Consider the following 54,101-nt stretch of genomic DNA (forward strand, 5'->3'; position numbering starts at 1 on the left):
GGGCTGTTCGCCGGCCTGCTGCTCGCGCTCGTCGCCGCCGTCGGCGGGTTCAGCATGTTCGTGCTCGCCCTCGTGCTCGCGGCGGTCGGGGTGCTCGTCGGCCTCGTCGTGGAGGGTCGGCTCGACGTCTCCGGGCTCGTCGCCGGCCGCCGCCGTGGCTGACGCCCGAGGCACGCTCACCATCGCGGACCGCGCGCTGACCCGGATCGCACGCCAGGTGACGCTCGAGGTGCCAGGCGTCGCGCCGGAAGAGTCCGCGGGGACCATCGAGCGCCGGCTCGGTCGGGGCTACCCCCGCGTGCACTGGCAGCGCGCCGGCACGCACGCGCGGGTCGAGGTCGAGGTGGCTATCGCCTGGCCCGCCTCCGCCGCCCGGGTCACCACGCAGGTGCAGGAGGCCGTGCGTCGCGAGCTCGAGCGACAGGCCGGACAGGACGTCACGTACGTCGGCGTGGCCGTGCGCGAGGTCGTGCGTCCCACGGCCGACTCCCGACCGGTCGCGAGGGTGCGATGACCCACGTCGAGACTCCGCGCGCCTTCGCGCCCGCCGCCGCGGCGACCCGCGCCGGCCGGGTCGCCTGGTGGAGCATCGCGCTCGCGGTGCTGGTGGTCGCGGTCGGCGTGCTCGTGGTCCGCGAGGCCCTCGTCGCTGCCGGCACCATCGACGGTGAGCCGTGGATCGCGCCCGCCCTGGACCGCCTCGACGGCGTCGGACCGTCGGCGGTCGTCACGGTCGTCGGCGTGCTGCTGGCGCTGCTCGGCCTGTGGTTCGTGGTGATCGCGCTGGGGCGCCGCGTGCGCACGCGGCTGGCCGTGACCTCGTCGGCGGGCACCACGATCGGCATCGCCGACGCCGCCCGCCTCGCGGCCGCCGCCGCCGACGACGTGGACCGGGTGCTGTCCGCCCGGGCGAACGCCACCCGCCGTTCCGTCACGGTCACCGTGACCACCCTGGAGGGCGACGACGTGGCCGACGCCGTCCGCGCCGCCGTCACGGCGCGCCTGGCGCCCCTGGTCCAACCCCTGTCCGTCCGGGTGGCCAGCAGGGTGACCGCAGGCCTGCACGCGGGGGGTGACCGGCGATGAGGCGATCGGTCCTCGCGTTCGACCGGGTGGCCCTCCTGCTCCTCGGCCTGGTGCTCCTCGTCGTCGGCGTGGCCGCTGTCGGGTGGCAGCTCGGGTTCCTCGGCGACGTCTGGCCGGACGTGCCATCGTCGGTGGCGGTCGACACGACCCAGGTGACCGAGGCGTCGAGCTACGCCGCCCTGGCGGGCGTCGTCGGGATCCTGCTCGTGCTCCTCGGCCTCTGGTGGCTGCTCGCGCACCTGCCGCGCCGCTCCGTCGGGTCGTTGCGGCTGCCCGCGGGGGAGCAGGCCGGCCGGCTGGTGGTCGACCCCGGTCCCGCCGTGGCCACCGCCGCCGAGGTGCTGGCCGACGACCCCCTGGTCCGGTCCGCGCGCGGCGCGGTGCTGGCCGATCGTGGCGAGCTGGTCGTGCGCCTGCGCGCCACGGTCGACCCGGACTCCGACCTCGACGCCGTCGTCGCGGCCTGCGACCGCGTGCTCGCGGACCTCGCGCACGTCCTGCCCGCGGAGCAGCTGCGCTCCCGCGTGGAGCTGTCCGTGCTGAGGCGCGGGGAGGCGGGACCGCGCGTGCAGTGACGATGTCGGACGCCCGGTGCAGACTCGACGCACCGACATCCGTCGAGGGCGAGGAGCACGCCATGGGCAAGGACGCGGTCACGGGCTGGGTCGAGCGGTACGAGCACGCCTGGCGGGCGCAGGACGCGGACGGGCTGGACCGGCTCTTCCACGAGGACGCCCGGTACCTGCGCTCGCCGTACGACCCGGAGCCGCTGGAGGGCATCGACGCCATCCGAGGGTTCTGGAAGGACGACACCCCGTTCGAGATGACCGCGACCGTGATCGCGGCCGACGGGCCCGACGCGGTGGTTCGGGTCGAGGTGCGGTACGGCGGCGAGAAGCCGCAGGAGTACCGCGACCTGTGGGTGCTCCGGTTCGGCCCCGACGGGCGCGCCGAGCTGTTCGAGGAGTGGGCCTATTGGCCCGAGAAGACGTACACCACGTCGGGCGACGCCTGACCCGTGCAGCCGTTCACGGTGCACGTGCCCGACGAGGTCCTCGACGACCTCCGGGACCGCCTGCGCCGGACGCGATGGCCCGCCACGCTCGCGTCCGTCGGCTGGTCGCGCGGCGTGCCGGTCGACTACCTGCGGGGGCTCGTGGGGCGCTGGCTCTCCGGGCACGACTGGCGGCGGGTGGAGGCCCGGCTGAACGCCGTCGAGCAGGTCCGGACGCAGATCGACGGCCAGACGTTCCACGTCCTGCACGCACGCTCGGTCGATCCCGCCGCGCTGCCACTGGTCCTCACGCATGGCTGGCCGGGTTCGGTGCTCGAGTACCTCGACCTGCTGGCACCGCTCACCGCGCCCGGACCGGATGCCTTCCACATCGTCGTCCCGTCGCTGCCGGGCGTGGGCTTTTCGACGCCGCTCGCCGACGAGGGCTGGGACCACCGCCGGATCGCCCGGGCCTGGGCCGCGCTCATGACGTCGTTCGGCTACGAGCGGTACGGCACGGCGGGCGGCGACACGGGGTCGGTGGTCTCGCCCGAGCTCGGGCGCGTGGCGCCCGGCAGCGTGGTCGGGGTTCACGTCCACGGCAACCTCGACGTGCCGTCGTCCCGCGAGGCGCGCACCGACGCCGAGCGCGAGCGGCTGGCGTGGGCGGCCAGTCGTCGCGAGACCGACCGGGGCTACTCCGCGCTGCAGTCCACCCGGCCGCACACCCTCGGGTACGCGCTGGCGGACTCGCCGGTCGCGCAGCTCGCGTGGATCGTCGACAAGGTCCACGACTGGACCGACCCCGCCGTCGACGACCCCGCCGAGGCCGTCGGGCGGGACCACCTGCTCGACCTGGCGACGCTGCTGTGGGTCACCGGCACCGGCGCGACGTCGACCCACCTGTACTACGAGAACCGCGTCGCACCGTCGCGGACGGTGGTCGTCGACGACGTCCCGTTCGGCCATGCCCTGTTCCCGACCGACCCGGCGATCCGGCACGTCGACGCCCGCGAGCACCGGCTCGTGCACTGGACCGAGCACGAGCGTGGCGGCCACTTCGCGGCGCTGGAGGCGCCGGACCTGCTGGTGGCCGACCTGCGCGCGTTCTTCCGCCCGCTGCGCGAGCTCACCTAGCCGCCGCGGTTCGGCGGCTCGAAGTGGATCCCGTCGTGACCGGCCGTCTCCTCGGCGCGGATGACGTGCATGACCGCGTTGATGAGCGCCAGGTGCGTGAAGGCCTGGGGGAAGTTGCCCAGGTGGCGGCCGGAGCGCGTGTCGATCTCCTCGGCGTAGAGGTTGAGGGTGCTGGCGAACGACAGCAGGCGCTCGCACAGTGCGCGGCCCCGGTCGAGCTCGCCGATCTCGACTAGGGCGGAGACCAGCCAGAACGAGCAGATGGTGAACGTGCTCTCCTCGCCGGACAGGCCGTCGTCGGTCTCCTCGACGCGGTAGCGCAGCACGAGACCGTCGGTGGTGAGCTCGTCGGCGATCGCGAGGACGGTGGCGCGCACCCGGGGGTCCTCGGGCGGCAGGAAGCGCAGCAGGGGGACCAGCAGGAGCGACGCGTCGAGGGCGTCGGACTCGTAGCGCTGGACGAACACGCCGCGCTCGTCGACGCCGTTCGCGCAGATGTCGGCGTGGATCTCGGCTGCCAGCTTGCTCCACTGCTCGGCGAAGTCGTGCTCGTCGTGCATCCGCGCCAGCCGGGCGCCGCGGTCGAGGGCCACCCAGCACATGAGCTTGCTCGACGTGAAGTGCTGCGGCTCGCCGCGGACCTCCCAGATGCCGCGGTCGGGCTCGTGCCAGTGCCGGATCGCCGCCTCGACCTGCCGCTTGAGCACCGGCCAGAGCGCCTCGGGCAGCTGCTCGCGCGAGCGGGTGTGCAGGTAGACCGAGTCGAGCACCGCGCCCCACACGTCGTGCTGCTGCTGGTCGTAGGCCGCGTTGCCGATGCGCACGGGCTGCGCGCCCTCGTAGCCGGACAGGTGACCGAGCTCGAACTCCTCGAGCTTCTCCTCGCCGCCGACGCCGTACATGATCTGCAGGTCCTTGTTGTCGCGGCAGACGTCGTGGATGAACGCGAAGAAGTCGTTGGCCTCGCGGTCCAGGCCGAGCGTGTACAGACCCCACAGGGCGAACGTCGAGTCGCGGATCCACGCGTACCGGTAGTCCCAGTTGCGCTCGCCGCCGGGCGTCTCGGGCAGGGAGGTGGTGGCCGCCGCGAGCAGGGCGCCGGTCGGTGCGTAGGTGAGGCCCTTGAGGGTGAGCGCGCTGCGCTGCAGGTACGTGCGCCACGGGTGGTCGGGGAAGACGCCCTGCGTGATCCACTCGCGCCAGAACTCCTGCGTCCGCCACAGCTGGTCGGCGGCCGCCTCCCACGTGGCGGGCGCCGGCAGGGGCGACCAGGACAGGGCGATGTACGCCTTGTCGCCGTTGACCATGCGCGTGCGGGCCGACGCGGTGCGTCCGTCGATGCCCATCCGCAGGCTCGACGTGAGGCGCAGCGTCGGGCAGCGCGAGCCGGCGGGCGGCGTCGCGCGGACGGCGTTGTAGCCGTCGCCGTCGTACTCCCACTGCACCTCGCCGCGGCCGTAGTCCGGCGACGGGTCGCACTCCACCTGCAGGTCCACCGTGCCGCTCACGCACGTGACGGTGCGCAGCAGGATGTGCTCGGCGTCGTCGTCGGTGGGCGTGCGGCGGTGCGTCGCGGACCGCTCGTCCTGGTTGTGCCACGGGCCCATCACCATGGCGTCGCGCACGATCAGCCAGCCGGTGGGCGTCTGCCAGGTGGTCTCCAGGACGAGGGTGCCGGGCAGGTACCGGCGGGCCGTCGGGACCCGGATGCCGTGCGGGCCCACCCGGAACGAGCCGGCGCCGCGGTCGAGGATCGCGGCGAAGATGCTGGGGGAGTCGGGCCGCGGGACGCACATCCACTCGACGGCGCCGGTCGGGGAGATCAGGCAGTTCGACTCGCAGTCCGAGAGGAACGCGTAGCTCGCGATCGGCGGGAAGGGCGAGCGGTGGGCGCCGTCGGAGTCCGAGGTGGCGCGGGCGACGGCGGTGCTGGGCGAGGGCGTGGGGGCCGGCGTCATGTCTCAGCGTGACGGATCTGCCCCAGAATGTCAGTACAGCAGGTTGACGATCTCGTACGTCTCGGGCTGCGCCTGGGCCTCGACGCGCTCGCGGGCGAGCGCGAACGCCTCGGCCGGCGTCGCGACGACGCCGCTCGCGTGCAGCTCGGGCGCGCAGCTCAGCACGCTGTACAGCGGGCCCAGCGGGTTGCCGTCGTCGTCGCACTTGCCGACGGCGACGACGAACACCTGGTGCAGGACGTCGGGGGTGGTGTCGGAAAGGATCGTCACCCCCTGGGCATCGGCACGTCGGGACCGATCCTGGAACGAATGCGACAGGCCGGCCGTGAACGACCCGTGAGAAGGTCGTGCTCATGCCCGCAGTCATCCGGCCGTTCCACCCGTCCGACCTGCCGTCGCTCTACCGCATCTGCTTGCTGACGGGCGAGATCGGCGGCGACGCGACCGCGCTGTACCGCGACCCCGACCTGCTGGCGCACGTGTACGCCGGCCCGTACCCGGTGGCGGACCCGGGTCTCACGTTCGTCGTCGTCGACGAGCTCGGGATCGTGGGCTACGTCGTGGCGACCGCCGACACCGCCCGGTTCGAGCAGTGGCTCGAGCAGGCCTGGTGGCCGGCCCTGCGTGCGCGCTACCCGCTGCGGGAGGACCCGCGCGACGGCACCGAGGACCACGTGCTGGTGCAGCGGATCCACGACTGGCCGCGTGCCGACGAGGCCCTGGTCGCGCGGTTCCCGGCGCACATGCACATCGACCTGCTGCCGCGCGCGCAGGGCCAGGGGCTCGGGCGCCGGCTGGTCGAGACGCTGGCGGAGGCCCTGCGAGGTCGCGGCGTGCCGGGCCTGTACCTGGGCGTCGACGACCGGAACGAGGGCGCGATCGCGTTCTACCACCGGGTCGGGTTCGAGCTGGCCGAGAAGCACGACTGGGGACGGACGCTGGCGCTCGACCTCACGTGACGGGGGTGTCGTCTCCCGGGGGCGCGTCACGCTGCAGGCCGAGGACCCGGTCGACGTCCGTGAGCGTCGCGCCGGGCAGTGCCATGAGCGCGCGCAGGCGCACCAGCGGGTCCTCGGGCGAGCCGGCCGGCTTCGCGGCCGGCTTCCGCGGCGTCAGGAAGACGTTGGCCAGGTAGCCGGTGAACGTCCCGAAGATGCCGACGCCGACGACGATGATCATCGACCCGATCACCCGACCCGCATTGGTCACCGGGTAGCAGTCTCCGTAGCCGACGGTCGAGATCGTCGCGATCGTGTACCAGAGCGCGTCGGACGCGTCGGTGATGTTCGCGTCGGGAGCGTCGATCTCGACGCGCAGGATCGCCATGCTGCCGAACTGGAGCACGAGGATGCCCGTGAACAGCAGCGTGTAGAGCGCGCTGCCGGCGCGGTCGCGCACGAGGGTCCGCAGGACGGTCCGGCCGCCGACCTCGCGCAGCAGCCGGAACACGCGGACGAGACGGAAGATCCGCAGGAACTTGAGCTGCGCGAACGGCAGGCTCGCCAGCAGGTCGGCCCAGCCGAAGTGCCGGAAGAAGTAGCCGCTGCGCGAGGGGGCGGTCGCGAGCCGGTAGCTGAAGTCGATGAGGAAGATGGCGCTGAAGATCGCGTTCATCACCAGCATCACCTCGTCCAGGGCGCCGCCGTGCTGGGCGAAGGCGATCAGGACCAGGTTGAAGATCGACAGCAGCGACAGTGCGCCGATGAAGATCTCGTAGCCGGTGCTCTTCAGCTCAGTGCGCTTCGCGCTCACGAGGGGAGTGTCTCAGCCGCGGTGCGGCGCGGAGCTGACCGACGCGGGCGAGGACGGGTCATGAACGCCGCATGACAGCGGTCAATGACTGCTTGACTCTGGTGCAGTCGGAGGCGCACTCTTGACGAGACGTCGCAGGGCCGGATCCCCAGGAGGGTGGGGATCCGGCCCTGCGCGGACGTCAGGCGTCGTGCGTCGGCCGGTTCCGCCGGGCGATCTCCAGCGCGAGGAGGGCGATGCCGAGGGCGCCGAGCGCGGCGACCAGGCGCTCCAGGAGCCCCCCGACAGCGGAGGCGGAGAACACGCCGGTCGCCACGAAGAGCACGAGGACCGCGATCGTGAACCAGTTCGTCGGCCGCACCCAGCCCTGCCAGTCCCTGGTGTTGCCCATGGCGCCCGCGAGGAAGAACCCAGCGCCGACGAAGAAGACGAAGCCGGCCGTGGTGAGGGTCGTGTCGAGCATGCCGCCGAGGTTGGCCAGCTGGTCGGCGGACGAGCACCCCTCGTCGGCGAGCCGGCATGCGAGGCGCTCGAACGGCGTGAGCAGGTCGCCGAGCCCGAAGACGGAGAGCGCCAGCAGGATCGAGCCGACGCGAGCGGACCAGCCACCGGCCCTCAGGGTCGGCCAGACGCAGAGCCACGCGAACACGATGGTGACGGCCCCGGTGACCGTCAGGACGGCGACGAGAAACCACACGTGGGGCGCCGTGACGGCGTACATGTCGCTGATCGAGTGTGCGAGTGCGCTGTAGCCCGAGCCCTGCCAGGCGGCGGCGATCAGGAAGCTGACGACGAACACCACCTGCGCCGCGACCGCGACGAGCGCCCACCGGCGCCTGGTCGATGGCCCGGGATCCGTCATGGTCGAACCGTAACGGTGTGGCGATGCGAGCGGGTGACGAGAATCGAACTCGCGCTATCAGCTTGGGAAGCTGAAGTTCTGCCACTGAACTACACCCGCGCGACCGACAGGATCGGTCCGGCAGAGAGCATACCCGGATGGGTCGCCGCCGCCGAACTCAACCCCGCAGGGTCATGGTGAACGCGCCGCAGCGCTCCTCGCCGGGTTCGAGGACGAAGACGCCGGTGCCCGGGACGCCGGCGGCGTGCAGCGCGAAGCCGTTGTTCACGTTGGTCACGGGCTCGACCGCGAAGTACGACCGACGCCGGGGCGCGTAGACGACGAGGTGCGCGTACACGGGGTCCGCGTGCACGTCGACCGAGACGCCCAGGTCCTCGTACGTGATCCGGACGGGCGCACCCGGCTCCCAGTCGGTGAGGACGTCGTCGACGAACCCGAGCCCCAGCCGTCGGGCCACGCGGAAGTCGGCGCGCGCGGGCACCTCGCCCGCGGGCCCCTGCGCGAGCGCGTTGACCAGCGAGTAGCCCTTGCGGGTGGGGACCTCGAGCACGGGCTGGCCGGGGGTCGGCGGTGCCGACGTGCCGACGGGCGAGAGCGTGCGCTGCAGGTACGGGTGGTGCCCGAAGCCCGCCGGGAACGGCTCGACGTCGATGTTGCGCACCGAGGTGCCGACCGTGAGCCGGTCGCCGGTCAGCGCGTAGGTGATCTGCGCGCGGAAGTGCCAGGGGAAGTTCACGCCGACGAGCCCGGTGGTGTCGAGCTCGAGCACGACCCGCGACGGCGACCGCTCGGTGACCGACCAGGCCGAGTACGCGACGGCGCCGTGGATCGCCGTCCCGTCGGCGCCGTTGCGCTGGAGCTGCCAGGTGCGGTCGCCGAACGTCAGCAGACCGTCGCCGATCCGGTTGGACCACGGCACCATCGGGAAGCTCGAGCACTTCTCGGGCTGGCCGAGCGCGGTCGGCCGAGTCGGCCGCAAGAGGTCGCGCCAGACACCATCGGACGTGCGGATCCGGCCGCCCGCGAGCGACGCACCCGTCGCCGGCAGCACGTCGAGCTCCCACGAGGCGCTCCGCAGGGTGACCATCCGCGACGTCTCGAGGGCGGGCGGCGCAAGCGCTTCGATCTCCTGGACAGCCGTCATCGCAGCATCCCGTCGGCCCCTGGCGGGGTCAGACGGTGACCTCGACCCGGACGACCTGACCCGCGGCGGCGTACGGGACGAGGTTGCCCTCGACCGGCGTGCCGTCGACCGTCAGGCGCCCGCGGGCACCCTCGGTCCCGGAGTTGGTCACGCGGATCTCGTACGTGGCGCCGCGGGCGACGCGGGTCACGGTGAACGAGGGGACGTCGGGGCCGATCTGCGGGTCGACGACGAGGCCGTCGTAGTCCGGGCGCACGCCGAGCAGGTACTGCGACACCGCGACGAAGTTCCACGCCGCCGTGCCGGTCAGCCACGAGTTCTTGGCCTCGCCGGCGCGCGACGCCTCCTTGCCGGCGATCATCTGCGCGTACACGTACGGCTCGAGCTTGTGCGTGTCCGAGATCTCCTCGCGGTACGCCGGCGTGATCCGCTTGTAGTAGTCGAACGCCTTCGCGCCGCGGCCCACCACGGTCTCGCCGATGATCACCCACGGGTTGTTGTGGCAGAAGATGCCGCCGTTCTCCTTGTACCCGGGCGGGTAGGTGGAGACTTCGCCGAGCTCGATCTGGTACGTCGTGTACGCGGGGTACTGGAGCACCAGGCCGTGCGGGGTGCCCAGCATCTCGCCGACGGAGTCGAGCGCCTTGATGGCGGGGGAGCTTGTCTCGAGGCCGTCCACGCCGATGCCCGCCATCACGGCGAAGCCCTGCGGCTCGATCCAGATCTTGCCCTCGGGCTTGGCGTCGGTGCCGACCGGGTTGCCGTAGAAGTCGTACGCGCGCAGGAACCACTCGCCGTCCCAGCCGTGCTCGAGCACCGCGGCGCGGACCTCGTCGACGACCTTGCGGGCCTGGGACGCGACCTCGGTCAGGCCGCGGCGCGACGCCAGCTCCGCGAACTCCGCGCCGTAGAGGACGAACTGCGCGGCGATGAACACCGACTCGGCGTGCCCGCCGGCCTGGTTCTCCGTGGTCTGGAACGACTCGCCCGGCGTGGTCGAGAAGCAGTTGAGGTTGAGGCAGTCGTTCCAGTCCGCCCGGCCGATGAGCGGCAGGCCGTGCGGGCCTCGGTTGTCGACCGTGAACTGGAACGAGCGGACCAGGTGCTCGAAGAGCGGGACCTCGGAGCCGGTCGCGTTGTCGAACGGCACGGGCTCGTCGAGGATCGCGTCGTCGCCGGTCTCCTTGATGTAGGCGGCCACGCCGGCGATCAGCCACAGCGGGTCGTCGTTGAAGCCCGAGCCGATGTCGTTGTTCCCGCGCTTGGTCAGCGGCTGGTACTGGTGGTACGCCGAGCCGTCCTCGAACTGCGTCGACGCGATGTCGATGATGCGCTCGCGGGCACGCTCGGGGATGAGGTGCACGAAGCCCAGCAGGTCCTGGTTGGAGTCGCGGAAGCCCATGCCGCGACCGATGCCGGTCTCGAAGAACGACGCCGAGCGCGACATGTTGAACGTGACCATGCACTGGTACTGGTTCCAGATGTTGACCATCCGGTCGAGCTTCTCGTCGGTGCTCGTCACCGAGTACGTCGACAGCAGCCCGGTCCAGTGCGCCCGCAGCGCCTCGAACGCGGCGTCGGTCTGCTCGGTCGTCGCGAAGCGGCCCAGCAGCGCGTGCGCGGGCTCCTTGTTGATGACCTGGTGGGCGTCGTCGGCCCACTTGGCCTCGTCCGGGTTCTCGATGTAGCCGAGCACGTAGGTCAGCGCGCGGGACTCGCCCGGCTCCAGCGTGAGCTCGACGGAGTGCGAGCCGATCGGGTACCAGCCCGACGCCACCGAGTCCGCGGACTTCCCGCTGCGCGGGACGGTCGCCTCGCCGAGGCCGTTGTAGGCGCCGACGAACGTGTCGCGGTCGGTGTCGAAGCCCGTGGCGTGGGTGTTCACGCCGTAGACGGCGTAGTGGTCGCGGCGCTCGCGGTACTCGGTCTTGTGGAAGACGGCCGACCCGTAGGGGCCGTCCTGCTCGACCTCGACCTCGCCGATCGACAGGTTGCGCTGGTAGTTCGTCTGGTCGTCCTGCGCGTTCCAGAGGCAGAACTCGACGAACGAGAAGAGCGAGATCGTCTTCGACGCGTCGGACGTGTTGGTGACGGTGACCTTCTGGATCTCGGCCGTCTCGCCGATGGGCACGAAGAAGAGGGTCTCGACGGAGATCCCGCGGCGCTCGCCCGTGATGCGCGTGTAGCCCAGGCCGTGGCGCGTCTCGAAGTGGTCGAGGTCGGCCTTGACCGGCAGCCACGACGGGGTCCACACGTCGCCGCCGTCGTTCACGTAGAAGTACCGGCCGCCCGCGTCGGCGGGGATGTTGTTGTACCGGTACCGCGTCAGGCGCCGCATCTTGGCGTCGCGGTAGAACGAGTACCCGCCGGACTGGTGCGAGATGAGCGAGAAGAACTGCTCGGAGCCCAGGTAGTTGATCCACGGATAGGGCGTGTGAGGCGTCTCGATGACGTACTCGCGTGCCTCGTCGTCAAAATGGCCGTACCGCATGGACATGCCCCTCGAGTGCTCGGCAGTGGCGCCCGCTGCTCCCGACCTCCCCCGCAGCAGTGCGGTGGTGCGTCGTGGCTTTCCGGCGCGATATCAGTGTGCGAGAGCGCTCCCACGCATCTCTCGGACGGAAGCATAGCCGTCCGACTCGGCTGGTGGAACGGGCCCAGGGGCCGACGAGGAGAAAACCCTCGTCGACCCCGGCCCCGTTCAGGCGGCCAGGACCTGTGCCCTGACCCGGGCGCGGCGCGGGTCCAGGCCGACCGCGATGACGGTGCCGACCACCAGGTGGAGGGTGAGCAGCGTGGCCCGCGCCGCTGCCGACGTCGCCCCGAGGGGGCCGAGCAGCGACACGAGCAGGACGATGCCGCAGGTCAGCCACCAGGCGACCGGTGTGCGGTTCCTCAGCAGCGTGCGGACGGCCCAGCCGCCGAGGGTCGCGACGACGGCGACGATGACGACGGACGCGAGGCCGATCGTCAGTGCGGGCTGGCCCGCCTCCAGGTCGACGCCGGCGACCGGGACCGCGAGGACCCAGATGGCGACGGCGAGCGCGGTGGCGGTGACGGCGACGAGCCAGACGGGGATCGGACGGGACATGAGGTTCTCCTGACGTCGAGGTGGACGCCATCGACCCTCGTGCGCGTCGACGTGCACGTCGTCGGCCGGAGGTGCCCGTCGGCCCCCTCCTTTGGTCGGTGGTGGGCCGCACCGAGGCGTTCCTACGCTCGGCGCCATGAGCTGCTCCCCGTCCCGACGCGACCTCCCCGGTGTCCCCGTGCTGCTCGGGCTGCTGGCGGGGATGGCCGTGCTCACCTTCTTCGCCGCGTGGGCCGCACGGGGCGACGGCGTGCCGCTCGCGGTCGACCTGCTGCTCGGCGTCGCTGCCATCGCGGTCCTGCCGCTCCTGCGCACACGACCGCTGCTGGGTGGCGTGCTGCTCGGGGTCCTCGCCGCGCTGAGCCCGGCCGCGACCCCGTCGGCCACGGCCGGCACGTACGTCGTCGCGCGGCGGGAGCGGCTGCGGATCGCGGTCCCAGTCGCGTGCGCGAGCATCGTCGGGCACGCGGTCCAGGCGCTGTGGCGGTCGGTGGGGTTGCCGCTCGGGTGGTGGCTGCTGTGCGACGTCGCCGTGCACGCGGCGCTCCTGGGCTGGGGCGCCTACGGCCGGACGCGGGACGCGCTGGTCGAGGAGTGGCGGGCCCGGGCGCGGCGGGCCGAGCAGGAGCAGAGCCGCAAGGTGACCGAGGCGCGCAGCGCCGAGCGCACGCGGATCGCGCGGGAGATGCACGACACGCTGGCGCACCGGCTGACCCTGCTGGCGACGACCGCGGGCGCGCTGGAGTATCGGTCGGACCTCTCGCCGGAGCAGGTGCAGGCCGCCGCGGGCGTCGTGCGGACCGCTGCGGGCGAGGCGTTGGACGAGCTGCGGGCTGTGATCGGGGTGCTGCGGGAGGCGCCGGAGGAGCTGCGGCCGACGCCGGGCCTCGCGGACCTGGTCGCGCTCGTGGAGCAGGAGCGCAGGGCAGGAGCGCGGGTGTCGCTGGAGGTGGCCGAGGTCGCCGTGCCCGCGGCGGTCGGCCTCGCGGTCTACCGGACGTGCCAGGAGGGCCTGACGAACGCGCGGAGGCACGCGCCGGGCTCGGCCGTCGACGTGGTCGTGAGCCGGGACGACGGGCTCCGGGTGCGCGTGGTGAACGGGCCGGGCGGCCGCGGCCTCGGACCGGGGACCGGGACCGGCCTGATCGGGCTGACCGAGCGGATCGAGCTGCTGGGCGGGACGGTGTCGGCAGCGTCGACGTCGGACGGCTTCGCGCTGGAGGTGTGGCTACCGTGGGAGGCGTGACCGTCCGGGTGCTCGTGGTCGACGACGACGCGCTGGTGCGCTCCGGGTTGACGCTCATGCTCGACGGCGCGCGGGGGATCTCGGTGGTCGCGCAGGTGGCGGACGGGGGCGCGGTGCCCGCGGCGCTCGACGCGCACCCCGTCGACGTCGTCCTCATGGACCTGCGGATGCCCGGCGTCGACGGCATCGCGGCGACCCGGGCGGTGCGGCGCCGCCAGGACCCGCCCGCCGTCGTCGTCCTCACCACGTTCGACACCGCCGACGAGGTCGAGGCCGCGATGCACGCCGGTGCGAGCGGCTACCTGCTCAAGGACACGGACCCCGAGCGCATCGTCGAGGCCGTGCTGGCCGCCGCCGCGGGCGAGCCGGTGCTGTCGCCGCGGGTGGCTCGTCGGCTCATGGACGCGACCGCGCGAGCGGGCGGCTCCCGGGCGGCGGCGCGCGCGTCGCTGGGCCTCCTGACCGACCGCGAGCGGGATGTCGTCGCGGCGATCGGGCGTGGGGCGAGCAACGCCGACATCTGCCGCGAGCTGTTCGTCTCGCTGGCCACGGTCAAGGCGCACGTCTCCAGCGTCCTGCTCAAGCTCGGGCTGGAGAACCGCACGCAGGTGGCGCTGCTGGCCCGGGATGCGGACCTGCCCTGACCGCACGGCCAACCGGACTACCGTGGCCCCGTGCTGCTCTCCGACCGCGACATCAAGGCCGAGCTCGAGTCGGGCCGCGTGGCCCTCGACCCCTACGAGCCCGCCATGCTCCAGCCCTCCAGCATCGACGTGCGGCTCGACCGGTACTTCCGGCTGTTCGACAACCACAAGTACCCGTTCATCGACCCCGCGGCCGACCAGCCCGAGCTGACGCGGCTGGTCGAGGTCTCCGCGGGCGAGTCCTTCGTCCTGCACCCCGGTGAGTTCGTGCTCGGGTCCACGTACGAGGCCGTGACGCTTCCCGACGACATCGCCGCACGGCTCGAGGGCAAGTCCTCGCTCGGACGGCTTGGGCTGCTCACGCACTCGACGGCGGGTTTCATCGACCCCGGCTTCTCCGGTCACGTGACGCTCGAGCTGTCCAACGTGGCGACGCTGCCGATCCTGCTGTGGCCCGGCATGAAGATCGGGCAGATGTGCTTCTTCCGGCTGTCGTCGGCCTCCGAGCACCCCTACGGGTCGTCCGAGTACGGCTCGCGCTACCAGGGCCAGCGGGGCCCGACGGCGTCGCGGTCGTGGCAGAACTTCCACCGGACGGACGTCTGAGCCATGGCGAGCCTGCCTCGTCTCAGGGCTGAGGACCCCGCGCTGCGGGCCCGGCACATCCTCGCGCTGCCCGACGACGTGGGGGTCGACGAGGTCGAGGTGCTGGCCATCAGCCGGTTCGCGCAGGCGCGCTGGGAGGACGGCGAGCTTCCGCAGCCCCGCGGGATCATGGGGCCGATGACGGCGGCGCTCGGCATCCGCGCCGTCGGCTCGTCCATCACGCCGGCCCGTTCGCTGCGGCTCGCCCGCCTCTCGACGCTCACGGGTCCGTACCGGGTCGAGGCCGACGACGCCGTGAGCCTGGGCCTGCCGACGACGTCGGCCCTCGCCTACGTGCTGGCCTGCCCGCGCGAGCGCGGCGAGCCGCCGTACCCCGGCGGGGACCGTGACGGGCTCAAGCGCGCGTTCCCGGAGGCGATGCCCATCCGCGAGGAGGAGCGGGTGCTGCAGTGGCTCGTTGCCGCCGCGCGCCGGCTCGGCGGCTCGGTGCGCACGGGCGAGCTCGGCATCGTGCTCACGCCCGACGTGGACAGCGCGATCGACCTCACGGTGCTGGCCGACTCGTGGCTCGAGCCCGCCGAGGCCCTCGCGGTCGTGCAGTCGGTGCTGCCGCGCGCGCGGCTCAGCGAGGTGACCGGCACCTGGACCGGACCGCAACCCGGGGTCGGCCGCGACTCCGGCGACCGCCCGGAGTGGGTCGCCGAGGCCGGCGGGCGCGGGCTGTCGGCCGCGCTGGAGCAGCACGGGGTCACCGACGAGGTCGAGCGCAAGCGGCTGCTCGACGAGGCGGCCGCCTACGACGAGATCATGATCGCGGTGCCGCCGGCGCCTGAGGCCTACGGGGTGCTCGTCGACCTCGCCCACGACGGCACGCTCTCCGTGGAGGCGGGCGCCGAGACCTCGCTACCGCCCCTGATGCGCGGCCTGCCGTGGACCGTGGGCGGCGTCGTCGCGTACCGCGTGCACTGGGAGCCGCCGTTCATCGAGGAGCTCGAGGCCGAGCGACCGTCGTTCGAGCACCGCGTCGCCCGGTCCCGTGCCGCCCCGCTGGTGCAGGCCGTCGCCCGCGCCGTGCACGGGGCGATCGGCGGGGAGATCGCCGACGAGGCCGACTTCCTGGTCGACCCCGAGGACGTCTGACCGTGGCCGGTTCGGTAGTCCTGATCACGGGGGTCATGGCCGCCGGGAAGTCGACCGTCGCGCAGCTGCTGGCCGAGCGGCTGCCGCGCTCGGTGCACGTGCGCGGGGACGTGTTCCGGCGGATGGTCGTGTCGGGACGCGCCGAGATGGTGCCGGAGGGCTCCGACGTGGCCGTCGCCCAGCTGCGGCTGCGGTACCGGCTGGCGGCGCTCGTGGCCGACGAGTACGCCGATGCCGGGTTCACGGCCGTCGTGCAGGACATCGCGCTCGGCGACGACCTGCCGGCGTGGGTGGCGATGTTCCGGCACCGGCCGCAGGTGGTCGTGCTGGCGCCGTCGGCGGCTGCCGTGCACGCGCGCGAGGCCGGACGGACCAAGACCGGCTACGGGACGTGGACCGTCGAGGAGCTCGACCGCGGGCTGCGCGACGGCACCCCGCGGATCGGGCTGTGGCTCGACACCTCCGACCTCACGCCGTCCGAGACCGTCGACGCGATCCTCGCGGGTCTGGCGCGGTGACCGCGCGGACGAGTGCCGGGATCCTCCTCTTCCGGCGGACGGCAGGTCTCGAGGTGCTGCTCGGGCACATGGGCGGTCCGTTCTGGGCGCGCAAGGACGCGGGCGCGTGGACGATCCCGAAGGGAGAGCCGTCCCCCGGCGAAGACCCCTGGGTCACCGCCCGGCGTGAGTTCGCCGAGGAGCTCGGGGTGCCCGCGCCGGACGCTCGGCCCGTCCCGCTCGGGGACGTCAAGCAGAGCGGCGGCAAGGTCGTCACGGCGTGGGCGCTCGAGGGGGACCTCGACGCGTCGGCGATCGCGAGCAACCTGGTCGAGATCGCGTGGCCGCCGCGGTCGGGGCGGACGCTCATGGTGCCGGAGCTCGACCGGGCGGGCTGGTTCGCGCCCGACGAGGCGCGGCGGCTCGTCGTGACCGCGCAGGCCGCGTTCGTGGACCGGCTGGAGGACGCGCTCAGGTGAGGTGGTCGAAGGCGCCGTCGACCCAGCCGATGTGGCGGTCGGCCGAGCGGCGGACGACGTCCTTGGCGTCCGAGGCGATCACGTTGGTGAAGTTGCCGTAGAGGCGGTCGAACTCGAAGCGGTCCACGTGGTCGGCGACACGGCGGGCGACCGCGCCGGACAGCGGCAGGTGGTTCGGGTAGCTGCGCATGAAGGCGACCGACGAGCGGTCGGGGTTGGCGAAGACCGTGTCGCCCGTGAGCAGGACGCCCTTCCCGCCTGCGCCGGCCGACCAGTGCGCGATCGCGCTGCCGGGGAAGTGGCCGCCGGGCTGGGACAGGGTCACGCCCGGCAGGATCTGCTCCTCGCCGGACCAGGTGCGGATGACGGGATCGGGGCGGTTGACCCACCCGGCGTCGGCCTCGGCGACCAGCACGTCGGCGCCGCCGAGCGCGCGGCTCCACTCGACCTGCGCGCCGAACATGTGCGGGTGGCTCGCGGCGATGAACCGGACCGTCCCCATTGCCGCGATCGCGTCGACCACGTCGTCGTCGAGGAAGCCGATCGGGTCCCACAGCAGGCTGCCCTCGGGCGTGACCAGCAGCTTCGACTGCTGGCCGATGCCGGCGGACGGGGAGCTCGTGACGGCGAACAGGTCGGGTTCGAGCGGGGCGATCGACGCCTTGTAGCCCTCCGCTCGGAGCTCGTCCAGCGTGGTCCAGCGCTGACCGGTGGCGGGTACCCACTGGCGTTCGTCGGCGCAGATCGCGCAGACGTCGAACTGCTCGGCGCTCTCGACGGCACACGTGGCGCAGATCCAGAAGGACATGTGCGTCACGCTAGCCGGAGGTAGAGGTCCCTGAGGAGGGCGATCTCGGCGCCGTGGTGGACGACCTCCTGGTTCATCCACCAGACGGTGTCGAGGAACAGATCGTCCGGGTCGGAGCCGTTGGGATAGGTGCTGTAGCCGACGGTGTCGAGGCGGCATCGTCTGCCCCCAGGAGCGTCGCACGCCACGCGTCGAGTGCGGCGGCGAGGTGGGCGATCGCGCCGGCGGCGGTGCCCTGCGGCTCGTCGGCCGCCTCGGTGTGCGTGTGGGAGCCGTCGGTGTGGTCCGCGCGCCCGGCCAGCGTCTTGGTCAGGTGGTTGATCCGCCAGCCGATGCTCGTGACCGGCGGCGGCCACGGGTGCGGGCGGCCGCCGTCGTGACCCCACTCGCCGGACCCGACCAGCCGCGTCGCGCCCAGCCCCCCCGGTCCGTCCACCTGCCGGCGGATCGTCCAGGCACCCGGGACCGGCTCCCAGAGGAGCTCGGCGTCGGTCAGGGGCGGGACCTCGACCTGCTCGCCGTCGCCGCTGTCCACGGTCGGGCCGGTGAGGCGGTGCAGGAGGCGCTCGCTGGCGAAGTCGTACTCGGCCAGCAGGGGGGCGAGGCGTGGGGGGACGGTCATGCCCCGACCGTTCACCCTGGGCTCGTCCGCCGCAACAGGATTCAGGAGAGGCCCAGGGTCGCGAGGGTCGCAGGGTCGAGGGGCACCGAGTTGTGCGGGGTGGCGACGGCGCGGCCCTCCTCGACCGCATAGAAGCCCTGATCGATGTTCACCGGTGTCGGTGGCGCGTCGTCCCCGGGGTCGGCCAGCAGGATCACGTACTCGTCGCCGACGTCCAGCCCCAGCTGCACGACGTCGTCGCAGCGGGTGTAGGCGATCTCGAGGGACGATCCGGGGGCCGCGTCGCCCTGGGAGGTCGCCGCGACGTCGACGGTCGCGACCGTACGCGGGAAGCCCTGGGAGTCGTCGTCGGCCATCGCGGTGAACGTGCCCCGCACGATGAGGTCGGCGCTGGCCTCGAGCTCCGCGGTCGTGGCGTAGGAGGGGTAGTCGGCGGCGCAGGACGCCCCGGACGCGCCCGGCACGCATGCCGCGACACCGAGGACGAGGACCACGGGGACGAGCAAGGCGGCGGTGCGCCTCACGCGGGCTTCACCACGCACCACTCGTTGCCCTCGGGGTCGAGCAGGACCTGGAACGAGCCTGCGGTGTCGACGTGGATCTCGCCGACCCGCGTCGCGCCCAGGGCCTCGGCCTGCGCCGTGGCCTCGGCGATGTCGGCCACCTCGACGTCGAGGTGGACCCGGTTCTTCACGACCTTGCCCTCGGGGACCTTCTGGAACGCGACGCGGGTCCAGCCCGGCGGGTCGACGTAGTGCCAGCCGCCGTCGCGACCTGCGGGTTCACCGCCGAGGACGTCGGCCCAGAAGCGCGCGAGCGCCGGCGGGTTCGCGCAGTCGAAGACGACCTCGTCGATGCGTCCGATCATGCGGCGACGGTAGCGGTCCCCTCGAACTGCGTCCGGTAGAGCTCCGCGTACACGCCGCCGCGCGCGAGCAGCTCGGCGTGCGTGCCCTGGTCGATGACGCTGCCGGCCTCGATCACGACGATGGAGTCGGCCTGGCGGATGGTCGACAGCCGGTGGGCGATGACGATGCTCGTGCGGCCGACGAGGGCCTCGTCCAGCGCGGCCTGCACCGCGGCCTCCGACTCGGAGTCGAGGTGAGCGGTGGCTTCGTCGAGCACCACCACGTCGGGGGCCTTGAGCAGCAGACGGGCGATCGCCAGGCGCTGCCGCTCGCCGCCGGAGAGGCGGTAGCCCCGGTCGCCGACGACGGTGTGGATGCCGTCGGGCAGGCTGGCGACGAGGTCCGCGATGTGCGCCTGCCGGAGCGCGCGCTCGATGTCGTCGTCGGTGGCCTCGGGCCGGGCGTAGCGCAGGTTCTCCGCGATGGTGTCGTGGAAGAGGTGCGCCTCCTGGCTGACGACGCCGACGGTGGCGCGCAGCGAGGCGTGCGTGACGTCGCGCAGGTCGGTGCCGGCGATCTTCACGGAGCCGCGGGTCGGGTCGTACATGCGCGTGACCAGCTGCGAGATGGTCGTCTTGCCCGCGCCCGAGTGGCCGACGAGCGCGACCATGTGGCCGGCGGGCACCGAGAAGCTGATGTCGCGCAGCGTGTCGTCGATCGGCTCGTGGCGCAGGGTCGCGACGGACTCGAGGCTGGCCAGCGAGACCTCGTCGGCACCCGGGTAGCGGAAGCCGACGGCGTCGAGCTCGACGCTCGCGCCGCGCTCCTGCACCTGCGGCCGCAGGTCGACGGCGTCCGGCTTCTCGGCGACGGTCGGCTCGAGGTCGAGCACCTCGAGCACACGCTCGAAGCTGACCAGCGCGGTCATGACGTCCACCTGGACGTTGGACATCGCGGTGAGCGGGCCGTAGAGGCGGCCGAGGTAGGCGGTGAGGGCGACGACGACGCCGACCGTGAGCTGCCCGCGGATCGCCATGACCCCGCCGAGGCCGTAGACGATCGCGACGGCGACGGACGCCAGCGTGGTCAGGCCGACGCGGAACCAGGTGGAGTACAGGGCGCGCGTGACGCCGATGTCGCGGACGCGGCCGACGTGGGCGGCGTAGTTTGCCGACTCCCGCTCGGGGTCCCCGAAGATCTTCACGAGGTGCGCGCCGGCGACGTTGAAGCGCTCGTTCATGATCTGCGCGGCGTCGGCGTTGATCTCGTAGCTCTCGCGCGTGATCTTCGCGATCTTCTTGCCGAACCAGCGGGCGGGGAACACGAAGGCGGGCAGCAGGATCAGGCTCAGCAGCGTCAGCTGCCACGACATGCTCAGCATCGCCGCGAGCACGAAGACGATGGTCAGCGAGTTGCTCACCACGTTCTGCAGGGTGCTGGTGAACGCCTGCTGCGCGCCGAGGACGTCGCCGTTGAGCCGCTGCACGAGCGCGCCGGTCTTGGCGCGGCTGAAGAACGCGAGCGGCATGCGCTGCACGTGGTCGAACACCGCGGTGCGCAGGTCGAGGATCAGCCCCTCGCCCACCTGCGACGACACCCAGCGGTCGGCGACGGACAGTCCGGCGCCGATGATGGCGAGGGCGGCGACGGCCGCCGCGATGCCCAGCACGAGGGCCGTGTTGCCCTTGTTGATGCCGTCGTCGATGAGGTTCTTGAACAGCAGCGGGGTCACCGCGCCGGCGGCGGCCTCGAGGGCGATGAGGACGACGAAGACCGCGAGCTTGGCGCGGTACGGACGGGCGAACTCGAGGATGCGCTTGAGGGTGTCGCGCGTGAGCTTGTGCTCCGAGACCGAACGGTCCTTGGCGAAGCTGCGCATGTTCGGGCTTCCGGTGGCCATCGACACGGGCCCACCTCCTTCTGGTGCCGCGTTGTGGGGGCTCCGCGCGGCCGATGCTGAGGTTAACTCACTATGTGCTTGGTTCACAACATGCGGTAACCTCACCGCCGTGGACGATTCGGGGGAGCTGCTCGAGCTGCTCTACGGCGTGCTCCGGGGCGTGCGGCGTGATGCCGCCGAGCGGCTGGAGCTCCAGGGCACCACGCCCGGGCAGCTGCGCCTGCTGCGGACGCTCGAGAAGTGCGACGGGCCGCGGCGTCTCGGGGAGCTCGCGGCGGCGTTGGACGTCGCGCCGCGGTCGGTGACCTCGAAGGTCGATGTCGCCGAGCAGGACGGGCTGGTCCGCCGACTGCCCGATCCGACCGATCGGCGCGCCACCCTGCTGGAGCTGACCCCGTCCGGGCGCGCCTTGCTGGCGGCGATCTCCGCGCAGCGGCACGAGGGCGCGGCGGAGCGGCTGGGGCGGTTGTCGCCCGACGAGCAGGCGGAGCTGCTGCGGATGCTCCGCGTGGTTGCGGGCCCGTAGCGGGACGATCGGCCCCGTGGACGGGCCACGCACACGACATCATGGGGTCGTGCCCAGGACGCCGGACGACGACGAGCTCGAGCTGATCCGTCGTTCCGGCGTGGTGCTGAAGGTCGGGCGGCTGAGCCTGTCGGCCGGCACCGGCGCGTACCGGGTCAAGGCGTCGATGGCGCGGGTCGCCCGCGCGCTCGGGATCCAGCGGCACGAGGCGCACGTGACGCTCACGGAGATCACGACCACGTCGCACCGCGAGGCGAGCTTCCGCACCGAGGTGACCGAGGTGCGCAGCATCGGCGTCGACGTCGACCGGCTCGCGGGACTGGAGCGCCTGGTCGGTCGGCTCGACACCGCGGGGCCGGCCACGGTCGAGAACGTCACGGCCGAGCTGGACCGGATCGCCGGCAAGCCGCCGCTCTACCCGGTGCCGCTCAATGCGTTGTGGGCGGCCATCGCCTGCGCGGCCTTCTCGTTCCTCAACAACGGGGGCGTCGTCGAGATCGCCGGCGTCTTCGTCGGGGCCTACCTGGGGCAGGCGCTACGGCGCACGATGCTGCACCGGAAATTCAACCAGTTCGGCGTCACCATGCTCGCCGCGACCGTGGCGTGCCTCGGCTACCTCGGGTTCGTCACGCTGCTGCAGGCGGCGGGGGTCACGGGCGGCCGGCACGAGGTCGGGTACGTGTCGGCGGTGCTGTTCCTCATCCCGGGGTTCCCGCTGGTGACCGGCTTCCTCGACCTGGCCAAGCTGGACTTCTCGGCGGCGGTCGCCCGGTTGACCTACGCGCTGATGATCCTCACGTCGGCCGGGCTGGCCGTCTGGGCGCTGTCGCTCGTCGTCGGGCTCACGCCCGACCCGCCCAGCCCGGCGGCACTCAGCGGCGGGCCGTTGATCGCGCTGCAGCTCGTCGCCAGCTTCCTCGGGGTGCTCGGCTTCGCGCTCATGTTCAACAGCCCGTGGCGCATCGCGCTCGCGGCGGCGAGCGTGGGCATGGTCGCCAACGTGCCGCGCATCCACCTGGTCGAGGCGGCGGTCCCGCCGCAGGCGGCGGCCGCCATCGCTGCGCTCGTCGTCGGCCTGCTCACGGCCGTCATCGCGCCGCGGCTCGACGTCCCGCGCATCACGGTCTACGTCCCGGCGGTCACGATCATGGTGCCCGGCGTGCTGGTCTACCGGGCGGTCTTCCACCTCTCCAACGGCGAGACCGTCGAGGCGCTGGACTACGGAGTGCAGGCCGCGCTCGTCGTCGCCGCGCTCGCCATCGGGCTCGCCGTCGCCCGGATGCTCACCGACCGCACGTGGGCGTTCGAGCGCTGATCAGACCTGCTGCGCGCGCTGCAGGCGGGCGTAGCGGCCGTCGGCGGCGAGCAGGTCGTCGTGCGTGCCGACCTCGACCACCCGGGCGTCGTCCAGGACGACGATGCGGTCGGCGGAGCGGATGGTCGACAGGCGGTGCGCGACGACGAGCGTCGTGCGGCCGCGCATGAGCCGGGCGAGGGCCTCCTTGACCGCCGCCTCCGACTCGGGGTCGAGGGCCGACGTGGCCTCGTCGAGGAGCAGGATCCGGGGGTCGCGGACCAGGGCGCGGGCGATGGCGATGCGCTGGCGCTGGCCGCCCGAGAGCCGGGCGCCGCGCTCGCCCACGACCGTGTCCCAGCCGTCGGGGAGGGCGTCGACGATCTCGGCGGCGTTGGCGTCGACGAGGGCCGCGCGCACGCGCTCGTCGGACACCTTGGGCATGCCGTAGGCGACGTTGTCGCGGATGGACCCCTCGAACAGCACCGACTCCTGCGGCACCACCGACACGTGGGTGCGGACCGAGCGCAGGTCGAGGTGAGCGGTGTCGACGCCGTCGAGGAGCAGGCGTCCGCCGGTGGGCCGCAGGAAGCCGAGCGCGAGGTTGAGCACGGTCGACTTTCCGGAACCGGAGGGGCCGACGAACGCGACGGTCTGGCCGGCCTCGATGGTCAGGTCGATGCCGTCGAGGGCGTCGGCCGTGGCGTCGGGGTACCGGAAGTGCACGTGCTCGAGCGTGAGCCGACCCTCGACGTGCTCGACGCGACGCTTGCCCGAGTTCTCCTCGAGGTCCGGCTCCTGCATGACCTCGGCGATGGACCGGACCGACTCGAGGCCCTTGGCGCCGATGGGCAGGAGCATGAGCAGGTTGGTCACCGAGCCGGTGATGAGCGCGAAGTACGAGCTGAGCAGCACCACCTGCCCGGCGGTGATGGTGATGAACCCCGTGATCGACACCCAGGCGGCGAGCACCAGGCACAGGACGCCGAGCAGCTGCAGGCTCACCCAGCTGAGCGACGCGAACCGGCCGTTGAGGACGTCGAGCCGGTAGCCGGCGGACCGGACGCCCTCGGCGCCGACCGCGACGCGCTCCTCGGCCGTGGCCTCCAGGCCGTGCGCGCGGGTGATCGGCATGAGGGTCGCCATCTCGCCCACGCGTGCGGAGAAGTGCTCGACCTCGCGCCGGAACGACTCGTTGCGCTCGCGCGACCGCTGGGCGAGCACGGCCCGCAGCAGGACGGCGAGAGGGATGGTCAGCGCATAGACGGGCAGGAACTCGGGGACGGCCAGCGCGGTCATGACGATCGCGCCGAGCATCACCATGGTCGCGCTGAGCAACGGATGCGCGATCTGCTGGAGCATCACCTCGACGTTCTCGACGTCGCGGACCACCTTGGTCTGCACGATCGAGGCGCTCACCCTGCTGTGGAAGCCGATCGACAGGCTCTGCAGCCGGGCGGTCAGCCCGTTGCGCAGGTCGGCGCCGATCTGCCGGACCGCACCCATGAAGAGCTTGGTCCACTGCACGTGGTTGGGGTAGTTCTGCAGCAGCGCGGCGACCGCGATCGCCGCCCATAGCCAGAGCTCGTTGGTCGGGCCGCCGGCGACGACGACGTCGATGACCTTGCCGGTGATCACGGGCATGAGCCAGAGCGGGATGTCCTTCAGCGTGAAGAACGCGACGGCGCTCAGCACCCGGCGGCGGTGGGCTCCGAGGAGCCGGAACACCGAGCGCACCGGGTGGGCGCCATCGATGTCGATCACGGCGAGGTGAGGGTGGGGGCCGTCGGTCACGGGTTCCATCGTGACATCGGCGGCGGGTATTGGATAGCGCATTCCTCGAGGAAGAACGGATCGATTCGACACGGTGGTCGCGGGGCGCGGTGGTGGGCTCCGTCGCGGTCGACGGATGTCCGGATCGCGCTACGTTGGCGGTGCCGAGAACCGCCTGGGTTCCGCCCACCGCCGAGAAGGGGCTCTCCGCGTGCACGAGCCGCCCGGGAACCCGACCGCATGACGGTCTACCGCGACGCGCTCGGCGTGCCCCACGTGCGCGCTGCCGACCACCTGACGCTGGCGTACGAGCAGGGACTGGTCACGGCGCGCGACCGCGGGTGGCAGATCGAGGTCGGCCGGTGGCGGGCCGAGGGGCGGCTGGCCGAGCGGGTCGGGGCCGACGGGGTCGAGTGGGACCGGTTCGCCCGGCGCGCGCGACTGGCCGACACGGCGCAGCGCGCCTACGCGGCGCTCGTCGACGAGGACCGCGCGTTCGTCGACGCGTACGTGGCGGGCGTGAACGCGGAGCTGGTGCGGCCCGTCGCCGAGCGAGCCGCGCTCGACGCGCGGTTCGGGTCCGTCACGCCGCAGGAGCCGTGGCCGGGATGGGCCCCCCTCGGGATCATGCTCGTCAACCACGCCCTCTTCTCGATGTTCCCGCGGCTCCTGTGGAACGAGCACGTGCGCCTGACGCTCGGCGAGCCCGCGATCGACCTGTTCGAGGCGGGTGAGACGGAGTCGTCGGGCTCCAACGCGTGGGCGCTGCACGGGTCGCGGACCGTGTCCGGGAGGCCGCTGCTCGCGGGCGACCCGCACCGGATGATCGAGCTGCCGGGCGTGTACCAGCAGGTCAGGCTCGCGTGCGACGAGTTCGACGTGCTCGGGCTCGCGTTCCCGGGGGTGCCGGGCGTGCAGCACTTCGGCCACACGGGGACGGCGGCGTGGGGGATCACCAACGCGATCGCGCACCACGTCGAGGTCTTCCGCGAGCGGCTCTCCGGCGACGGTCTGTCCGCGCTCGGGCCCGACGGCTGGGCGCCCGTGGCCCGGCACACCGAGACGATCCTGGTCCGTGGCGAGGCGCCGGAAACCGTCGAGGTGGTCGAGACCGACCGGGGGCCGCTTGTGCTCGACGGCCTGAGCGTCCGGTTCCCGGCCCGCGTGGCCTCCGACGTCGGGTTCTCCTGCCTGCTGCCGCTCCTCCGGTCCCGGTCCGCACGAGACGTCGCCGAAGCCCTGCGCGGTTGGGTCGATCCCGTCAACCGCGTCCTGGCGGCCGACGTCGACGGGGCCGTGCTGAGCTTCGACGCGGGCCTCGTCGTGACCCGGTCGCCGCAGGATCGCCGGCTCCCCCACGACGCCTGGTCCGACGCCGCGCGACCGGCGCCGTGGCACCGGCTGGCCGATCCCGCGCCCGTGCTCGACGTGGCGGTCGACGCGAACGAGAAGCCCGCGGCGGCCGAGCGGGACCTCGGGCGCGCGTACGTCGCGCCGCACCGGGCGCGACGGATCCGGGCGCTGCTGTCCGAGGACCGGGCGTGGACRGCCGCCGACATGAGCGAGGTCCACGGCGACACCCTCCTGGGCAGCGCCGACGAGCTGCTCGGGTGGGCCCGTCGTGCCGACGACCTCTCGCCGGAGGCCGCCGCGCTGCGCGACCGGCTGCTCGCGTGGGACCGGCACATGGCCGCGGGCAGCGCCGACGCCGGCGCGTTCGCGGTGTGGCGGACTGAGGTCGCCCGGCTTCTCGCCGCGCACCCGACCCTGGCGCCGCTGCACCGGCCGCACGGCCGCGGCGTCTTGTTCGACCCCTCGCTCGCGGTGGCGGCGCGGGTCGCCGACGCGCTGCCGCAGCTGCTGGCGGCGGAGACGCTCGGGATCGACGGGGTTGCGGTGGCCCGAGAGGCCCTGGAGCGAGCCGCGTCGTCGACCGACGAGCCCTGGGGTGACCGGCATCGCCTCCAGGCGTTACCCGTGCTGCTCGGGTACCCCGGCCCGGTGGTCGATCCGGTCGCGCTGTCCGGCGACACGGACTGCGTCCGCTGCACCGCGAGCGTGCCGGGGCTGAGCGACCGGTCGTGGCGTGGGTCCGTGGCGCGGTGGGTGTGGGACCTCGGGGACCGCCGCCGCAGCCGATGGGGGGTGCCGTTCGGCGCGTCCGGCGACCCCGACAACCCGCACGCGACCGACCAGCTGGCGACGTGGACGGCGGCGCGGTCCGTCGAGATCGAGACGGACTGGGACCTGCTCGAGGAGGAGTGAGTGGCTAGAGCCAGACCCCGTCGCGCATGAGCCAGCGGCCGGTCAGCTCATCCTCCTCGCGCCATACCTGGATGGTCCGCGGCGTGAGCCGGAAGTACGGGTACGGGGCCGACAGCGCGCGCGGGTCGAACCCGGCCTTCGCCGCGAACTCGTCGCCGAGCTCGTCGGAGACCGTCCCCAGCACCTCCACCGTCCCCTGCACGAGCACGACGTCCCTGGTCAGGCCGATCCCCACCTGCACCGACGGGTTCGTCGCGAGGTTCCGGGCTGTCGGGCTGCTGGCCGTCGTGGAGAGGATCAGCCCCTCGTCGTGCCACAGGAACGAGAGCGGCGTCAGGCGCGGCGCGCCGGTGTCGGTGTCGGTCGTCGCAACCCACCCGTCGACGTCGTGGCCGAGGCGGTAGAGCGCGTCCTGGCGGCGCTGCTCGCGGGTGCGGGTCACGGTGCCTCCTTCACGCGCTCCAGCAGGAGCAGGGCGATGTCGGTGACCTCGGGGACGCCGACGGTGTGGGACGCGGCGACGCCGTCGGAGAGCATCACGGTGCAGAACGGGCAGGCGGTCGCGACGACGTCGGCGCCCGTCGCGATCGCCTCGTCGGCCCGGACCGTGCCGATCCGCGTGCCGATCGACTCCTCCATCCACACGCGCGCACCGCCCGCGCCGCAGCAGAACGACTGCTCGCGGTTGCGCGGCATCTCGGCCAGCGCCAGGCCGGGGATCGCGCCGAGCAGCTCGCGCGGCGGGGCGTACACCTGGTTGTGCCGGCCCAGGTAGCAGGGGTCGTGGTAGGTCACCGTCCGCTCGTCGGTCGAGGCCAGCGGGGTCAGGCGGCCGTCGGCGACCAGGGTGTTGAGCAGCTCGGTGTGGTGGACCACCTCGTACCGGCCGCCCAGCTGGGGGTACTCGCGGGCGATCGTGTTGAAGCAGTGCGCGCAGGTCACGACGATCCGCTGAGCGCCGACCTCGTTCAGCATCTCGACGTTGGCGCTCGCCAGCATCTGGAACAGCAGCTCGTTGCCCGCCCGCCGCGCGGGGTCGCCCGTGCAGGACTCCCCGTCGCCCAGCACCGCGAAGCTGACGCCGGCGGTGTGCAGCAGCTCCGCGACGGCCTTCGTCGTGCGGATGGCCCGGTCCTCGTACGCGCCCGCGCAGCCGACCCAGAAGAGGTACTCGAGCTCCGCGGCCGACTCCACGTCGACGCCGACCACCGGCACGTCGAAGTCCAGCCCCTTGGCCCAGTTCAGCCGGTTCCGCGCGGGCAGCCCCCACGGGTTGCCCTGCCGCTCGAGCTTGGTGAACGTGCCGCCAAGCTCCTTGGGGAACGCCGACTCCATGAGCACCTGGTAGCGCCGCATGTCGACGATGGCGTCCACGTGCTCGATGTCGACCGGGCACTGCTGCACGCACGCGCCGCACGTGGTGCAGGCCCACAGGGCGTCCGGGTCGATGACACCGGAGCCCAGCAGGTCGAGGCCCTGGTGGGTCCCCGCCTGCAGGTACGGCGCCGTGGCGGCCGCGTGGTCCCGCAGGGCCAGCGTCACGAGCTTCGGCGAGAGCGGCTTGCCGGTCGCCCACGCCGGGCACTGGTCCTGGCAGCGGCCGCACTCGGTGCAGGTCGAGAAATCGAGCAGGCCCTTCCAGGTGAAGTCCTCGATGGCGCCGACGCCGAGGCGGGCGTCGTCGGGAAGGTCCTCGAGCGCCTCCAGGTCGACGGGCTTGCCGGCCAGCAGCATGGGCTGCAGCGGACCGAGCGCGACGCCCCCGGCCGGCTCGCGGCGCGCGTACACGTTGACGATCGCGAGGAACCGGTGCCAGGCGATCCCCATCGTGGGCTGCAGCCCGATCACGACGAACCACGACATCGACACCACGATCTTCACGGTCGCGACGACGACGATGGCGGCCTCCAACGTCGTCGTCGCCACCCCGCTCCACGACGACCCGTACCAGGCGGTCAGCGGGAAGTGCCACGCGTCCTGCGTGCCCAGCGCGTACTCGAGGCCGCGGAGCACGAGCACGCACAGCACGACGACGAGCACGGTCGCCTCGACGAAGAACGCCTGCGCCTGGTTCGACCCGAAGAACCGCGACTCGCGATCGGTGGACCCGAGGCGGACCCGCAGGGTGATCAGGACCAGGATGCCGACGAGGGACGCCCACGCGATGGCCTCGATGGCCCACTCCAGCGGCAGGAAGTTGCCGATCAGCGGCAGCGTGAATGACGGGTCCACCAGCACCTGTCCGTACCCGGTGAGCAGCGTGAGGAACAGCACCGCGAACGAGACCATCACCACCCAGTGCGCGACCTTGACCACCGGTCGGTGCTGGAACCGCCCGTGGCCGAACACCTCGCGCGCCAGCGTGGCCAAGCGCGGGCCCACCGGGGCCCACCGGCCCGGGGAAGGCCGCCCGATGCGGACGGTCCGCACGATGGCGCCCGCACCGCGCGCGAAGATCGCGACCCCGACCACGGTCGCGACGATCACGATGACCAGGCACACCAGCTGCAGCGCATCCACGCCGCCACGGTAGCGGCCGCCCGCCCGCGACTCGGGCGTGCCGAGCCCGGCCACCGTCCGACCCTGCCGCACTTGGTGCCCGTGGTGAGGGTGGGGCGGGCCACGCACCCCGCAGGCCCCTCACGTCACAAGTGTGGCGGGTTCGGACGCCCTGGCGGAGCGCCGAAGGGATGCCGTGGGAGGAGCCGTGGGAAATCCGTTGGTAGAGTCTTGACCAAATCTTCAGTGCATCGCGGGGGCGCTTTCTCCAGGTCCTCGACGCGTGCCCGTACCTGCGCCTGACCACCGACAAACGACCGACCGACCGACCACCCGCCCTACAGGACGGAGCCGGACGTGCTGCTGCTGCTCGCCGTCAACCTGGCCGCAGCCGTCGTCGCGCCCCTGCTCGTCCGGTGGATGGGCCGCAAGGCCTTCTGGGTGTTGGCCCTCGCGCCGGCCTCCGCGGCCGTCTGGGCGCTCAGCTGGACGTCGCAGGTGCAGGCCGGGCACGGGCCCGTCGAGCAGGTCGAGTGGATTCCCGTGCTGGGGCTGGAGCTCACGTTCCGGCTGGACACCCTGTCGTGGCTGATGACGCTCATCGTCGGCGGCGTCGGCGCCCTCGTGCTCGTCTACTGCTCGGCGTACTTCAAGACGAGCGCCTCGGGCCTCGGACGGTTCGGCGGCGTCTTCGTCGGGTTCTCCGGGGCGATGCTGGGCCTGGTCACGGCCGACGACATGCTGCTCATGTTCGTGTTCTGGGAGCTGACGACGGTGACGTCGTACCTGCTCATCGGCCACTACAACGAACGCAAGGCGAGCCGGCGCGCGGCCATGCAGGCCATCGTCATCACGACCGCGGGCGGCCTGGCGATGCTGGTCGGCCTGGTGCTGCTGGGCGAGGCGGCGGGCACGTACCGGCTGTCCGAGGTGATCGCGAACCCGCCGCAGGGCACCCCCGCGGTGACCGTCGCGATCGTCTGCCTGCTCGCCGGCGCGATCACCAAGTCGGCGCTGATCCCGTTCCACTTCTGGCTCCCCGCCGCGATGGCTGCGCCCACCCCGGTGAGCGCGTACCTGCACGCGGCGGCCATGGTGAAGGCCGGTGTCTACCTGGTCGCGCGGTTCGCACCGGCGTACTCGCTGGACCCGACGTGGCAGTGGACGATCGTCGTGCTCGGCTGCGGGACCATGCTGCTCGGCGGGTACAGGGCGCTGCGGCAGCATGACCTCAAGCTCATCCTGGCGTTCGGCACCGTCAGCCAGCTGGGGCTGATCATCCTGCTGGTCGGGCTCGGCACGCGGGCGACGGCGCTGGCCGGGCTGGCGCTGCTCGGCGCGCACGCGATGTTCAAGGCGGCGCTGTTCCTCGTCGTCGGCGTCGTGGATGCCGCCACCGGCACGCGCGACCTACGGCGGCTCTCGGGCGTCGGCCGCGAGCTCAAGCTGACCGCGCTCGCCGGCGCGCTGGCCACGGCGTCGATGATCGGGCTGCCCCCGTTCGCCGGGTACGTGGCCAAGGAGGCGGGGCTCGAGGCGCTCGGCGACGACACCGTGATCCTGGTCGCCGTCTCCGTCGGTTCCGTGCTGACCGTCGCGTACGGGCTGCGGCTGTGGTGGGGTGCCTTCGCGACGAAGCCCGCCGTGGTGCCCGAGGCCCTTGAGGAGTCGACCGAGCCGGGGACCTCGCTGGGCGAGGCCGCGCACGACGACGCCCGCCCGGCGGCAATCACCCACCCGTCGCTGCTGCTGGTGTGGCCGGCGATGATCCTCGCGGTGCTCGGGCTGGCCGTCGCGCTGCTGCCGCAGCTGGGCGAGCACCTGCTGCGGCCGTACGCCGACACGTATCCCGAGGGGCCGCCCGGGCACCTGGTGATCTGGGCCGGGTTCACGCCGACGTTCGTCCTCACGCTCGCGATCCTGCTGGCCGGCGCGCTGCTCTTCCTCGTCCGGGACCGCGTCGAGCGGTGGCAGTCCGGGGGCTACCGCGGGCCGGAGGCGGACGTGGTCTACCGGCGGTTCATGCGGCGGCTCGACGATGTCGCGGCCGACGTCACCGCGATCACGCAGCGCGGTTCCCTACCGCTCTACCTCGGCATGATCCTCGTGGTCTTCGTGCTCGCCGTCGGGGTGACGACGCTGGTCAGCACCACGTTCCCGACCAGCTTCACGGTCTGGGACAACCCCGCGCAGCTGGTGTTCGCCGCGGGCACGATCGTCTCCGCGCTGCTCGTCGTCCGCGCGCGGCGGCGGCTCAAGGCCGTCATTCTGCTGGGCATCGGCGGGTACTCGGTGGCCGGCCTGTACCTGCTGCACGGCGCCCCCGACCTCGCGCTCACGCAGGTGCTCGTGGAGACCGTCACGCTCGTGGTCTTCGTGCTCGTGTTGCGGCGGCTGCCCCCGTACTTCTCCGACCGGCCGCTCGCCGCCAGCCGCTGGGTCCGGCTGGCGCTCGGGCTCGCGGTCGGGCTGACCGTGGCCGGCGTCGCGCTCGTCGCGCCCGGCGCCCGGACGCACCTGCCCGTGTCCACGGACTTCGCCGAGGAGGCGGTCCTGTTCGGCGGCGGCAAGAACATCGTCAACGTCACGCTGGTCGACATTCGCGCCTGGGACACCATGGGCGAGATCTCGGTGCTGCTGGTGGCGGCCACCGGCGTCGCGTCGCTCGTCTTCCTGTCCCGACGAGCCGGCGCGATCTACCGGGCGCAGGACGCGCGCAAGGACCGCGCGGTGTGGGGCGGCACGGAGGACCCGATGGCCGAGCTGCGCCGGCCGGGCGGCGACGAGGCGCTGGTGGACGCCGGCGGGATGGTKGCCGACCGCGACGAGTCGGCGGTGCCGTCCAGCGCGGCCCGCGGACAGGAGTGGCTGCAGGCCGGCCGGACGCTCGCGCCGCAGCGGCGGTCGGTCATCTTCGAGGTCGTCGTCCGCCTGCTCTTCCACACGATGATCGTCTACTCGGTCTTCCTGCTGTTCAGCGGCCACAACGCGCCCGGCGGAGGGTTCGCGGCGGGCCTGGTCACCGGCATCGCGCTCATCGTCCGGTACCTCGCGGGCGGCCGGTACGAGCTGGGCGAGGCGGCTCCGGTGCAGCCGGGTCTGCTGCTCGGGCTCGGGCTGTTCCTGTCGGCCGGTGTCGGGCTGCTTGCGCTGTTGGCCGGCGGCGAGGTCCTGCAGTCGTGGATCATCGACATCCACCTGCCCGTGATCGGGGACCTGCACCTGGTGACGTCGCTGTTCTTCGACATCGGCGTGTACCTGGTGGTCGTGGGGCTGGTGCTCGACATCCTGCGCAGCCTCGGGGCCGAGATCGACCGGCGCGCGGAGACCGGCGAGGACCCGGTGGCCGTCGACGCCGCCGGCGGTGCGATCGACAGCGACCGGGACGTGCCGTCGCAGGTCCAGGCGGGCGCCAAGCCCGCCAGCTGGGGCGGGGGCGTGCCGTGATCGACATGAGCCCCAACATCGTCCTCGTCGTCACCATCGGCGTGCTCTTCGCCGCGGGCGTCTACCTGCTGCTCGAGCGCAGCCTGTCCCGCGTGCTCATCGGCGTCATCCTCATCGGCAACGGCGCGAACCTGCTGTTCCTCGTGGCCGGCGGCGCGGCGGGCCGGCCGCCGATCGTCGGCGCGACGCCCGAGGGGCAGATGAGCGACCCCCTGCCGCAGGCCATGGTGCTCACGGCCATCGTCATCACCCTCGGCATGACCGCGTTCCTGCTGGCCCTGGCGTACCGGTCGTGGCAGCTGCACCGGCACGACGAGGTCCAGGACGACGTCGAGGACCGCCGCATCGCCCGGCTCGCCGCGCTCGACGAGCTGGCGGTGACGGACTCCGACATGGCGGTCGGGGTCGAGACGCTGGACGAGGAGGCGGCGGAGGCTCGCGACGAGACGGACGAGGGCGCGCCCGCACGCGCTCACAGGGGGACGTCATGAGCGACCTCACCTGGATCGTCCCGCTGCCCGTCGTCATCCCGCTGTCCGCGGCCGGCCTGGCGCTGGCGCTGTACCGCCGCCCGAACGTTCAGCGGCTGGTGTCCGTCGTCGCCCTCAGCCTCGTGCTGGTGGCCAGCGTGACGCTGCTGATCCTTGCCGACGACGGCCCGCTGGTGGTCGACGTCGGCGGGTGGGCCGCGCCCGTGGGCATCGACCTGGTGGCCGACCGGCTGTCGGCCCTCATGCTCACCATCTCGAGCGCGGTCACCCTCTGCGTGCTGCTGTACTCGCTGGCACAGGGCGGCGAGGACGACGAGGAGTCCGCGCCCGTCTCGATCTACCACCCGACGTACCTGGTGCTGACCGCCGGCGTGGCCAACGCGTTCCTGTCCGGCGACCTGTTCAACATCTACGTCGGGTTCGAGATCCTGCTGGCCGCCAGCTACGTGCTCATCACCCTCGGCGGCTCCGGCGAGCGCATCCGCGCGGGGACCATCTACATCGTCGTCGCGCTGCTGTCCTCGGTGCTGTTCCTCGTCGCGATCGCGATGATCTACGCCGCCTGCGGCACCGTGAACCTGGCGCAGCTGGCGCTGCGGCTGCCCGAGATCGACCCCGGCGTGCGGCTGGTCCTCCAGGTGCTGCTGCTGCTCGCGTTCGCCATCAAGGCCGCCATCTTCCCGCTGTCCGCCTGGCTTCCGGATTCCTACCCGACCGCCCCCGCGCCCGTCACGGCGGTGTTCGCGGGCCTGCTGACCAAGGTCGGCGTGTACGCGATCATCCGCACGCAGACCTTGCTGTTCCCCGACGGGCGGCTGGACAACGCGCTCTTGTGGGCCGCCCTGGCCACGATGGTGGTGGGCATCCTCGGCGCGGTCGCGCAGGACGACATCAAGCGACTGCTCTCGTTCACGCTGGTCAGCCACATCGGCTTCATGGTGTTCGGCGTCGCGCTGGCCACCGACCTGGGGTACACCTCCGCCATCTACTACGTCGCCCACCACATCACCGTGCAGACCGCGTTGTTCCTGGTGGTGGGCCTGGTGGAGCGTGCCGGCGGCTCGACGTCGCTGACCAAGCTGGGCGGGCTGGCCAAGCTCACCCCGGTGCTCGCGATCCTCTTCTTCGTGCCCGCCATGAACCTGGCCGGCATCCCGCCCCTGTCCGGGTTCTTGGGCAAGGTCGGGCTGCTGCAAGCCGGTGTACAAGTGGGCACTCCGCTGGCGTACGTCCTGGTCGTCGGCAGCGTGCTGACGTCGTTGCTCACGCTCTACGCGCTGGTGAAGGCGTGGAACAAGGCGTTCTGGCAGGTGCCGGAGACGCCACGCCCGCCCGTGCGCCTGCCGTTCGGCATGGTCGCCCCGACCGCCGCCCTGGTCGCCGTCGGCCTTCTGCTCACCGTCGCCGCCGGTCCCCTGTACGCCTACACCGAGCGCGCGGCCGTCTCGCTCACCGAGCAGACCCCCTACGTCGACGCCGTGCTGCCCGACGGCGAGCGCGGCCAGGGCGTGTCCGACGACGTGGCGGAGGACCACCCATGAGCCTGCACCCGCGCCGACGAGCCTGGCGCACCCAGTGGGCGACGGTTGCCTGGTTGACCGTGGTCTGGGTGTTCCTGTGGGGCGACCTGTCCGTCGGCAACGTGCTGGCCGGTCTCCTCATCGCGCTGGCCGTGACCACCGGGCTGCGCATGGCACCCATCGAGTTCCACGGGCGGATCCGGCCGGTCGGGCTGGTCCGGTTGCTCGTGCGGTTCGCGGCGGACCTGGTCCGGGCGTCGTTCGAGGTGAGCCTCATCGCGCTGCGCCCTCGGTACGTGCCGCGCGGCGCGGTCATCGGCGTGCAGCTGCGCAGCCACTCGGACCTCTACCTGACCATGACCGGGGAGCTGGCCTCGCTGGTGCCCGGCTCGCTCGTCGTCGAGGCGCACCGGCTCACCGGGATGCTGTACCTGCACGTGCTCGATGTGCGCAGCAGCGGCGGGATCGAGGCGGCGCGGCAGGCCGTGCTCGACCAGGAGGAACGGGTGCTACGGGCATTCGCGTCCGACGAGGAGCTGGCCGCGGCCGGGCTGGGGGTTCGCGCATGACCGTCGTCGTCGCGATCTGCGCGGTGCTGCTCACCATCGGCTTCGCTCTGGCCGTGGTCCGGGCGGAGAAGGGCCCGTCGATGCTCGACCGGACCGTCGCGCTCGACATCGTGGTGACCACGATGATCGCGGCGGTGGCGATCTACGCCGCGGTCAATCGCCGCGCCGACGTGGTGCCGGTCCTCGTGGTGCTCTCGCTGGTCGGCTTCGTCGGGTCGGTGACCATCGCGCGGTTCGCGTCGGTGGAGCCCGAGGGCGAGGGCCGCGTGCGGACGCGCGAGGAGATCGCCGCACGGGAGGCCGAGCGGATGGACGCCGAGGACGATGCGGAGGAGAGTCGCCGCTCGGGGCGTCGTGAGGGTCCCGACGAGCACCACGGCGGCGGAGCCGAGGGAGAGGTCCGATGACGCAGGACCAGTGGACGACGGTCGCCGACGTGGCCTCCGCGGTCTGCCTGCTGGGCGGCGCGTTCCTCGCGTTCGCCGCGGGCGTGGGCGTGCTGCGGTTCCCCGACCTGCTGGCCCGCATGCACGCGGGCACCAAGCCGCAGGTGCTCGGCCTGATCCTCGTGCTCATCGGCCTCGCGCTGCGGCTGCGGTCCGGTGGGGCCGTCTGGGCGCTGGTGCTCGTGGCCGTGTTCCAGATGCTCACGGCACCCGTCGCGGCGCACATGGTCGGCCGGGCCGGGTACCGCACCGGGAAGGTCCGGCGGGACCTGCTCGTCGTCGACGAGCTCACCGACGACGTGGAGCGCGCGCAGGGTGGCGCCCGGACTGAGCGCCCCGGGTCATGATCACGCGCGACGTCGTCGTCGTCGGCTCGGGCCCCAACGGGCTCGCCGCGGCGGTCACGCTCGCCCGCGCGGGCCTGGTGGTCGAGGTCCTCGAGGCGCAGCCGACCGTCGGCGGGGGCGCACGGACGCTCGACCTCGGCCTGGCCGACGGGGTCGTGCACGACGTCTGCTCGGCCGTGCACCCGATGGCCTGGGCGTCGCCCTTCTTCCGCGCGTTCGACCTGCCGGCGCGCGGCGTCGAGCTGCTCGTGCCGGAGGCGTCGTACGCGCATCCGCTGTCCGGCGGTCGGGCCGGGATCGCGTACCGGGACCTGGCGCGCACGGTCGACGCGCTCGGAGTGGACGGCCCGGCGTGGCGGTCGCTGGTCGGCACGCTCGACGCGGACTCCGCCGTGCGGGTCGCGCTCGGCGACAAGCGGTCGGTCCCCCTGATGGACCCGCGGGCCGCGGCGAGGTTCGGGCTGGGTGTGCTCGAGCAGGGCACGCGCGCCTGGGACCGCCGGTTCGTCGACGTCGTCGCGCCAGCCCTGCTCACGGGCGTGGCCGCGCACGCGATCGGCCTCCTGCCGTCGCTCGCCGCGGCTGGCACGGCGCTCCTGCTGGCCACCCTCGGGCACGGTGACGGCGGCTGGCCGATCCCGCGCGGCGGCTCGGGGGCGATCACCGCGGCGCTCGTGGCGGACCTCGAGGCCCACGGTGGGACGGTCCGCACCGACCACCGGGTCCGCCGGTACGAGGACCTGCCGCTCGCGCACTGCTACGTCTTCGACACCACGCCCCGCGCGCTGGTGGGGGTGCTCGGCGACCGCCTGCCGCCGCGGACCCGGTCCGCCCTCGAGGCGTTCCGGTACGGCGACGCGGCGGCCAAGGTGGACTTCGTGCTCGACGGCCCGGTGCCGTGGACCGTGCCCGACGTCGGGCTCGCGGGGACCGTGCACGTCGGTGGGACGCGGGAGGAGATGGTTCGCGCCGAGGGCTTCGTGGCGCGCGGCGAGCACGCCGAGCTGCCGATGACGCTGGTCAGCGACCCGACGGTGGTCGACGGTTCGCGGGCGGCGCACGGCCGTCGTCCGCTGTGGACCTACGCGCACGTGCCGAAGGGCTCGACCGTCGACGTCACCGAGGCCGTCACCCGGCACATCGAGCGGTACGCGCCGGGCTTCCGGGACGTGGTCGTGACGTCCCGCTGCACGCCGGCCGCGCACCTGAGCGACCACAACGAGAACTACGTCGACGGCGACATCTCGGCGGGCGCCGCCAGCATCGGCCAGCTGTTCGCGCGCCCGACGCGTCGGCTGGACCCGTACTTCTCCGGCCGCGCCGGCGTCTACCTGTGCTCGGCGTCGACCCCGCCCGGCCCCGGCGTGCACGGGCTGGGCGGCTGGTACGCGGCCAGGCGCGTGCTGCGCGAGTTCGGCATCACGTCGATGCCGAGCCTCAGCTGGTCAGGCTCAGGTCCGGCTTCTCGTCGGCCTTCGCGGTGAACCGCGCGGTCCCGCGGGTGGCCAGCACCCGGGCCATCGCGACGAGCGCCCCGGCGACCCCGGCCGCGACGACGACCTCCGTCAGCGCGGCGTCGCCCTGGTCGTCGGCCTTCGGCGGCTTGTGACCGGTCCCCGCCTTCCACGCCAGGTTGAGCACCTGCTGGACGGCGAAGGCGGCTGCGATCGCCGCGACCGTACCGACGAGCTTGGCGATGAACGACTGCGTCTGCTTGGCGTCCGACATCTGATCCTCCGTGGGTGCGAGACGGGTCTGCGACGACCGTAGCCCGGCGCGCGGGTCCGTGCTGCTCAACAGCGGCGTAGGATCACCGGCGAACGACAGGGGAGCGTCGGACCCACGGGTCTGGACGCTGAGAGTGCGGACCACCGCAGACCCTCGAACCTGATCCGGTTGATACCGGCGTAGGGAGTCGGGCTTCTCAGTCCTCGCCGTCGGCCTTGCGGTCGGCGCGCGCGGGCCCCCTCCTTTCTGACTGAGGAGGAGCATCACCCATGGCGAGGATCCACTCGCTCGTCGCAGCCGCCGCCGTTCTGGCGCTGGCAGGCTGCTCGGCCATCGGTTCCGGCGAACCGGGCCCCAGCTCGTCGGCCGGCACCGTCACGCTGGTCACGCACGACTCGTTCGTGCTGTCCGACGGCATCCTCGCCGACTTCGAGGAGCAGACGGGCCTGAAGGTCGACGTCGTGCAGCCGGGCGACGGCGGCACGCTGGCCAACCAGCTGGTGCTGACCAAGGACGCGCCGCTGGGCGACCTCACGTTCGGCGTCGACAACACGTTCGCGTCGCGCGTGGTGGACGAGGGCGTCGTCGCCAAGTCGTCGAACCCTGACGCCTTCGAGGGCGCCCTGGTGCCGGTCGACTACGGCGACGTCTGCATCAACGTCGACCACACGTGGTTCGCGTCGCACGACCTCGCGGAGCCCGTGACCCTCGAGGACCTGGCCAAGCCCGAGTACAAGGACCTGCTCGTGGTCCCCAGCGCGGTCACGTCGTCCCCGGGCCTGGCGTTCCTGCTGGCCACGATCGGCGCGTTCGGCGACGACGGCTGGCAGGCCTACTGGACCGCCCTGAAGGCCAACGGCCTCAAGGTGGCGGAGGGCTGGTCCGACGCCTACTTCACGGACTTCTCGGGCGGCGGCGCCAACGGCCCGCGCCCGATCGTCCTGTCCTACGCGTCCTCCCCGCCGGAGACCGTGCCCGAGGGCGGCACCGAGCCCACCACCGGCGCGCTGCTGGACACCTGCTTCCGGCAGACGGAGTACGCGGGCGTGCTGACCGGCGCCGCGAATCCGGAGGGCGCGCAGAAGCTGCTCGACTTCCTGCTCTCCGACGAGGTCCAGGACGACATCCCCGGGTCCATGTACATGTACCCGGTGAGCTCGACGGCGACCCTGCCCGACAACTGGGCGTCCTTCGCCCCGCTGGCGACGAACCCGTTCGAGGTCGCTCCCGACGACATCACGAAGAACCGCGAGGCGTGGCTGACCCAGTGGTCGGACACGGTGATCGGCTGATCATGTCCGTCTCGACGCTCGCCCGACCCGACGCCCCGCCTGCGGTGGGGTCCGGTCGGGCGCGCGTCGTCGCGTTCTGGTCGGTGGCCGTCGCGGTCCCGCTGCTGTTCCTCGGGCTGTTCTTCGCGTGGCCGGTCGCGGTGATGATCTCGAAAGGGTTCGTCGTCGACGGGCACGTGGACCTCAGCGGCTTCGCCGAGGTGTTCTCGCGGCCCCGGACCTGGCGCATCGTCGGGCTGACGGTCGCGCAGGCCACGCTCGGGACCGTGCTGTCGGTCGGGCTCGGCGTGCCCGGCGCGTACGTGCTCTACCGGCACTCGTTCCGGGGCAGGGCCGTCGTGCGGGCGCTGGTCACGGTGCCGTTCGTGCTCCCGACGGTCGTCGTCGGCGTCGCGTTCAGGTCGTTGCTGGTCAGCGGTGGCCCGCTGGGCTTCCTGCACCTCGACGGCACGTTCGCCGCGATCGTCGCCGCCCTGGTGTTCTTCAACTACGCGGTAGTCGTGCGGGCCGTCGGGGGTCTGTGGGAGCGGCTCGACCCGCGGGCGGAGCAGGCGGCGCGCGCGCTCGGAGCCTCGCCGTGGCGCGCGTTCCGGACCGTGACGCTCCCGGCGCTGACGCCCGCGATCGCGTCTGCCGCCTCGCTGACGTTCCTCTACTGCGCGACCGCGTTCGGCGCCGTCCTGGTGCTCGGCGGGCTGCGGTTCGGCACCATCGAGACCGAGATCTGGGTGCAGACGACGCAGTTCCTCGACCTCAAGGCGGCGGCTGTGCTGTCCGTGGTGCAGCTCGTCGTCGTCGCGGTGGTGCTGACCGTGGCCGGGCGGGCGCGCTCGCGGCGGGAGCGGGCGCTCTCGTTGAGCAGCGGCGCGGACACGGTCCGCCCCCTGCGCCTGCGCCGGCCCGCCGGCATGCCCCCCGGCGACGGGCACGCGCTCACCCTCGTCGCCACGCTGGTGACCGCCTGCGTCGTGGCGTTGCTGGCGCTGCCGCTGGTCAACCTCGTGGTCCGCTCGCTGCAGACGCGCGACGGCGTCGGGCTCGACAACTACACGGCCCTCGGCACCACGGGCGGTGCGCTGACCGTGACCGTCTGGCAGGCCACGCTCAACTCCCTGCGGGTCGCCCTCGACGCGACCGTGCTCGCGCTCGTCGTCGGCGGGCTGGTGGCCCTCGTCGTGTCCCGACGCCCCCGGCGGCCGGTCGGGCGGCGCGCCGTGGTCGGGCTCGACGCCCTGTTCATGCTGCCGCTCGGCGTGTCGGCCGTGACCGTCGGGTTCGGGTTCCTGCTGTCGATGCACCACCCGTTCGGGCTGCCGGTCGACCTGCGGACCAGCCCGGTGCTCGTGCCGATCGCGCAGGCGGTCGTCGCCGTCCCGCTGGTCGTGCGGACCGTGCTGCCGGTGCTGCGGGCCATCGACCCCCGCATGCGGGAGGCGGCCGCGACGCTGGGCGCCGGGCCAGGCCGCGTGCTGCGCACGGTCGACCTCTCCATCGCCACGCGGTCTCTGGGCCTCGCCGTCGGGTTCGCGTTCGCCGCGTCGCTGGGGGAGTTCGGGGCCACGTCCTTCCTGGCCCGGCCGGACCGGCCCACCCTGCCGGTCGTGATCTTCCGGCTCATCGGGAGGCCGGGCGCGGAGTCCTACGGCATGGCGCTCGCCGCGTCGGTGGTGCTCGCGGTGCTGACCGGTGGCATCGTCGCGGCCTGCGAACGACTGCGCGCCCCCGGCGCGGGAGGTGAGTGGTGAAGGGTCTGTCGCTCCGCGACGTCGTCGTCCGGTACGCCACGGGCACGGCCGTCGACGGCGTCTCGCTCGACGTGGCGCCGGGATCCGTCGTCGCACTGCTCGGTCCGTCCGGGTGCGGGAAGTCGTCGCTGCTGCGCGCGGTCGCCGGCCTCGAGCCGCTCGCCGGCGGGTCCGTGTCCTGGGACGGCGTCTCCCTGGCGGGGGTGCCCGTGCACCGGCGCGGGTTCGGGCTGATGTTCCAGGACGGGCAGCTGTTCGCCCACCGGTCCGTCGGCGGGAACGTCGGGTACGGGCTTCCGCGGGGGTCGTCTGTCACCTCGCTGCTCGAGCTCGTCGGCCTGGCCGGCTACGAGGACCGTGCGGTCGCGACGCTGTCTGGCGGCGAGCGCCAGCGGGTCGCCCTGGCCCGCGCGCTGGCGCCGGAACCGCGTCTGCTGCTTCTCGACGAGCCCCTCTCCGCCCTCGACCGCGCCCTGCGCGAGCGCCTCGCCGTCGACCTGCGCGCCGCCCTCGTCGCCACCGGCACCACCGCCGTGTTCGTCACGCACGACCAGGACGAGGCCTTCGCCGTCGCCGACCTCGTCGCGGTCATGGCCGCCGGGCGGCTGCTGCAGGTCGACGAGCCCGCCTCGTTGTGGACGCGGCCCGCCACCCGCGAGGTCGCGTCGTTCCTCGGCTACGAGGCGTTCGTGCCGCTCGACAGTCCGGCGGCGGCCCCGCTGCGCGACGCGCTCGACGTCGCCCCGTCGGCGGCGACGCTGGCGCTGGCCGAGGGCGCGTTCGTCGTCGACCGGGCCGGCGTCGCGAAGGGCACGGTCCGGGGGATCTCGTCTCGGCGCGGGCGGTCCGAGGTCCGGGTCGAGGTCGACGGGATCGGCGTCGTCACCGCGCTCGGGCCCGTGGGCGGGCGGTGGTCCGTCGGCGACGTCGTGGTCCTCGGGGTCGAGCCCGACGCGCTCGCGGTGCTGCCGCTCGAGTGATCGCGCGCGCGGCCCGGCCGGGCTACGGTCAGAAGATCCGCTGGGCTGGTCGAGTACCGAGGTGATGGCGATGACGCTGGAGCTCCGACAGATCGTGTCGATCGACATCGCCGCCCCGCTGGGCACCGTCTGGAAGCACCTGCGCGAGCCCGACCTGGTGCACCGCTGGTTCGGGTGGGACTACGACGGGCTGAACGCCGAGATCCAGCAGATCTTCGTCGCCGGACCCACCGAGCGGCAGGACGTCGTCGGCGACGAGAGCATCCACGAGCTCCACTGGCCGCACCACGACACGCTCACCCTGCGCTCCGCCGTGCACGAGCCCCACCACACGCACCTGACCATCACCCGGCGCAGCCACGAGGGGACGTCGTCGTTCGACGGCATCCGCGACGAGGTCGACGAGGGCTGGATCGCGTTCGCCCACCAGCTGCGCTTCGCGGTCACCGTGCACCCGGACCAGGAACGCCGCACGCTCAGCAGCTTCGGCCTGCCCGCCGGGGAGCGCGACGACCGCCTGCTCGACCGCGCGGGGCTCGTGGGCGTTCGTGGGGTACCCGTCGGCGGCCACGTGCAGGCCCGTCGGCCCGACGGCACCCTGCTGGGCGGCACGCTCGACTACGTGACGCCGCTGCAGATCGGGTTGCGGCTGCACGGGATCTCCGAGATGTACCTCGTGCTCATGGAGACGCCCGCGGCCCACACCCCGCCGCACGGCACCGTCGACGCGATCCTGTCCACGTACGGCCTGGACGACGTCACGTTCGGGCAGGTGCAGGAGCGGTGGGGCCGCTGGTGGTCGCAGGCGATCCCGCACGGCGTGCACGTCAGCTCAGCTTGAGCTGCCACTCCCCGGCGCCGCCCGCGGGCCGGAACCCGAGCGCCACGTTGATCGCGAGCATGTAGGAGTTCTCCTCGGCGTTCCACGTGCCGATGCGTCGCACGCTCGGCCGCTCGGCGGCGAGCCGCTGCAGGTTCGCCGTCTTGACCAGCATCCCGAGCCGCCTGCCGCGGTGCTCCTTGATCACCAGCGTGTCGTGCTGGTGCACGAACTCGTCGGTGCTGGATACCGCCATGAAGGCCGTGAACGCGGCGAGCGTGTGGGTGGGCAGGTGCTCGGCCGCCAGCACCAGCAGCTCGATCCCGCGTTCCTCGAACTGCTTCTCGGTGGTGCGGATCCGCTCCGCGTCCCAGACGTCCTCCTCGAGGTCGAGGCCACCCAGCGGGACGTCGGTGCTCATCCGCGTGTTGAGCACGGCGAACTCGTCGACCCACTCCTCCGGCGCCGCGCCGCGCCAGCTCACGATCCCGTAGTCCGGCCCGGCCTTCGCCTCGGCCTGCGCGCGGTGCTCGGCGACGAACGCCGGGTCGAACGGCAGGTCGAACTGCGAGTACCGCGCGACCTGCTCCAGCGCGAAGCCGTGCTCCAGGGCGAACCGGGTTCCCGCGTCGGTCGTCGACACGCGTCCGGAGCCCGTCGTGGCGGCCAGCGTGTCGGGGCCGTCCGGCGGCTCGACCCGCTGGTCGGTCGACATCGTCAGGTTGGTCCGGCCGTCCGCGCGGACCGTTGCCACCGCCGCGTCGAACAGGGCCGTGCCGATGCCCTGACCGCGGTGTCCGGGCCGGACGCCGAAGTCGACGTGCGCGGTGTGGGTGTTGTCCTGCAGCGGCATGTTCACCAGGGCGTACCCGAGAACTCGGTCGGGGTCTGGGGTGTCGGCATCGTCGTCGCGAACGGCGACCCACCGAGGCTTGCGGTCGTAGCGCTGGTCGTGCATCGACCCGAGGACCTCCCGCGCGGTGCGTTCGAAGTCCCGGTTGCCCCATGCGTCGAGCAGGACCTCGTTCATCGCTGTCGTGAAGCCGTGCAGCAACCACGCCTCGGGGGCGTCGATGGTGTCGGAGACCGGCACCTCACGGATCGACCACGTCGTCATGGCTCCCACCATCCGCCGGTGTCCGGCGCGGCGCGAGCCCTTTTCGTCCCTCGCTACGCTCGCGGCATGGTGTGGCTCGAGATCGTCGGATGGGTCGGCTCGCTGCTGGTCATCGTCTCGCTCACGCAGGCCAGGGTGCTGCGCTTCCGCGTGCTGAACCTGGCCGGGGCCCTGATAGCCACGGTCTACAACACGATCGTCGGCATCTGGCCGTTCGCCGTCATGAACGGCGTCATCGCCGTGATCGACGTCTACTGGCTGGCCCGGCTGCAGCGTGAGCGGCACGACGAGCAGGTCTACGGCGTCCTCGAGGTGCCGTCCGACGACGCCGTCCTGCGTCACCTCCTCGACGAGCACGCCACCGACATCGCCCGCTTCCACCCGACGTTCGCCGCCACCGACGCCGCACCGTCGGCCGCGTTCGTGGTCGTCCGCGGCGACGAGCTCGTCGGCGCCGTCGTCGTCCGGTCTGCCGGCTCCGGGGTCGGCCGCGTCGACCTCGACTACGTGACCCCGCGGTACCGAGACTTCACGCCTGGCGAGTTCGTGTACCGGGACAGCGGCGTGTTCGCGGCGCACGGCTTCCGCCGGCTCGTGATCGGCGGCCGGGGTGCGGCCGAGTCGCGGGCCTACCTGACCCGGGTCGGCTTCCACGAGACCGCCGACGGCTGGGAGCGCGAGGTCGCCGCGGCGGCGTGACGCACACGCCGCTCGACCCCCACACCTCCTCCGACCGCCCGCCTCCCGCGTCAGATCCGCGTCGCCGCTAGCATGAGTTCGGACGCCCGAACTTTGCGGAGGTGAGCATGCACGACAGCGCGACCGACAGCGCGGTCCTCCCGGCGCCCGCGCCGAGCCCGCCGCGCATCCGTCGCGCCCCGCTGCTCCTCGGCCCGGCGTTCGTCGCGGCGATCGCGTACGTCGACCCCGGCAACGTCGCCGCCAACCTCACCGCCGGCGCCCGCTACGGCTACCTGCTGCTCTGGGTGCTCGTCGTCGCCAACGCCATGGCGGTCCTGGTCCAGTACCAGTCGGCCAAGCTCGGGCTGGTCACAGGCGAGTCTCTGCCGGGGGTGCTCGGACGGCGGATGAGCCGCGGTCCGCGGATCGCGTTCTGGGCGCAGGCGGAGCTCGTCGCGGCGGCCACCGACATCGCGGAGGTCGTCGGCGGGGCCATCGCGCTCCAGTTGCTGTTCGGCGTGCCGCTGCCGGTCGGTGGGCTCATCGTCGGCGTCGTCTCGATCCTGCTGCTGGCCACCCAGAACCGGTACGGGCAGCGCCGGTTCGAGTACGTCATCGTCGGCCTGCTGGCGATCATCAGCATCGGGTTCCTGGCCGGCCTGTTCGTCTCCCCGCCGTCGGCGGCCGGCATCCTGTCGGGCCTGGTCCCTCGTTTCGAGGGCACCGACTCCGTGCTGCTCGCGGCCTCGATGCTCGGCGCCACCGTGATGCCGCACGCGATCTACGTGCACTCGGCGCTGGTCCGGGACCGGCACGGCCGGGCTTCCGGCGCCACGCTCACCAAGATGCTGCGGGCGACTCGCTGGGACGTCGGTTCGGCGCTCGCGGTCGCGGGCGTCGTCAACATCGGCCTGCTGCTGCTGGCGGCATCGGGCCTGCGCGGCGTGCCGGGCACCGACTCGATCCCCGGCGCCTACGACGCGATCGTCGCCGCGCTCGGCATCGGCATCGGCATCGCGTTCGCCGTCGGGCTGCTCGCGTCGGGTCTCGCGTCCACCTCGGTCGGCGCGTACGCGGGCGCCACGATCATGGAGGGCCTGATCCATCGGCGGATCCCGCTGCTCGTCCGCCGCGTGGTCACGCTGATCCCCGCGATCGTCCTGCTGGCCGTCGGCGCCGACGCCACCTGGACCCTCGTGCTCTCGCAGGTGGTGCTGAGCTTCGGCATCCCGTTCGCGGTCATCCCCCTGGTCGCCCTCACCCGCTCCCGCGCAGTCATGGGCCCCCACCGCAACGGCCCCTGGCTCCACGCGACCCTCCTGCTGGTGGTCACGCTGGTGATCGCCCTGAACCTGACCCTGCTGACGCTCCTCCTCTGGGGCTGACGGCCCGGAGCGATGTCGCCTCGCTCGCGGCCGCGCCGAGTTCGCGGGTTGCCGACGAAGTCGTGAGTTGCAACCCGCGATTTCGTCGCAAACTCACGATCTCGCGGGGCGGGAAGTCATCAGCTCGCGACGAGGTCGGAGGTGGCGCGCTGCGTCGGCGGGCAGCAGCGGGAGGATGCGGCGGGTCAACACGGTGCCGGCCAGGTCTTCCTTCGTCACCCGCAGGATCCTGCACCCGGTTTCGAGCACCGCATCGTGCCGGCGCTTCTCCTGCATGAAGCGCTCCGTCTCCTATCCCGCGTACTTCGGTCGACCGTCGTACTCCAGGACGAGCTGCCACTCCTCCCAGCCGAGGTCGGCCCAGAAGGTCCCGAGTCGCGTCTCGATCGGGACCTGCGTGCGGGGCACGGGCAACCCGTCGCGGAGCACCACGAATCGAGCCGCTGACTCGCCGGGCGACTCCGCGCCGTCATCTGCGAGCTCCATGATCGTGCGGGCGCGAACGCTGCCGCGTCGGCCGGCCCGAGCGGCGAGCAGGCGGCTCACCACGTCGGGATCCATCCGGAGGCGAGCAGCGGCGTCAGCCACGACGAGGCCTTGGAGCGGGGGCAGCGTGGTGACGCAGTCGATGACCGTTCGCTCGAGCGACGTCACGGGCATCCCCCGGATGACGGTCCGCTCGTCGTCGGAAGGAGCACCCCAGTGCCGCGTCACGAGTGGGTCGGAGTCCGAGCTAGCGCGGTGCTCGTGGAGCACGTGTGTCGTCTCCGGGGAGCGCCAGAGCGGCAGGCCCCACAACAGTGCGGCCGACTCGTGGCTGAACCAGTGGCGTGCTCGGAGGCGTCGATGGACGCCCGCGATCCGCCCGAGTGCGACTGTCCGCCGGCGACCGGTCCCCGCCGAGGCGCTCGTCGGCAGGTAGATGCCGCGCCCGATCCGCTCCCAGTCGCCAGACCGGACTCGATCGCGGACGATCTCCTCGGGGACCTCACGCGCGAGCCGCACGGTTGGGAGCGGCTCCTGCCGTGCTGGTTCCACGCTGCCAGGACGCATCGACATGGCTCCAACATCCGCCAACGGGTGGCGCGTGGGAGTTCAGCCCTTCGGACTCATGAACCGGGCGCGATGTGTGCGGGGCTGTGGTCGGGTCCGTGCATCGCGACGAGGTCGCGGGTTTGCGATGAGTTCGCGGGTGGCAACCGACGAGTTCGTCGCGAACCCGCGAACTGGCGGCTGGTCGGTGGGTCAGGCGCCTTCCAGGGCTGCGAGGCGGGACTCCAGGTGGGTGCGTTCCGTGGGGTTCGTCACCAGGGTGAGGGCCGCGCGGTAGGCCGCGGCCGCTGCGTCGCGGTGGCCGGCGCGGGCCAGGAGCTCGGCGCGGACCGCGGGGACGCGGTGGTGGTGGGGGAGGGCGTCGTCCAGACCGTCGAGCAGGGCCAGGCCGTCCTCCGGGCCTGAGGCCTCCGCGACGGCGACCGCGCGCGCCAGGCGGACGACCGGGGAGCCGGTCAGCGCCTCGAGCTGGGCGTACAGGCCGGCGATCACGGTCCAGCGGGTCTCGGCGGCCGTGGGGGCGGTCGCGTGCTCGGCGGCGATGAGCGCCTGGAGTCGGTACTCCTGCGCCAGACGGGTCTGGTGGCCGGGGGCGGACGCGGGAGCGGCGGAGGACGAGAGGAGGGCGACGCCCTCGGCGATCTCGTTGCGGTGCCAGCGGGTGCGGTCCTGGTCGGGCAGCAGGACCAGGGCGCCGGTGGCGTCGAGGCGGGTGTCGCGGCGGGAGTGCTGCAGTAGCAGGAGGGCGAGCAGCGAGCGGACGACGGCGCGGTCCGGCAACAGGCCGTCGAGGACGCGGAGCAGCCGGATGGCCTCGTCGCCGAGGTCGACGCGCAACGGAGATTCGCCGACACCGGGGTGGTAGCCGGAGGTGAAGGCCAGGTAGACGACGGTCGCGACGACGTCGAGCCGCTCGTCCAGGTGGGCGGCGTCGGGGGTCGCGAACGGGATGCCGGAGGAGGCCAGGCGCTTCTTCGCTCGGGTCAGCCGGGCGGCCATGGTCGACTCCTGCACCAGCAGCAGGCGAGCGATCTCGGTGGTGGTGAGGCCGACGACGAACCGCAGGGTCAGCGCGACGCGGTCGTCGGGGGCGATCGCCGGGTGGCAGCAGGCGAAGATCAGCCGGAGCTGCTCGTCGGCCACGTGGGCGCCGGGGTCGACGACGGCCGCGGCGGCGGCGCGCATCTCGTCGTCGACCACCATCAACGGTTCCTTTCGTCGGACCACCGCCTCGGACCGGAGGCGGTCGAGCACGCGCCGCCGCGCGGCGGTGAGCAGCCACGCGCCGGTGTTCGTCGGCACCCCGTCCTCGGGCCAGTGCCGGGCGGCCGCCTCGAAGGCGTCGGAGACGGCGTCCTCGGCGAGGTCGGGCCGGGCGTACTGCCCGATGAGCAGGCCGATCAGCCGGGACCAGTGGGACCGCCAGGCGTCAGCGAGGGCGTCGTCGGAGGCGGAGGCGGGCGAGGTGGTGGCGGTCACGGGGCCGGCCGCACCTCGAACGTCCCGACGGCGGGCAGCGTGTCCAGCACCGCGTCGAGGTCCGACGCCTCGAGCACCCGGATCCCGGTCAGCTCCGACGCCGGCCCCTCGAACGTGCCGTCCCGCAGGGCGCGGTCCTGCACCGACGTCGCCGTGTCCACGGACCCCAGTGTGATGCCGCCCGCGGGCAGCGTCGCGGATCCGTAGGCGAGGACGACGAATCTCACGACGCCGTCAGCGCGCCGTCGCCGTCGACGGGGACGCCGTCGACGAACTCCACGGTCGGCCGGATCTCGACGGACTCGCCATTGAGGACGAGCGCGGACACCGCCTCGGTCAGGGCCTCCAGCGAGGTGCGGGCGACCAGGTAGAAGCCGGCCACCTGCTCGGCGGTCTCGGCGTAGGGGCCGTCGGTGACGACGACCCCGGCGCGGCCGTCGGACCGCAGCGAGCGCGCACGGACGGCCGCCCCGAGAGCCCGCGTCGCGACGATCTCCCACCCCCGGTCGGCGCACAGCTGCTGGAAGCCGCTGTGGGCAGCCCAGGCGCGCTCGCGCTCCTCGTGGGTCAGTGCGGCGTCCCGGGCGTCGTCCCGGTACAGCACCACGGTGAACTCGGCCATGTCAGCTCCTGCTGGTCGGAGGGGCGCCTGGTGCGTCCCGCTGCCCCGATGACGGGCGGATGGCGGACGGATCGACAGATCAGATCTGCGCGATCTCGCGGACCTCGATCGTGTACTCGGGGAGCAGCAGCGCGTGCTTCAGCACGGACTCGCGGTCGGGGGCGGTGACGAGGTAGAACCCGCCCAGTTGCTCGACCGTCTCCGCGAACGGTCCCTCAGTCACTGTCGAGTCGTCACCCGAGCGCCGCAGCGTCACCGCTGTGGCCACCGGCTGCAGCGCCTCGCTGGCCAGGAACGTGACGCCGAACTCGGCGGCACGGTCGGCGTAGTCGCCGTGCTCGCGGTAGTACTGGGCCTTCGTCGCCTCGTCGGCCGCCTCCCAGTACCCCTCGGTCGCGTACAGGAGCACGAGGAAGGTCGTCATGGCTCGTGCACCACGACGGGACGCAGCTCGGCGCCGCCACCGTCGGTGAGCAGCAGCTCGCCGGTGAGCCGGGCCAGACCCTGCACGTCGTCGGTCTCGATGACGTAGTAGCCGCCGAGGTGCTCCGCGAGCTCGACGAACGGCCCGTCGGTGACGGTCAGCGCGCCGCCCTCGGCGCGGACGGTCACGGAGCTCTTCGAGAATCCCAGCTCCTCGCCGCCGAGGATCTTGTACCCGCGATCGCCGCACGCGTCCGAGTACGCCCCGTGCTCGGCCATGATGCGGTCGCGGACCTCGGGCGACGCGCTCTCCCAGAACGCCTCGTCGCCCCACAGCAGAACCATCCACCGGTCGGTCATGTCGTCAGCTCCCTCGTCGGTCCCACCTTGCCCGTCGAGGTCAAGACGCGCGAGGGTTCCGGAAATCGACAGTCCCTTGACAGGCAAGTGTGCGCTTGCCTATAACGGAAGCGTGGCAGCCGACGTCTTCAAGGCCCTTGCCGACGCCACGCGCCGCGCGATCCTCGACGAGCTCCAAGACCGGGACGGGCAGTCGCTGTTCGAGCTGTGCACGCGGCTGACCATGCGGCACGGGCTCTCCTCGACGCGGCAGGCCGTCTCGCAGCACCTCGACGTCCTCGAGGAGGCCGGACTCGTGGTCGTCCGCCGCGAGGGTCGCTATAAGTTCCACCACCTCGACACCGGGCCGCTGCGGGAGATCACCACGCGGTGGCCGCTTCCCGACGAAGGAGAGTCCTCATGATCCGCATCACCGTGACCAGCGTGTTCGTCGACGACCAGAGCGCGGCGCTCGACTTCTACACCCGGGTGCTCGGGTTCGTCGTGAAGAACGACATCCCGCTCGGCGGCGAGGACCGCTGGCTCACCGTCGTCTCGCCGGCGGCCCCCGACGGCGTCGAGCTGCTGCTGGAGCCCAGCGGACACCCGGCGGTCGGCCCGTACAAGGCCGCGCTCGTGGAGGACGGCATCCCGGCCACGTCCTTCGGCGTCGACGACATCCAGGCCGAGTTCGAGCGGCTGACCGCGCTCGGCGTGCGGTTCGTGCAGCCGCCGACGGACATGGGGCCGGTGGTCGTCGCGACGCTCGACGACACCTGCGGCAACCTCATCCAGCTCGCGCAGATGACCTCCGCCTCCTGATCGACAGGCCGCCGCCCAAGTGTTTCGGTGGACCGATGAGGACTGCGGTGGTGACGGGCGGCGGGACGGGCATCGGGCGCGCGGTGGCGCGGAGGCTGGCTGCCGACGGTGACGACGTGGTCATCGTCGGCCGGCGGCGCGAGGTGCTCGAGGAGACGGCCGCGGGTGCCATGCGGGTGGAGGTCGCGGACCTCCGCGACCCGGCCGAGGTCGCCGCGCTCGCGTATCGGCTCGGGGCGGTCGACGTCGTGGTGCTCAACGCGGGCGGCTCGCTCGAGGCCCGGGACACGAGCCTGCAGGCGACGGCTGACTTGTGGACCGAGGAGTTCCGGCTCAACGTCCTCACGACGGTGCTGCTCGGCGAGGCATTGCTGCCCGCGATGCCGCGGCCCGGTGGCCGGATCGTCGCGATGAGCTCGGTGGCGGCCCTGCGCGGCGCCGGCTCGTACGGCGCGGCCAAGGCCGCGATCAACTCCTGGGTCACCGGGACCGCCGCGCGCGTGGCCGCCGACGGGATCACGGTGAACGCCGTCGCGCCCGGGTTCGTGCCCGCCACGGAGTTCTGGGGCGACCGGCTCGATGACGCGGAGTACCAGCGGCGGCTCGCACGCGTGCCGATGGGCCGGCCCGGGACCGTCGACGAGATCGCGGCGGCGGTCGCCTACCTCGCCTCTCCCGACGCGGGGTGGACCACCGGTCAGGTGCTCGGCGTGCACGGCGGGGCGGTGCTGGCGCGGCTCTGAGAACGCTGTATCGCTCGGGGTTGTCAAAGATCTATCGACGATATATCGTTACGTCGTCCGGTCGAGATCACGCGCCTCCCGGATCCGCAGGCGGCCACCTCGGCCCCGCGGCCCCCATCGTCAAGGAGACACCTCATGCGACACCCCCACCACTACTCCGACGGCCGTCCCACCGGCCCCCAGCTCGACACCGACCCGACCGCCCAGCGCGGTCGCGACCGTCGCCGTCGCGGCGACTTCCCCGAGGCCCCCTACGAGGAGGGCTTCGACCCCCGGCGCGGCGGCCCCCGCGGCGCCTACCCGCACGAGCACCACGAGCACCACGAGCACGGCGGACACCGCGGTTTCGGCCCCGGCGGTCCGCGCGGCTTCGGCGGCCCCGGCTTCGGCGGCGGTCCCGGTGGCCGCGGCCCCGGCCGGCGTGCCGGGCGCGGCGACATCCGCGCCGCGATCCTGCTGCTCCTCGCCGAGGAGCCGATGCACGGCTACCAGCTGATCCAGCAGATCGGCGAGCGGTCGGGCGGCACGTGGCGGCCCAGCCCGGGCGCCATCTACCCGGCGCTCAACCTGCTCGAGGACGAGGGCCTCATCGCCATCACCTCCGAGTCGGGCCGCAAGATGGCCACGCTCACCGAGGCCGGCGGCACCTACGTCACGCAGAACGCCGAGCAGCTGGGCACCCCGTGGGAGGACGCCGCGAGCCGGCCGACCTCGCCCGGCCGTGCCCTGCGCGGCGCCCTCGAGGCGCTCGCCGCGGCCGCCCACCAGGTGGCCCGCACCGGCACCGACGCCCAGGCCACCAAGGCGCTCGAGGTCCTCGACCGCGCACGCCGGGACCTGTACCTGGTCCTGGCCGGCGAGCCGACGTCGGTCGCGGACCCCTCCCCGGAGGCCTGACCTCCGACTCCGCGAGGCGTCCGCACTCGACTGGGTCCCTACCCTCGCGAGTGCGGACGTCGCGCACGGATGTCCCGCAACGTCCGCACTCAGTTGGGTTTCGGCCCGCACGAGTGCGGACGTTGCTCGTCTCCACCGCCCCCGGCCAGCTCCCGGCGCATGACGAGATCGGGCTACACCGGCATCGCGAACCGCGCGTGCACGCCCGGCGAGTACAGCACCGAGTCCGGCGGCCGGTCGGCGACGCCCGGCAGGCCGCCGGCCGCGACCAGCTCGTCGTCGAGCGACACCAGCGACGCCCGCCGCAGCGGCCACGGCTCGTGCTCGTTGGGTACGAACCGGGTCCGGCCGCCCAGCACGGTGTGCATGCCCCAGCGGGCGGTGAGGAAGTCGGCGAGCGGGTCGTCGGCCACCGCCTCGCGCGAGGGCCGGACCACGATGCGCGACGACGGGCGGGTGCCGGTGAGCCGGGTCGAGCGGTAGTCGATCGCGTCTCCCGTCCGCCGGATCGACATTCGCGCCCACTGGTACGGCACGTTCATCGCAACACGAGCGCCGAGCACCGTGAGCGCCCGCGACGCCTCGAGCGACCGGAACAGGACCCCGCGGCGTCCGTCGTCGTCGACCGTGTAGAGCCGCACATTGATCTCGGGGAAGTCGCCGATGTACGGCAGCGGCGGCCCCGGGATCAGGGTGAACCGCTCCATCCGGAACGCGATCAGGCCGACCCACGACGAGCCGTCGAACTCGTCGGGCCGCGTGCCGGGAGGCAGCAGCGGCGCGACCTCGTCGGCACCCACCCGCCAGTGCAGGAAGCTGACCCGCACCCAGTCCTGCGACAGGATCACGCGCCCGGCGAGCGGCGGCGCGGTCGGGCTGATGGGGTCCACGGAGCCACGGTAGGTGCGGTCACCTCAGCCCGCTGCCCCGCGAGCTTGCGCGGCCGCATGCGCGAGTTCGTGAGTTTGCGACGAAGTCGTGAGTTGCAACTCACGACTTCGTCCGCAACTCACGAACTCGCGGAACCTCCGAGCCGACGACGGGCGTGCGCCGCCAGCAGGCTCAGGTCGCCGGGATCGTCGCCGTGTCGATGACGAACCGGTAGCGGACGTCGCTGTTCACCACGCGGTCGTAAGCCTTGTCGACGTCGTCGGCGGTGATGGTCTCGATGAGCGACCCGATCCCGTGGGACGCGCAGAAGTCGAGCATCTCCTGCGTCTCGCGGATGCCGCCGATGTTGGAGCCGGACAGGTTGCGACGAGCCCCGGTCAGGGAGAACACGCGGAACGACTGCTTGTTCTCGGGCAGCCCGACGAACACGAGCGACCCCTCGAACCGGAGCAGCGAGAGGTAGGCGTCGACGTCGATGTCCGCACCGACCGTGCTGATGATGAGGTCGAACGACCGGCGCAGGTCGCGGAAGGTCTGCTTGTCGCTCGTCGCGTAGTAGTGGTCGGCGCCGAGCGCGAGGCCGTCGGCCTGCTTGGACAGGGACTGGCTGAGCACGGTGACCTCGGCGCCGAGCGCGTGCGCGAGCTGCACGCCCATGTGGCCGAGGCCGCCCATGCCGACGATGGCCACCTTCGACCCCGGGCCGGCGCCCCAGTGCTTGAGCGGCGAGTACAGCGTGATGCCGGCGCAGAGCAGGGGCGCGGCGACGTCCAGCGAGATCCCTTCCGGGATGCGCAGCGCGTAGCTCTCGTCGACCACGATCTGCGTCGAGTAGCCGCCGTAGGTGGGCGTGCCGTCGTAGGCCTTGGAGTTGTAGGTGCCGACGTTGCCCTTCAGGCAGAACTGCTCCTCGCCGGCCAGGCACATCTCGCACTCGCGGCAGGAGTCGACGAAGCAGCCGACGCCGGCCCGGTCGCCCACGGCGTGCTTGGTGACGCCGGACCCGACCGCCGAGATGACGCCCGCGATCTCGTGCCCCGGGACCATCGGGAAGGTGGCCTTGCCCCACTCCTCGCGCGCCTGGTGGATGTCT

The 54,101-nt window shown here is 72.7% G+C and carries 59 protein-coding genes, 1 tRNA gene and 1 riboswitch (2 of these 61 running past the window's edge); of the genes, 33 read left to right on the forward strand and 27 right to left on the reverse strand.

Going from position 1 to position 54,101, the window contains the following annotated elements:
- The 6 genes from AC1DYZ_RS06930 to AC1DYZ_RS06955 all read left to right on the forward strand — a co-directional run.
- Positions 1–162 carry the 3' portion of a DUF2273 domain-containing protein gene (locus AC1DYZ_RS06930; protein WP_456825695.1) on the forward strand. 18 nt of this gene lie to the left of the window's left edge, so 162 of the gene's 180 nt are visible here — the last part of the coding sequence; its start codon lies beyond the left edge, outside the window; it ends in the stop codon at positions 160–162.
- The gene (locus AC1DYZ_RS06935) at positions 155–514 is read left to right on the forward strand and encodes an Asp23/Gls24 family envelope stress response protein (RefSeq protein WP_477064474.1); all 360 of its coding nucleotides are present in this window, start codon (positions 155–157) and stop codon (positions 512–514) included. Before AC1DYZ_RS06930 ends, AC1DYZ_RS06935 begins: the two co-directional genes overlap by 8 nt.
- A complete protein-coding gene (locus AC1DYZ_RS06940) occupies positions 511–1,086 on the forward strand; it encodes a DUF6286 domain-containing protein (RefSeq protein ID WP_477064475.1) in 576 nt (191 codons plus the stop codon). Before AC1DYZ_RS06935 ends, AC1DYZ_RS06940 begins: the two co-directional genes overlap by 4 nt.
- Positions 1,083–1,661, forward strand: a complete 579-nt coding sequence (locus AC1DYZ_RS06945; protein ID WP_477064476.1) for a hypothetical protein — start codon at positions 1,083–1,085, stop codon at positions 1,659–1,661. Before AC1DYZ_RS06940 ends, AC1DYZ_RS06945 begins: the two co-directional genes overlap by 4 nt.
- A 62-nt stretch (positions 1,662–1,723) precedes the next feature.
- Complete coding sequence (locus AC1DYZ_RS06950) at positions 1,724–2,101, forward strand: YybH family protein (RefSeq protein WP_477064477.1); 378 nt, start codon at positions 1,724–1,726, stop codon at positions 2,099–2,101.
- A gap of 3 nt (positions 2,102–2,104) precedes the next feature.
- Positions 2,105–3,217: an epoxide hydrolase family protein gene (locus AC1DYZ_RS06955; RefSeq protein WP_477064478.1), complete on the forward strand. Its 1,113-nt coding sequence runs from the start codon at positions 2,105–2,107 to the stop codon at positions 3,215–3,217.
- Here AC1DYZ_RS06955 and AC1DYZ_RS06960 read toward each other — a convergent pair.
- Both AC1DYZ_RS06960 and AC1DYZ_RS06965 read right to left on the reverse strand, forming a co-directional pair.
- On the reverse strand, positions 3,214–5,175 hold the full coding sequence (locus AC1DYZ_RS06960) for a glycoside hydrolase family 15 protein (RefSeq protein WP_477064479.1): 1,962 nt from the start codon (positions 5,173–5,175) through the stop codon (positions 3,214–3,216). The two genes, AC1DYZ_RS06955 and AC1DYZ_RS06960, sit on opposite strands and share 4 nt — an antisense overlap.
- 30 nt (positions 5,176–5,205) lie before the next feature.
- Positions 5,206–5,445: a hypothetical protein gene (locus AC1DYZ_RS06965; RefSeq protein WP_477064480.1), complete on the reverse strand. Its 240-nt coding sequence runs from the start codon at positions 5,443–5,445 to the stop codon at positions 5,206–5,208.
- Between the two features lie 83 nt (positions 5,446–5,528).
- Here AC1DYZ_RS06965 and AC1DYZ_RS06970 point away from each other — a divergent pair, with 83 nt between their 5' ends.
- The gene (locus AC1DYZ_RS06970) at positions 5,529–6,134 is read left to right on the forward strand and encodes a GNAT family N-acetyltransferase (RefSeq protein ID WP_477064481.1); all 606 of its coding nucleotides are present in this window, start codon (positions 5,529–5,531) and stop codon (positions 6,132–6,134) included.
- Here the strand turns inward: AC1DYZ_RS06970 and AC1DYZ_RS06975 are convergent.
- The 6 genes from AC1DYZ_RS06975 to AC1DYZ_RS07000 form a co-directional block, all read right to left on the reverse strand.
- The gene (locus AC1DYZ_RS06975) at positions 6,127–6,927 is read right to left on the reverse strand and encodes an ion transporter (RefSeq protein ID WP_477064482.1); all 801 of its coding nucleotides are present in this window, start codon (positions 6,925–6,927) and stop codon (positions 6,127–6,129) included. The two genes, AC1DYZ_RS06970 and AC1DYZ_RS06975, sit on opposite strands and share 8 nt — an antisense overlap.
- A gap of 181 nt (positions 6,928–7,108) precedes the next feature.
- Positions 7,109–7,789, reverse strand: coding sequence for a DUF998 domain-containing protein (locus tag AC1DYZ_RS06980; RefSeq protein WP_477064483.1), 681 nt, complete (start codon positions 7,787–7,789; stop codon positions 7,109–7,111).
- 28 nt (positions 7,790–7,817) lie between these two features.
- A tRNA-Gly gene (locus AC1DYZ_RS06985) sits at positions 7,818–7,888 on the reverse strand.
- 58 nt (positions 7,889–7,946) lie between these two features.
- On the reverse strand, positions 7,947–8,933 hold the full coding sequence (locus AC1DYZ_RS06990) for an aldose epimerase family protein (RefSeq protein ID WP_477064484.1): 987 nt from the start codon (positions 8,931–8,933) through the stop codon (positions 7,947–7,949).
- A gap of 28 nt (positions 8,934–8,961) precedes the next feature.
- On the reverse strand, positions 8,962–11,424 hold the full coding sequence (locus AC1DYZ_RS06995) for a glycoside hydrolase family 94 protein (RefSeq protein ID WP_477064605.1): 2,463 nt from the start codon (positions 11,422–11,424) through the stop codon (positions 8,962–8,964).
- 210 nt (positions 11,425–11,634) lie between these two features.
- Positions 11,635–12,024 carry a DUF6069 family protein gene (locus AC1DYZ_RS07000; protein WP_477064485.1) on the reverse strand — a complete coding sequence of 130 codons (390 nt, stop codon included), beginning with the start codon at positions 12,022–12,024 and terminating at the stop codon, positions 11,635–11,637.
- Positions 12,025–12,160: 136 nt separating this feature from the next.
- Here AC1DYZ_RS07000 and AC1DYZ_RS07005 point away from each other — a divergent pair, with 136 nt between their 5' ends.
- The 6 genes from AC1DYZ_RS07005 to AC1DYZ_RS07030 are packed head-to-tail and all read left to right on the forward strand — an operon-like array spanning position 12,161 to position 16,636.
- The gene (locus AC1DYZ_RS07005; RefSeq protein WP_477064486.1) at positions 12,161–13,270 is read left to right on the forward strand and encodes a sensor histidine kinase; all 1,110 of its coding nucleotides are present in this window, start codon (positions 12,161–12,163) and stop codon (positions 13,268–13,270) included.
- Positions 13,267–13,914 carry a response regulator transcription factor gene (locus AC1DYZ_RS07010; protein ID WP_477064487.1) on the forward strand — a complete coding sequence of 216 codons (648 nt, stop codon included), beginning with the start codon at positions 13,267–13,269 and terminating at the stop codon, positions 13,912–13,914. The genes AC1DYZ_RS07005 and AC1DYZ_RS07010 overlap by 4 nt, the downstream gene beginning before the upstream one ends.
- Before the next feature lie 30 nt (positions 13,915–13,944).
- A complete protein-coding gene (gene dcd / locus AC1DYZ_RS07015; protein WP_477064488.1) occupies positions 13,945–14,520 on the forward strand; it encodes a dCTP deaminase in 576 nt (191 codons plus the stop codon).
- Positions 14,521–14,523: 3 nt separating this feature from the next.
- Complete coding sequence (locus AC1DYZ_RS07020; protein WP_477064489.1) at positions 14,524–15,660, forward strand: hypothetical protein; 1,137 nt, start codon at positions 14,524–14,526, stop codon at positions 15,658–15,660.
- Between the two features lie 2 nt (positions 15,661–15,662).
- On the forward strand, positions 15,663–16,178 hold the full coding sequence (locus tag AC1DYZ_RS07025) for an AAA family ATPase (protein ID WP_477064490.1): 516 nt from the start codon (positions 15,663–15,665) through the stop codon (positions 16,176–16,178).
- Positions 16,175–16,636 (forward strand): NUDIX hydrolase, encoded by a 462-nt coding sequence (locus tag AC1DYZ_RS07030; protein ID WP_477064491.1) that lies wholly within the window; start codon positions 16,175–16,177, stop codon positions 16,634–16,636. Before AC1DYZ_RS07025 ends, AC1DYZ_RS07030 begins: the two co-directional genes overlap by 4 nt.
- On the opposite strand, the gene AC1DYZ_RS07035 is transcribed toward AC1DYZ_RS07030, so the two are convergent.
- The 5 genes from AC1DYZ_RS07035 to AC1DYZ_RS07055 all read right to left on the reverse strand — a co-directional run bounded on the left by AC1DYZ_RS07035 (position 16,629) and on the right by AC1DYZ_RS07055 (position 20,814).
- Complete coding sequence (locus AC1DYZ_RS07035) at positions 16,629–17,444, reverse strand: MBL fold metallo-hydrolase (protein ID WP_477064492.1); 816 nt, start codon at positions 17,442–17,444, stop codon at positions 16,629–16,631. The two genes, AC1DYZ_RS07030 and AC1DYZ_RS07035, sit on opposite strands and share 8 nt — an antisense overlap.
- 73 nt (positions 17,445–17,517) lie before the next feature.
- On the reverse strand, positions 17,518–18,066 hold the full coding sequence (locus tag AC1DYZ_RS07040) for a DinB family protein (RefSeq protein ID WP_477064493.1): 549 nt from the start codon (positions 18,064–18,066) through the stop codon (positions 17,518–17,520).
- 41 nt (positions 18,067–18,107) lie between these two features.
- Positions 18,108–18,590 carry a hypothetical protein gene (locus AC1DYZ_RS07045; RefSeq protein ID WP_477064494.1) on the reverse strand — a complete coding sequence of 161 codons (483 nt, stop codon included), beginning with the start codon at positions 18,588–18,590 and terminating at the stop codon, positions 18,108–18,110.
- A complete protein-coding gene (locus AC1DYZ_RS07050; protein ID WP_477064495.1) occupies positions 18,587–18,934 on the reverse strand; it encodes a VOC family protein in 348 nt (115 codons plus the stop codon). The genes AC1DYZ_RS07045 and AC1DYZ_RS07050 overlap by 4 nt, the downstream gene beginning before the upstream one ends.
- Positions 18,931–20,814, reverse strand: a complete 1,884-nt coding sequence (locus AC1DYZ_RS07055) for an ABC transporter ATP-binding protein (RefSeq protein WP_477064606.1) — start codon at positions 20,812–20,814, stop codon at positions 18,931–18,933. Before AC1DYZ_RS07055 ends, AC1DYZ_RS07050 begins: the two co-directional genes overlap by 4 nt.
- A 109-nt stretch (positions 20,815–20,923) precedes the next feature.
- Between AC1DYZ_RS07055 and AC1DYZ_RS07060 the strand changes: the two genes are divergently transcribed.
- A complete protein-coding gene (locus AC1DYZ_RS07060; protein WP_477064496.1) occupies positions 20,924–21,340 on the forward strand; it encodes a MarR family winged helix-turn-helix transcriptional regulator in 417 nt (138 codons plus the stop codon).
- Positions 21,341–21,389: 49 nt separating this feature from the next.
- Positions 21,390–22,655, forward strand: coding sequence for a threonine/serine exporter family protein (locus AC1DYZ_RS07065; RefSeq protein WP_477064497.1), 1,266 nt, complete (start codon positions 21,390–21,392; stop codon positions 22,653–22,655).
- Here the strand turns inward: AC1DYZ_RS07065 and AC1DYZ_RS07070 are convergent, their stop codons facing one another.
- Positions 22,656–24,437 (reverse strand): ABC transporter ATP-binding protein, encoded by a 1,782-nt coding sequence (locus AC1DYZ_RS07070; protein WP_477064498.1) that lies wholly within the window; start codon positions 24,435–24,437, stop codon positions 22,656–22,658.
- 210 nt (positions 24,438–24,647) lie between these two features.
- Here AC1DYZ_RS07070 and AC1DYZ_RS07075 point away from each other — a divergent pair, with 210 nt between their 5' ends.
- Positions 24,648–26,672 carry a penicillin acylase family protein gene (locus AC1DYZ_RS07075; protein ID WP_477064499.1) on the forward strand — a complete coding sequence of 675 codons (2,025 nt, stop codon included), beginning with the start codon at positions 24,648–24,650 and terminating at the stop codon, positions 26,670–26,672.
- A 4-nt stretch (positions 26,673–26,676) separates the two neighbouring features.
- Here AC1DYZ_RS07075 and AC1DYZ_RS07080 read toward each other — a convergent pair whose 3' ends face one another.
- A complete protein-coding gene (locus AC1DYZ_RS07080; protein WP_477064500.1) occupies positions 26,677–27,114 on the reverse strand; it encodes a pyridoxamine 5'-phosphate oxidase family protein in 438 nt (145 codons plus the stop codon).
- A complete protein-coding gene (locus AC1DYZ_RS07085; RefSeq protein WP_477064501.1) occupies positions 27,111–29,192 on the reverse strand; it encodes a (Fe-S)-binding protein in 2,082 nt (693 codons plus the stop codon). Before AC1DYZ_RS07085 ends, AC1DYZ_RS07080 begins: the two co-directional genes overlap by 4 nt.
- A gap of 336 nt (positions 29,193–29,528) precedes the next feature.
- On the opposite strand from AC1DYZ_RS07085, the gene AC1DYZ_RS07090 reads away from it, so the two are divergent.
- From AC1DYZ_RS07090 to AC1DYZ_RS07120, 7 genes are read left to right on the forward strand one after another with little or no spacing between them, the layout of a single operon-like run.
- A complete protein-coding gene (locus tag AC1DYZ_RS07090; RefSeq protein WP_477064502.1) occupies positions 29,529–32,618 on the forward strand; it encodes a Na+/H+ antiporter subunit A in 3,090 nt (1,029 codons plus the stop codon).
- Between the two features lie 5 nt (positions 32,619–32,623).
- Entirely contained in the window at positions 32,624–33,109 is a 486-nt protein-coding gene (locus AC1DYZ_RS07095; RefSeq protein ID WP_477064503.1) for a Na(+)/H(+) antiporter subunit C, read from the forward strand.
- A complete protein-coding gene (locus AC1DYZ_RS07100; RefSeq protein ID WP_477064504.1) occupies positions 33,106–34,650 on the forward strand; it encodes a Na+/H+ antiporter subunit D in 1,545 nt (514 codons plus the stop codon). The genes AC1DYZ_RS07095 and AC1DYZ_RS07100 overlap by 4 nt, the downstream gene beginning before the upstream one ends.
- Positions 34,647–35,198 carry a Na+/H+ antiporter subunit E gene (locus AC1DYZ_RS07105; protein WP_456825664.1) on the forward strand — a complete coding sequence of 184 codons (552 nt, stop codon included), beginning with the start codon at positions 34,647–34,649 and terminating at the stop codon, positions 35,196–35,198. Before AC1DYZ_RS07100 ends, AC1DYZ_RS07105 begins: the two co-directional genes overlap by 4 nt.
- On the forward strand, positions 35,195–35,605 hold the full coding sequence (locus tag AC1DYZ_RS07110; protein WP_477064505.1) for an MrpF/PhaF family protein: 411 nt from the start codon (positions 35,195–35,197) through the stop codon (positions 35,603–35,605). Before AC1DYZ_RS07105 ends, AC1DYZ_RS07110 begins: the two co-directional genes overlap by 4 nt.
- Complete coding sequence (gene mnhG / locus AC1DYZ_RS07115) at positions 35,602–35,991, forward strand: monovalent cation/H(+) antiporter subunit G (RefSeq protein ID WP_456825662.1); 390 nt, start codon at positions 35,602–35,604, stop codon at positions 35,989–35,991. Before AC1DYZ_RS07110 ends, mnhG begins: the two co-directional genes overlap by 4 nt.
- Positions 35,988–37,475: a phytoene desaturase family protein gene (locus AC1DYZ_RS07120; protein ID WP_477064506.1), complete on the forward strand. Its 1,488-nt coding sequence runs from the start codon at positions 35,988–35,990 to the stop codon at positions 37,473–37,475. Before mnhG ends, AC1DYZ_RS07120 begins: the two co-directional genes overlap by 4 nt.
- Here AC1DYZ_RS07120 and AC1DYZ_RS07125 read toward each other — a convergent pair.
- Positions 37,429–37,719, reverse strand: coding sequence for a DUF4235 domain-containing protein (locus tag AC1DYZ_RS07125; protein WP_477064507.1), 291 nt, complete (start codon positions 37,717–37,719; stop codon positions 37,429–37,431). The two genes, AC1DYZ_RS07120 and AC1DYZ_RS07125, sit on opposite strands and share 47 nt — an antisense overlap.
- Positions 37,720–37,806: 87 nt before the next feature.
- Positions 37,807–37,922: riboswitch (TPP riboswitch) on the forward strand.
- Positions 37,923–37,988: 66 nt separating this feature from the next.
- Between AC1DYZ_RS07125 and AC1DYZ_RS07130 the strand changes: the two genes are divergently transcribed.
- From AC1DYZ_RS07130 to AC1DYZ_RS07145, 4 genes are all read left to right on the forward strand, one after another.
- Positions 37,989–39,011 carry a thiamine ABC transporter substrate-binding protein gene (locus tag AC1DYZ_RS07130; protein ID WP_477064508.1) on the forward strand — a complete coding sequence of 341 codons (1,023 nt, stop codon included), beginning with the start codon at positions 37,989–37,991 and terminating at the stop codon, positions 39,009–39,011.
- Positions 39,012–39,013: 2 nt separating this feature from the next.
- Positions 39,014–40,756: an ABC transporter permease gene (locus AC1DYZ_RS07135; RefSeq protein ID WP_477064509.1), complete on the forward strand. Its 1,743-nt coding sequence runs from the start codon at positions 39,014–39,016 to the stop codon at positions 40,754–40,756.
- Positions 40,753–41,736: an ABC transporter ATP-binding protein gene (locus AC1DYZ_RS07140; protein WP_477064607.1), complete on the forward strand. Its 984-nt coding sequence runs from the start codon at positions 40,753–40,755 to the stop codon at positions 41,734–41,736. The genes AC1DYZ_RS07135 and AC1DYZ_RS07140 overlap by 4 nt, the downstream gene beginning before the upstream one ends.
- Positions 41,737–41,806: 70 nt before the next feature.
- Positions 41,807–42,577, forward strand: coding sequence for a hypothetical protein (locus AC1DYZ_RS07145; RefSeq protein WP_477064510.1), 771 nt, complete (start codon positions 41,807–41,809; stop codon positions 42,575–42,577).
- Here AC1DYZ_RS07145 and AC1DYZ_RS07150 read toward each other — a convergent pair.
- Complete coding sequence (locus AC1DYZ_RS07150; RefSeq protein WP_477064511.1) at positions 42,564–43,673, reverse strand: GNAT family N-acetyltransferase; 1,110 nt, start codon at positions 43,671–43,673, stop codon at positions 42,564–42,566. The genes AC1DYZ_RS07145 and AC1DYZ_RS07150 overlap by 14 nt on opposite strands.
- 66 nt (positions 43,674–43,739) lie before the next feature.
- Here AC1DYZ_RS07150 and AC1DYZ_RS07155 point away from each other — a divergent pair, with 66 nt between their 5' ends.
- Both AC1DYZ_RS07155 and AC1DYZ_RS07160 read left to right on the forward strand, forming a co-directional pair.
- Positions 43,740–44,372 (forward strand): hypothetical protein, encoded by a 633-nt coding sequence (locus tag AC1DYZ_RS07155; protein ID WP_477064512.1) that lies wholly within the window; start codon positions 43,740–43,742, stop codon positions 44,370–44,372.
- A 107-nt stretch (positions 44,373–44,479) separates the two neighbouring features.
- Positions 44,480–45,739, forward strand: coding sequence for an Nramp family divalent metal transporter (locus AC1DYZ_RS07160; protein ID WP_477064513.1), 1,260 nt, complete (start codon positions 44,480–44,482; stop codon positions 45,737–45,739).
- Positions 45,740–45,832: 93 nt separating this feature from the next.
- Here the strand turns inward: AC1DYZ_RS07160 and AC1DYZ_RS07165 are convergent, their stop codons facing one another.
- The 7 genes from AC1DYZ_RS07165 to AC1DYZ_RS07195 all read right to left on the reverse strand — a co-directional run bounded on the left by AC1DYZ_RS07165 (position 45,833) and on the right by AC1DYZ_RS07195 (position 49,676).
- The gene (locus tag AC1DYZ_RS07165; RefSeq protein WP_477064514.1) at positions 45,833–46,015 is read right to left on the reverse strand and encodes a hypothetical protein; all 183 of its coding nucleotides are present in this window, start codon (positions 46,013–46,015) and stop codon (positions 45,833–45,835) included.
- A gap of 15 nt (positions 46,016–46,030) precedes the next feature.
- Positions 46,031–46,744 carry a type IV toxin-antitoxin system AbiEi family antitoxin domain-containing protein gene (locus AC1DYZ_RS07170; RefSeq protein ID WP_477064515.1) on the reverse strand — a complete coding sequence of 238 codons (714 nt, stop codon included), beginning with the start codon at positions 46,742–46,744 and terminating at the stop codon, positions 46,031–46,033.
- Positions 46,745–46,984: 240 nt separating this feature from the next.
- Entirely contained in the window at positions 46,985–48,271 is a 1,287-nt protein-coding gene (locus AC1DYZ_RS07175) for an RNA polymerase sigma factor (protein WP_477064516.1), read from the reverse strand.
- Positions 48,268–48,498, reverse strand: a complete 231-nt coding sequence (locus AC1DYZ_RS07180; RefSeq protein ID WP_477064517.1) for a hypothetical protein — start codon at positions 48,496–48,498, stop codon at positions 48,268–48,270. The genes AC1DYZ_RS07175 and AC1DYZ_RS07180 overlap by 4 nt, the downstream gene beginning before the upstream one ends.
- On the reverse strand, positions 48,495–48,893 hold the full coding sequence (locus AC1DYZ_RS07185) for a YciI family protein (protein WP_477064518.1): 399 nt from the start codon (positions 48,891–48,893) through the stop codon (positions 48,495–48,497). The genes AC1DYZ_RS07180 and AC1DYZ_RS07185 overlap by 4 nt, the downstream gene beginning before the upstream one ends.
- A gap of 79 nt (positions 48,894–48,972) precedes the next feature.
- Positions 48,973–49,317: a YciI family protein gene (locus AC1DYZ_RS07190; protein WP_477064519.1), complete on the reverse strand. Its 345-nt coding sequence runs from the start codon at positions 49,315–49,317 to the stop codon at positions 48,973–48,975.
- A complete protein-coding gene (locus AC1DYZ_RS07195; protein WP_477064520.1) occupies positions 49,314–49,676 on the reverse strand; it encodes a YciI family protein in 363 nt (120 codons plus the stop codon). The genes AC1DYZ_RS07190 and AC1DYZ_RS07195 overlap by 4 nt, the downstream gene beginning before the upstream one ends.
- Before the next feature lie 112 nt (positions 49,677–49,788).
- Between AC1DYZ_RS07195 and AC1DYZ_RS07200 the strand changes: the two genes are divergently transcribed.
- From AC1DYZ_RS07200 to AC1DYZ_RS07215, 4 genes are all read left to right on the forward strand, one after another.
- Positions 49,789–50,079: an ArsR/SmtB family transcription factor gene (locus AC1DYZ_RS07200; protein ID WP_477064521.1), complete on the forward strand. Its 291-nt coding sequence runs from the start codon at positions 49,789–49,791 to the stop codon at positions 50,077–50,079.
- On the forward strand, positions 50,079–50,477 hold the full coding sequence (locus AC1DYZ_RS07205) for a VOC family protein (protein WP_477064608.1): 399 nt from the start codon (positions 50,079–50,081) through the stop codon (positions 50,475–50,477). Before AC1DYZ_RS07200 ends, AC1DYZ_RS07205 begins: the two co-directional genes overlap by 1 nt.
- Positions 50,478–50,512: 35 nt before the next feature.
- Entirely contained in the window at positions 50,513–51,220 is a 708-nt protein-coding gene (locus AC1DYZ_RS07210; protein WP_477064522.1) for an SDR family NAD(P)-dependent oxidoreductase, read from the forward strand.
- 135 nt (positions 51,221–51,355) lie between these two features.
- Positions 51,356–52,117: a PadR family transcriptional regulator gene (locus tag AC1DYZ_RS07215; protein WP_477064523.1), complete on the forward strand. Its 762-nt coding sequence runs from the start codon at positions 51,356–51,358 to the stop codon at positions 52,115–52,117.
- A gap of 173 nt (positions 52,118–52,290) precedes the next feature.
- Here the strand turns inward: AC1DYZ_RS07215 and AC1DYZ_RS07220 are convergent, their stop codons facing one another.
- Positions 52,291–53,007 (reverse strand): YqjF family protein, encoded by a 717-nt coding sequence (locus tag AC1DYZ_RS07220; protein ID WP_477064524.1) that lies wholly within the window; start codon positions 53,005–53,007, stop codon positions 52,291–52,293.
- Positions 53,008–53,179: 172 nt separating this feature from the next.
- A protein-coding gene (locus AC1DYZ_RS07225; protein ID WP_477064525.1) for an NAD(P)-dependent alcohol dehydrogenase crosses the window boundary here: on the reverse strand, positions 53,180–54,101 show its 3' portion. Its footprint extends 131 nt past the window's final position; only the last 922 of its 1,053 coding nucleotides appear in the window; the start codon falls outside the window, past its right edge; it ends in the stop codon at positions 53,180–53,182.

This window comes from Cellulomonas sp. P1_C4 (assembly GCF_056406355.1).

Bases quoted from the DNA above. Each gene is read 5' to 3' on its own strand.
- AC1DYZ_RS07145 (WP_477064510.1), top strand. From the start codon at position 41,807: ATGACGCTGGAGCTCCGACAGATCGTGTCGATCGACATCGCCGCCCCG.
- AC1DYZ_RS07020 (WP_477064489.1), top strand. From the start codon at position 14,524: ATGGCGAGCCTGCCTCGTCTCAGGGCTGAGGACCCCGCGCTGCGGGCC.
- AC1DYZ_RS07005 (WP_477064486.1), top strand. From the start codon at position 12,161: ATGAGCTGCTCCCCGTCCCGACGCGACCTCCCCGGTGTCCCCGTGCTG.
- AC1DYZ_RS07210 (WP_477064522.1), top strand. From the start codon at position 50,513: ATGAGGACTGCGGTGGTGACGGGCGGCGGGACGGGCATCGGGCGCGCG.
- AC1DYZ_RS07055 (WP_477064606.1), bottom strand. From the start codon at position 20,814: ATGGCCACCGGAAGCCCGAACATGCGCAGCTTCGCCAAGGACCGTTCG.
- AC1DYZ_RS07160 (WP_477064513.1), top strand. From the start codon at position 44,480: ATGCACGACAGCGCGACCGACAGCGCGGTCCTCCCGGCGCCCGCGCCG.
- AC1DYZ_RS07000 (WP_477064485.1), bottom strand. From the start codon at position 12,024: ATGTCCCGTCCGATCCCCGTCTGGCTCGTCGCCGTCACCGCCACCGCG.
- AC1DYZ_RS06970 (WP_477064481.1), top strand. From the start codon at position 5,529: ATGCCCGCAGTCATCCGGCCGTTCCACCCGTCCGACCTGCCGTCGCTC.
- AC1DYZ_RS07100 (WP_477064504.1), top strand. From the start codon at position 33,106: ATGAGCGACCTCACCTGGATCGTCCCGCTGCCCGTCGTCATCCCGCTG.
- AC1DYZ_RS07215 (WP_477064523.1), top strand. From the start codon at position 51,356: ATGCGACACCCCCACCACTACTCCGACGGCCGTCCCACCGGCCCCCAG.
- AC1DYZ_RS06960 (WP_477064479.1), bottom strand. From the start codon at position 5,175: ATGACGCCGGCCCCCACGCCCTCGCCCAGCACCGCCGTCGCCCGCGCC.
- AC1DYZ_RS07105 (WP_456825664.1), top strand. From the start codon at position 34,647: ATGAGCCTGCACCCGCGCCGACGAGCCTGGCGCACCCAGTGGGCGACG.
- AC1DYZ_RS06950 (WP_477064477.1), top strand. From the start codon at position 1,724: ATGGGCAAGGACGCGGTCACGGGCTGGGTCGAGCGGTACGAGCACGCC.
- AC1DYZ_RS07040 (WP_477064493.1), bottom strand. From the start codon at position 18,066: ATGACCGTCCCCCCACGCCTCGCCCCCCTGCTGGCCGAGTACGACTTC.
- AC1DYZ_RS06990 (WP_477064484.1), bottom strand. From the start codon at position 8,933: ATGACGGCTGTCCAGGAGATCGAAGCGCTTGCGCCGCCCGCCCTCGAG.
- AC1DYZ_RS07150 (WP_477064511.1), bottom strand. From the start codon at position 43,673: ATGACGACGTGGTCGATCCGTGAGGTGCCGGTCTCCGACACCATCGAC.
- AC1DYZ_RS07155 (WP_477064512.1), top strand. From the start codon at position 43,740: ATGGTGTGGCTCGAGATCGTCGGATGGGTCGGCTCGCTGCTGGTCATC.
- AC1DYZ_RS07095 (WP_477064503.1), top strand. From the start codon at position 32,624: ATGAGCCCCAACATCGTCCTCGTCGTCACCATCGGCGTGCTCTTCGCC.
- AC1DYZ_RS06980 (WP_477064483.1), bottom strand. From the start codon at position 7,789: ATGACGGATCCCGGGCCATCGACCAGGCGCCGGTGGGCGCTCGTCGCG.
- AC1DYZ_RS07070 (WP_477064498.1), bottom strand. From the start codon at position 24,437: ATGGAACCCGTGACCGACGGCCCCCACCCTCACCTCGCCGTGATCGAC.
- AC1DYZ_RS07035 (WP_477064492.1), bottom strand. From the start codon at position 17,444: ATGTCCTTCTGGATCTGCGCCACGTGTGCCGTCGAGAGCGCCGAGCAG.
- AC1DYZ_RS06995 (WP_477064605.1), bottom strand. From the start codon at position 11,424: ATGCGGTACGGCCATTTTGACGACGAGGCACGCGAGTACGTCATCGAG.
- AC1DYZ_RS07165 (WP_477064514.1), bottom strand. From the start codon at position 46,015: ATGCAGGAGAAGCGCCGGCACGATGCGGTGCTCGAAACCGGGTGCAGG.
- AC1DYZ_RS07125 (WP_477064507.1), bottom strand. From the start codon at position 37,719: ATGTCGGACGCCAAGCAGACGCAGTCGTTCATCGCCAAGCTCGTCGGT.
- AC1DYZ_RS07120 (WP_477064506.1), top strand. From the start codon at position 35,988: ATGATCACGCGCGACGTCGTCGTCGTCGGCTCGGGCCCCAACGGGCTC.
- AC1DYZ_RS07195 (WP_477064520.1), bottom strand. From the start codon at position 49,676: ATGACCGACCGGTGGATGGTTCTGCTGTGGGGCGACGAGGCGTTCTGG.
- AC1DYZ_RS06940 (WP_477064475.1), top strand. From the start codon at position 511: ATGACCCACGTCGAGACTCCGCGCGCCTTCGCGCCCGCCGCCGCGGCG.
- AC1DYZ_RS06945 (WP_477064476.1), top strand. From the start codon at position 1,083: ATGAGGCGATCGGTCCTCGCGTTCGACCGGGTGGCCCTCCTGCTCCTC.
- AC1DYZ_RS07185 (WP_477064518.1), bottom strand. From the start codon at position 48,893: ATGGCCGAGTTCACCGTGGTGCTGTACCGGGACGACGCCCGGGACGCC.
- AC1DYZ_RS07130 (WP_477064508.1), top strand. From the start codon at position 37,989: ATGGCGAGGATCCACTCGCTCGTCGCAGCCGCCGCCGTTCTGGCGCTG.
- AC1DYZ_RS07135 (WP_477064509.1), top strand. From the start codon at position 39,014: ATGTCCGTCTCGACGCTCGCCCGACCCGACGCCCCGCCTGCGGTGGGG.
- mnhG (WP_456825662.1), top strand. From the start codon at position 35,602: ATGACGCAGGACCAGTGGACGACGGTCGCCGACGTGGCCTCCGCGGTC.
- AC1DYZ_RS07190 (WP_477064519.1), bottom strand. From the start codon at position 49,317: ATGACGACCTTCCTCGTGCTCCTGTACGCGACCGAGGGGTACTGGGAG.
- AC1DYZ_RS07110 (WP_477064505.1), top strand. From the start codon at position 35,195: ATGACCGTCGTCGTCGCGATCTGCGCGGTGCTGCTCACCATCGGCTTC.
- AC1DYZ_RS07050 (WP_477064495.1), bottom strand. From the start codon at position 18,934: ATGATCGGACGCATCGACGAGGTCGTCTTCGACTGCGCGAACCCGCCG.